This window comes from Streptosporangium longisporum (assembly GCF_039534895.1).
GTDB classification, from domain to species: domain Bacteria; phylum Actinomycetota; class Actinomycetes; order Streptosporangiales; family Streptosporangiaceae; genus Streptosporangium; species Streptosporangium longisporum.
This window is the reverse complement of record NZ_BAAAWD010000015.1, coordinates 744,288-801,958: the sequence shown is the minus strand read 5'-3', so window position 1 is coordinate 801,958 and position 57,671 is coordinate 744,288. Positions and strand designations below refer to the sequence as shown.

The 57,671-nt window shown below is 71.8% G+C and carries 31 protein-coding genes and 1 pseudogene (1 of these 32 only partly in view); 6 read left to right on the top strand and 26 right to left on the bottom strand.

Annotated features, from left to right (window positions below; all coding sequences use genetic code 11):
- Window positions 1–248 precede the first annotated feature (248 nt).
- A complete protein-coding gene (locus ABD832_RS29835; RefSeq protein ID WP_344901529.1) occupies window positions 249–953 on the top strand; it encodes a hypothetical protein in 705 nt (234 codons plus the stop codon).
- Between the two features lie 94 nt (window positions 954–1,047).
- Here the strand turns inward: ABD832_RS29835 and ABD832_RS29830 are convergent, their stop codons facing one another.
- A complete protein-coding gene (locus ABD832_RS29830) occupies window positions 1,048–3,720 on the bottom strand; it encodes a helix-turn-helix transcriptional regulator (RefSeq protein ID WP_344901526.1) in 2,673 nt (890 codons plus the stop codon).
- 457 nt (window positions 3,721–4,177) lie between these two features.
- Between ABD832_RS29830 and ABD832_RS29825 the strand changes: the two genes are divergently transcribed.
- Window positions 4,178–5,134, top strand: a complete 957-nt coding sequence (locus ABD832_RS29825; protein ID WP_344901523.1) for a TIGR01777 family oxidoreductase — start codon at window positions 4,178–4,180, stop codon at window positions 5,132–5,134.
- 264 nt (window positions 5,135–5,398) lie between these two features.
- A complete protein-coding gene (locus tag ABD832_RS29820; RefSeq protein ID WP_344901520.1) occupies window positions 5,399–6,163 on the top strand; it encodes a VOC family protein in 765 nt (254 codons plus the stop codon).
- Between the two features lie 121 nt (window positions 6,164–6,284).
- Here the strand turns inward: ABD832_RS29820 and ABD832_RS29815 are convergent, their stop codons facing one another.
- The 3 genes from ABD832_RS29815 to ABD832_RS29805 form a co-directional block, all read right to left on the bottom strand.
- Entirely contained in the window at window positions 6,285–6,863 is a 579-nt protein-coding gene (locus ABD832_RS29815; protein ID WP_344901517.1) for a hypothetical protein, read from the bottom strand.
- A gap of 154 nt (window positions 6,864–7,017) precedes the next feature.
- Window positions 7,018–8,019: a TY-Chap domain-containing protein gene (locus ABD832_RS29810; RefSeq protein ID WP_344901513.1), complete on the bottom strand. Its 1,002-nt coding sequence runs from the start codon at window positions 8,017–8,019 to the stop codon at window positions 7,018–7,020.
- A 2-nt stretch (window positions 8,020–8,021) separates the two neighbouring features.
- Entirely contained in the window at window positions 8,022–9,008 is a 987-nt protein-coding gene (locus tag ABD832_RS29805; protein ID WP_344901510.1) for a TY-Chap domain-containing protein, read from the bottom strand.
- 221 nt (window positions 9,009–9,229) lie between these two features.
- Between ABD832_RS29805 and ABD832_RS29800 the strand changes: the two genes are divergently transcribed.
- A complete protein-coding gene (locus ABD832_RS29800; RefSeq protein ID WP_344901507.1) occupies window positions 9,230–9,943 on the top strand; it encodes a hypothetical protein in 714 nt (237 codons plus the stop codon).
- Window positions 9,944–10,069: 126 nt separating this feature from the next.
- Here the strand turns inward: ABD832_RS29800 and ABD832_RS29795 are convergent, their stop codons facing one another.
- The 10 genes and pseudogenes from ABD832_RS29795 to ABD832_RS42340 all read right to left on the bottom strand — a co-directional run.
- On the bottom strand, window positions 10,070–11,005 hold the full coding sequence (locus tag ABD832_RS29795) for an ABC transporter (RefSeq protein WP_344901504.1): 936 nt from the start codon (window positions 11,003–11,005) through the stop codon (window positions 10,070–10,072).
- Entirely contained in the window at window positions 11,002–11,862 is an 861-nt protein-coding gene (locus ABD832_RS29790) for an ABC transporter permease (protein WP_344901501.1), read from the bottom strand. Before ABD832_RS29790 ends, ABD832_RS29795 begins: the two co-directional genes overlap by 4 nt.
- Window positions 11,859–12,572: an ABC transporter ATP-binding protein gene (locus ABD832_RS29785; protein WP_344901498.1), complete on the bottom strand. Its 714-nt coding sequence runs from the start codon at window positions 12,570–12,572 to the stop codon at window positions 11,859–11,861. The genes ABD832_RS29790 and ABD832_RS29785 overlap by 4 nt, the downstream gene beginning before the upstream one ends.
- A 134-nt stretch (window positions 12,573–12,706) precedes the next feature.
- The gene (locus tag ABD832_RS29780) at window positions 12,707–13,402 is read right to left on the bottom strand and encodes a response regulator (protein ID WP_344901495.1); all 696 of its coding nucleotides are present in this window, start codon (window positions 13,400–13,402) and stop codon (window positions 12,707–12,709) included.
- Window positions 13,399–14,580 (bottom strand): sensor histidine kinase, encoded by a 1,182-nt coding sequence (locus ABD832_RS29775; RefSeq protein WP_344901492.1) that lies wholly within the window; start codon window positions 14,578–14,580, stop codon window positions 13,399–13,401. The genes ABD832_RS29780 and ABD832_RS29775 overlap by 4 nt, the downstream gene beginning before the upstream one ends.
- Window positions 14,581–14,589: 9 nt before the next feature.
- Window positions 14,590–24,477: a beta strand repeat-containing protein gene (locus tag ABD832_RS29770; protein ID WP_344901489.1), complete on the bottom strand. Its 9,888-nt coding sequence runs from the start codon at window positions 24,475–24,477 to the stop codon at window positions 14,590–14,592.
- A 9-nt stretch (window positions 24,478–24,486) separates the two neighbouring features.
- On the bottom strand, window positions 24,487–25,713 hold the full coding sequence (locus ABD832_RS29765; protein ID WP_344901486.1) for a DUF11 domain-containing protein: 1,227 nt from the start codon (window positions 25,711–25,713) through the stop codon (window positions 24,487–24,489).
- Window positions 25,714–25,935: 222 nt separating this feature from the next.
- Entirely contained in the window at window positions 25,936–26,370 is a 435-nt protein-coding gene (locus ABD832_RS29760; protein WP_344901483.1) for a hypothetical protein, read from the bottom strand.
- Window positions 26,371–26,658: 288 nt separating this feature from the next.
- Window positions 26,659–35,130 (bottom strand): beta strand repeat-containing protein, encoded by an 8,472-nt coding sequence (locus ABD832_RS29755; protein WP_425582675.1) that lies wholly within the window; start codon window positions 35,128–35,130, stop codon window positions 26,659–26,661.
- Window positions 35,131–35,176: 46 nt separating this feature from the next.
- Window positions 35,177–40,153 (bottom strand): annotated as a pseudogene (locus ABD832_RS42340) (beta strand repeat-containing protein); the annotation flags it as partial.
- Here ABD832_RS42340 and ABD832_RS29625 point away from each other — a divergent pair.
- Both ABD832_RS29625 and ABD832_RS29620 read left to right on the top strand, forming a co-directional pair.
- Complete coding sequence (locus ABD832_RS29625) at window positions 40,104–40,274, top strand: hypothetical protein (protein WP_344901413.1); 171 nt, start codon at window positions 40,104–40,106, stop codon at window positions 40,272–40,274. The pseudogene ABD832_RS42340 and the gene ABD832_RS29625 sit on opposite strands and share 50 nt — an antisense overlap.
- Before the next feature lie 2,229 nt (window positions 40,275–42,503).
- Window positions 42,504–43,148, top strand: coding sequence for a hypothetical protein (locus tag ABD832_RS29620; RefSeq protein ID WP_344901410.1), 645 nt, complete (start codon window positions 42,504–42,506; stop codon window positions 43,146–43,148).
- A 57-nt stretch (window positions 43,149–43,205) separates the two neighbouring features.
- On the opposite strand, the gene ABD832_RS29615 is transcribed toward ABD832_RS29620, so the two are convergent.
- From ABD832_RS29615 to ABD832_RS29560, 12 genes are all read right to left on the bottom strand, one after another.
- The gene (locus ABD832_RS29615) at window positions 43,206–43,967 is read right to left on the bottom strand and encodes an ABC transporter permease (RefSeq protein ID WP_344901407.1); all 762 of its coding nucleotides are present in this window, start codon (window positions 43,965–43,967) and stop codon (window positions 43,206–43,208) included.
- A 109-nt stretch (window positions 43,968–44,076) separates the two neighbouring features.
- The gene (locus tag ABD832_RS29610; protein ID WP_344901404.1) at window positions 44,077–45,081 is read right to left on the bottom strand and encodes an ATP-binding cassette domain-containing protein; all 1,005 of its coding nucleotides are present in this window, start codon (window positions 45,079–45,081) and stop codon (window positions 44,077–44,079) included.
- A gap of 504 nt (window positions 45,082–45,585) precedes the next feature.
- Window positions 45,586–46,047, bottom strand: a complete 462-nt coding sequence (locus ABD832_RS29605; RefSeq protein ID WP_344901401.1) for a DoxX family protein — start codon at window positions 46,045–46,047, stop codon at window positions 45,586–45,588.
- Window positions 46,048–46,448: 401 nt separating this feature from the next.
- Window positions 46,449–47,621 (bottom strand): methyltransferase, FxLD system, encoded by a 1,173-nt coding sequence (fxlM, locus tag ABD832_RS29600; RefSeq protein ID WP_344901398.1) that lies wholly within the window; start codon window positions 47,619–47,621, stop codon window positions 46,449–46,451.
- A gap of 344 nt (window positions 47,622–47,965) precedes the next feature.
- Window positions 47,966–48,394, bottom strand: a complete 429-nt coding sequence (locus ABD832_RS29595; protein ID WP_344901395.1) for a VOC family protein — start codon at window positions 48,392–48,394, stop codon at window positions 47,966–47,968.
- 8 nt (window positions 48,395–48,402) lie between these two features.
- On the bottom strand, window positions 48,403–49,392 hold the full coding sequence (locus tag ABD832_RS29590) for an NAD-dependent epimerase/dehydratase family protein (RefSeq protein WP_344901392.1): 990 nt from the start codon (window positions 49,390–49,392) through the stop codon (window positions 48,403–48,405).
- A gap of 166 nt (window positions 49,393–49,558) precedes the next feature.
- On the bottom strand, window positions 49,559–50,326 hold the full coding sequence (locus tag ABD832_RS29585; RefSeq protein WP_344901389.1) for a class I SAM-dependent methyltransferase: 768 nt from the start codon (window positions 50,324–50,326) through the stop codon (window positions 49,559–49,561).
- A 112-nt stretch (window positions 50,327–50,438) separates the two neighbouring features.
- A complete protein-coding gene (locus tag ABD832_RS29580) occupies window positions 50,439–52,688 on the bottom strand; it encodes a SulP family inorganic anion transporter (protein WP_344901386.1) in 2,250 nt (749 codons plus the stop codon).
- A gap of 74 nt (window positions 52,689–52,762) precedes the next feature.
- Window positions 52,763–54,346, bottom strand: a complete 1,584-nt coding sequence (locus tag ABD832_RS29575; protein ID WP_344901383.1) for a hypothetical protein — start codon at window positions 54,344–54,346, stop codon at window positions 52,763–52,765.
- A gap of 183 nt (window positions 54,347–54,529) precedes the next feature.
- Window positions 54,530–55,096: a YbhB/YbcL family Raf kinase inhibitor-like protein gene (locus tag ABD832_RS29570; RefSeq protein ID WP_344901380.1), complete on the bottom strand. Its 567-nt coding sequence runs from the start codon at window positions 55,094–55,096 to the stop codon at window positions 54,530–54,532.
- Window positions 55,097–55,307: 211 nt separating this feature from the next.
- Window positions 55,308–55,646 (bottom strand): hypothetical protein, encoded by a 339-nt coding sequence (locus ABD832_RS29565; RefSeq protein WP_344901377.1) that lies wholly within the window; start codon window positions 55,644–55,646, stop codon window positions 55,308–55,310.
- Window positions 55,647–55,695: 49 nt separating this feature from the next.
- Window positions 55,696–57,671: the 3' portion of a DEAD/DEAH box helicase gene (locus ABD832_RS29560; protein WP_344901374.1), read on the bottom strand. Its footprint extends 955 nt past the window's final position; the window shows 1,976 of its 2,931 coding nt (coding positions 956–2,931); the start codon falls outside the window, past its right edge — the gene reads right to left on this strand; it ends in the stop codon at window positions 55,696–55,698.

Here is a 57,671-nt window from a genome sequence, read left to right as displayed (position 1 = left end):
ATGAACCGCCGTGAAGCCGTCACCGAATTTCGATGACGCCGATCCGGCGATCGTCCAGCCGGTCGGCGCATTCCGACGGAACGTGACGGCTCTTCGGTCGACTCGTCGTGAACCCACGGCCCGCCGGTCATGGCGAGTATGAGGAACGGCCCGCTCAGGAATGAGTATTCACTACTCTCCTTCCCGGATTTCCCGGCTGTCAGAGTTTCTCCTGCCGAAGGAAATCCATTTCGAAGGGGATGATGAGAATGAGGCTCCGTACCGTTTCCGCGGGACTCGCCGTCGCGGCCGTGGCGGTGATGGCAGCCGGGGGCCCGGTGAACGCCGCGGACGGTCCTTCCGAGGACGAGGTCAGGACCGCCGTTCAGCGCGCCGTCGCGGGCAAGGCCACCGCCGCGGACCTTGAGATCATCAAGAACGACCCGCAGCTGGCCCGTACGGTGCCGGTGTCGGTGAAGGTGGGGGACCCGGTCGTCACCCGGGTCGACCCGCCCCGGCGGCCCGCCGGCCGGGACTCCTCCGCGTCGCGCGCCGCGCTGCTGCTGTACGACCAGGTGTGCGTGAACACCGACGTCCCGCTGACGCTCACGTCCTGGGCGGGTACCACCATCTACACCTGGCACCATGCCTTCTCCTACTGCACGGCGAACCGGACCCCGGGCCGGGAGTCGAGCCGTGTCATCAGCGTGGGCCTGTACAACCGGGGCGACTACCTCACCGACAAGAGCTCCGTCGTCTACCCGCAGGGTCTGGCCACCGACGTGTTCAACGCCCCAGTGAACGGGGTGATCGGGACCAACACCACCGGGGTCGGCTCGCGTTTCTTCTCCCACATGGCGCGCTCGGTCAACCTCTGCTTCGCCCAGTTCGCCTGCTACGCCAGCAACCTGCCGCAGAGCAAACTGACCATCGGCCGGGACGGCGTCGCGGTGGAGTTCGCGTCCCCACTGTGAGAACACCCGTCGTATCCGAATGGAACAGGTCCCGGTGAGACCGGGTCCGTCGGCCCGCCCGTGCCCCGTGGCACGGGCGGGCCGGTCCTCCGGCTCACGCGTCCGCGCGGCCGAGACGGTCGGCCAGTTCCCGGCGGGCCGAGACGCCCAGCTTGGCGTAGACCCGCTGCAGGTGGTTGTCCACCGTCCTGACGGAGATGGTCAGCCTGGCCGCGATGTCCTTGCTGGCCATCCCCTCGGCCGCCAGGATCGCGATCTCCCTCTCCCTGGCCGTGAGCGGCACGGCCGCGCCGGCCGTCCGCAGCACGGGCGTCCGCGCACCCTCGCACAGGGCGGCGCTCGCGGCCGACCGCGTCGCGGCGGCCGAGGCCCGGCGGGGATCCCCAAAGCGGCGCCACAGCTCCGCCGCCGCGCTCGCCGCTTCCGCCGCGAGCAGGCTCGCCCCCATCCGGTCGAAGTCCCCGGCCACCGCCGACAGGCCGTCCGGATCGTCCGAGGCCAGCGCGGCCGCCAGCCGTGCCCGGGCGGCCGTGAAGGGTCCTCCGGTCCTCGCGAGCTCCGCCAGGCGCTCCGCCGCCCCGGCGGCGCCCCCGAGCCGCGCGAGGTCGGTCAGGAACACGGTCTCGGAGGAGAACTGGCCCCGCTCGCGGGCCTCGTCCGCCGCCGCCCTGAGCACCGTCCTGGCCTTCTCCTGTTCTCCACGCGCCACGTGCGTCCACGCCTCGCCGAGCCGTTCCTCGGGGACGTGCACCGGTACTGCGAGGCCGGCGTACTCGGCGAGGGCGGTCTCCGCCGCGCGCACGTCGCCCTGCAGCGCCGCGGCCGCGGCGAGCCCGGCGAGGGCGAGCGGACGGATGATCACCCCCTGGGGGCGGGTGTCGTGCACGATCTCCGCGTACCAGCGGCGTGCCGAGGCGGGACGCCCCGCCAGCCAGGCGTTGCGGGCGAGCGGGAAGAGCAGGAGCGTGCGCTGCCACCCGGTCGGCGCCCCGGCCGGGTCGGTGTAGGCACGCTCACCGGCGACGCGGGCCTCCTCCAGGCGTCCGCTCTCGGTCAGGGCCAGGACGAGGGCGGATCGCGCGGCCGCCTCCTGCGGGGACTGCCCCCTGCTCTCGTCCCGCGCCCTCGCGCACAGGGCCACGGCCCGTTCGGCCCACCGCACCGCCTCCTCTCCCCGCCCCAGGAAGGACAGCGTGCTGGCCCTCGTCGCGGCGGCGGCCGTCCACGCCGCCGCGCCCGCGACGTCGTCCACCGGCGGTTCCTCGTCCGGCATCGAGTCGAGCAGGCGGAGGCTCTCGGCGTGGTGGCCCAGGTTGGAGAGGATGTTGGCCTCGTTCACCCGCAGCGCCCACAGGGCGGCGGGGCTCGTGACACGGTCGCGCGCGGCGTCGTTCGCGGCGACGGCCTCCTCGCGGGAGGCGCCACGGCACCACATGAGGTTGTGCGTGCGTGCCAGTGCCACCGACAGCGCGCGGCTCTCCGTGGTGGCCCGCCCGTCCGCCCTGTGCAGCACGTCCTCGGCCTCCTGCGGCCGTCCCGCCTCCGACAGGGTACGGCCGAGCAGGAGCAGCGCCGGGAAGGTGAGGCCCTCCTCGGGGATCGCCCGGAGGAAGACGAGCGCGCGGGCGTGGTCGCCGCCGTACGCGGCGAGCCGGGCGGCCTGGAGCAGCAGGGCCGGATCGGCGGTGCCGGTACCGTCGAGCCGGTAGGAGGCCAGGCGCATGGCGTCCTCCTTGCGGCGCGAGCCGGTCCGTTCCAGCCTGTCCGCCCGCTCGCGCAGGATCTTCTGGCGGCGTAGCTCGGTGATGTCCGCGGGCAGCACCTCCTCGTAGAGGGGATGCGCCAGGCGGGCGTACGTGCGCCGACCCTCCCGCACGACGGTGACGAGTCCGGCCCGCTCCAGCTCGTCCAGGATGCCGGTGCCGGGGTCGTGTTCCAGGTCGGCGACGGACACCGGGCCGCACAGCGCGAGGACGTCGAGGAGGCGGCGGCCGCACGGGGGCACCGCCGCGAGCCGGTGGCGGATCAGGTCCGTGAGACGCCGGGTGACCGGAAGGGACTCGGCGGCCGACAGCCGCCAGATCTCCCCGTCGTTCGCCAGCCTGCCCTCGGCCAGCGCGCCGCGTACCAGTTCGCCCAGGTAGAGCGGGTTGCCCCCGCTCGCGGCGTGCAGTCGGTCGACGGTCTCGCGGTGGACGTGCCCGGCCAGGGTGCGCCGGAGGAGCTCGTTCACCTCCGGCCAGGTCAGCGACCTGAGGTCGGCGTGATGGACGGCGTCGCCCCGCCCGAGCGTCACGACGCCCTCCTCGGACGAGGCGTCCGAGTGCACCGTGCCCACCAGGAAGACGGCGCCGGTCTCCATGAGCTGGCGCAGCAGCAGGGCCGAGGCGGAGTCGAGCAGGTGCAGGTCGTCGATGAGCAGCACGAGGCGGGCCGTCGCGGTGTAGGCCCGAGACATGAGCCGGACCGCGGTCGCGAAGCCCGCGACGGGATCCGACAGGTTCACCCCGTCCGGCAGCAGGTGGGCCATCGCCCCGAGCGGGATCCCGGCCGCCGCGGCGGTCGCGGTGGCGCGGCCCACGGTGTGCCCCCGCAGGCCGGCGACGGCGAGGCACTCCTCCGCCAGCCGTGTCTTGCCGACGCCGGGCTCACCGAAGATGAAGAAACCGTTGTAACCGGTTCCGTCGAGGACGTCCTCGAACGCCTTCAGCTCCGCGTCACGGCCCACCAGGGACCATCGTCTCGGCATCACCTCTGCCGTTGCCACCGCGAATGTCTCCTTTCATCGGACGAATGAGCGTGTCGTACGGGGCCGGCCGCGTCGGCGGGGCCGGAGACGTCTCATGATTGTCCGACGTCATCCAGGAGCAGGGTATAGAAAGAGAAAAAACGTGTTAAATACTCCCGTAAGCGGTCCGTTCTCGACCCGGATGTCAGGGTTCGGAACCCGGAGAAGATTATTCGGTCACGGGTCGTGAAGGTCGTCCGGAATACGGTTCCGGGCAGGGAAAAGGTGACCGTCGCTCATCATCGACCGGGTGAAGGTGCGACCTTTTCGATGCTATGCCGGGTATGTCGGAAACCGATGATTTTCGAGTCATCGGGGCGGCCTGCGTCCTCGTGTCGCGCCAAGGACTCCTCCGTCTCCGGTGTGAACGGCCACCCTCTTTTGAACGCGTTCAGTGCGCTGCCCTAGGCTGGTCCCACCGAGCCTGGGGGGTCCGATGAAGACAGTGATACCCGGAGGAAGCGGTCAGGTGGGTGCGATCCTGGACCGTGCGCTGACGGCCGCGGGGCATGACGTCGTGGTGCTGACCAGGCGGCCGGTACGGGAACGTGAGGCCAGCTGGGACGGGGAGACCCTCGGGCCCTGGGCGGAGGAGATCGACGGCAGCGACGTCGTGGTCAACCTGGCCGGTCGCAGCGTCGACTGCCGCTACACCCCCGCCAACCTGAAGGCCATGATGGACTCGCGCGTGCACTCCACCCGGGTCGTGGGCGAGGCGATCGCGGCCGCCGCGCGGCCGCCCCGGGTCTGGCTGCAGATGAGCACCGCCACCGTCTATGCCCACCGCTTCGACGCCCCCAACGACGAGGCGACCGGCGTGCTCGGCGGAACCGAACCCGGCGTCCCGCGCTACTGGGCCTACAGCGTCGAGATCGCGAAGGCGTGGGAGCGGGAGCAGGAGCGGGCCGAGACCCCGCACACGCGCAAGGTCGCGCTGCGCACCGCCATGGTGATGAGCCCCGACCGCGGCGGCGTCTTCGACGTCCTGTCGCGGATGGCGCGGCTCGGCCTCGGCGGCCCGATCGCGGGAGGCGCGCAGTACGTGTCCTGGATCCACGACCGTGACTTCGTCCGCGCCGTCGAGTTCCTGGCCGGCCGGGACGACCTCGCCGGGCCGGTGAACCTCGCCGCCCCCGAACCCCTGCCGCAGCGTGCGTTCATGCGCGCGCTGCGCGCCGCGTGGGGTGCCCGCATCGGCCTGCCCGCGACGAGGTGGATGGCGGAGATCGGCGCGTTCGCGCTGCGCTCGGACACCGAACTCCTGCTGAAGAGCCGCCGGGTCGTCCCCGGCCGCCTGCTCGAGGCGGGCTTCACCTTCGACCACCCCCGGTGGCCGCAGGCCGCCGGCGACCTCGTGCGGCGCGTACGCGGAGGGGACGGCGTCACCGGGTGAGCGTCCCGGCGCTCTCCTGGGCGGCCTCTTCTCCGTGCTCCGCCTGCCTTCTCCGTGCTCCGCACGGCGCGGTTCGACGGCCGGTGCGGGTCCGGGCCCCGGGTGCGGGTGATCGAAGAACTGTCGGTGGGGTCTGTCAGGCTGGCGGGCGATCGGTTCGACGATTCCGCCCCCGCGCACGGAGCCCCGGAAGCCCGGAAGTCCGGAAGTATGGCGATCCGCAGGACGGGTCACCGGCCCGTGCCCCCATCAAGGAAGAGGCCTATGCTCACCACCCGCTATGTCCCCGGCGCCCCCAACTGGATCGACCTGGGCACGCCCGACGTCGAGGCCGCCGCCGCCTTCTACGGTTCCCTGCTCGGCTGGAGCTTCCAGTCGGCCGGTCCGCAGGCGGGCGGCTACGGCTTCTTCGAGCTCGACGGCAAGGTCGTCGCCGCCGTCGGGCCGCTCACCCAGGAGGGGGCGGTCCCGGCGTGGACGCCGTACTTCCACACCGCCGACGCCGACGCCACGGCCAAGGCGGTCGAGCAGGGGGGCGGGACCGTGCGCATCGCGCCGGACGACGTCTTCGACAAGGGCAGGATGGCCGGGTTCACCGATCCCGGCGGTGCGGAGTTCGCCGTCTGGCAGCCGGGCACGATCACGGGCCTGGACCTCGTCACCGAGAACGGCTCCCTGGCCTGGCTGGAGCTGTACGTCCCCGAGCTGGATGCCGTCCGGCCCTTCTACCAGGCCGCCTTCGGCTGGAAGGTCCAGGACATCGCGTTCGGCGACATGCCGTACCTGCTGCTGTCGACCGCCGGTGACGACGGCCAGGACCTGGGAGGCGTCATGACCCTCGGGGAGGGGGACAGGCCGCACTGGCTGTCCTACTTCGAGGTGGCCGACTGTGACGCGTCCGTCGCCCGGGTGCGGGAGCTCGGCGGCGACGTTGTCGCACCCGCCGTGGACATCGAGGGCGTCGGACGTTTCGCCGTGCTCACCGACCCCCACGGCGCGCGCTTCGCCGTCATCGCCAGCGTCGGCTGACACGGGCGACGGAGACGACCACCCCGGCGGGGTCAGGCTCATGGGCTGACCGGCCCGGGTCCCGAACCGGTGCGGGGGTGCCCGGCCGCTCCACGTGAGGCGGCCGGGCCGCCGACCGTGGTCAGCCGGGGCAGGCGTCGCGGCAGGCGCCGAAGCGGCCTTCGTCCGGCCGGGTGAAGCCGGTCTCCGGCGTGTCCCGTAACGCCTCGGTCATCGTCTCCTTCCAGATCGGGCCGGGGATCGACGTCCCCTCCACCCGCTCGTAGTGCCGGCCGCCGACGGTGACGTCCTGCAGCGTGTGCTGGAACGCGCCGCGCGGGTCGCCGAGGCTGACGGCCGAGGCCAGGACGGGGGTGTAGCCGGCGTACCAGGCCGCGGTGTAGCCGTCGGACGTGCCCGGCATGCCCGCCGCCTCGCGGCCGACGCCCTGCGGCAGGCTCCCCGCCAGGGCGTCCGACAGCACCGCGGTGACCGCGTCGGCGACCGCCGGGTCCAGGACCTCCCGGCACCGCGGCGGGAAGGAACGCGGCGCCCCCGAGGCGTCGCGGATCTCCGTGATCACCGTCGGCTCGCAGAAGCGGCCGCGGGCGGCGAGAGTCGCGTAGGAGTTCGCCACCGAGACGGGGTCCGTCTCGTTGATGCCGAGCGTGAACGTCTCGAACTCCTGCAGCGGACGGCCGTCGGTACGCCGTCTTTTCATATCCCGGGCAATCGTTTCCGGGCCGGTGCGGGCCCGGGTCCTCAGTGCGGAGGATCACCGTCCGGGACGCCGGGCCCGGGAGCCGCCTTCCGGACGCCGCCGGTGAGGAGACGCCGGGGAGGAGGAGACGCCGCCGATGAGGGGGTGCTGCGGGTCAGGTCTTCTCGGGGCGAAGGCCCAGCTCCCCGGCGACGTACGCCACGGGCCCGAGGCCCCTGCCGTTGCGGAAGGTCCTGACGGTGATCTCCGAGGGGTCGTGGAAACCGAGCGCCCGCAGTGCCTCGACCGCCTGTGTGGCCGGCGGCCCGGCGTCCGCCCAGATGATCGGCGTGCCGAGCGTCCAGCCGATGTACGCCGGGGTGGCCGTTTCGGGCGTCCAGCCGATCTCGAACAGCCGCCGCTCGCGGTCGGTCCTGGGATCGCCCGGCTCCGGGAGCTCCGGCCCGCCGGGGTGGTGGTCGATCGCGCCGGTGCTCACCAGACCGTCCACACCCGTCATGAACTGGACCACGCCGTGGTCCTCGTTGCGCATGACCACGGCGCTCTCGGTGGGGAGGGTCAGCAGCACCCAGTCCAGGCGCCGTCGCAGGTCCTCCCAGCCGGTGCACAGGGCGGGAGCGCCGGTGGCCGTGGGCCGCTCGTCGCGATCACGCAACCGGTCCGGCACGTCGAGGGGGCCGTCCTCGCCCCACGACCGGCAGCGCAGCCGCTCCGGCGGCACGGCGAGCACGTCGCGCAACGCGCCGATGACGGCCTCACCACAACGGGCGAGGTGTTCCTTGTCGGGTTCGTACCATCCCCAGCGCAGGGACCAGGTGGGGCGGATCGGCGAGGTCCCGGTGGTCTCCGGTCTCCAGCCCAGCGCGTGAAGCCGCTCCCGCTGGACGTCGGAGAGCCCGCGCGCCTCGAAGATCTCCGCGTGGGCGTACTCCTCCATGAACAGGCTCAGCATGACGTACGTCCCGGTCGTCGAATCGCCCAGGCGCACGCGGTCACCCGCCGACTCGCAGTCGTCCAGGCAGGAGACGAGCCACGAGTGGGCGAACCGGCCCTGCTCACCGGTGTGGTACTCGACGACATGGGGTTCCGCGAGGACGTCCCAGATCGAATCCCCCGTGTCGTCGTCCCCACGAGGGGCCGTGGAAGGGTGGCCCACCGTCAGGGTTCCTCGGGACGGATGCCCAGCTCCCCGGCGACGTGCTTCACGTGCTCGTCGCCCATGCCGTTGCGGAAGGTCTTGACGGCCAGCTCCGAGGGGTCGTGGAAACCGAGCACCCGCAGTGCCTCGACCGCCTGCGTGGCCAGCGGCCCGATGTCCGCCCAGACGACCGGCCTGCCGATCGTCCAGCTGACCGATCTCGCGCCGGCCGTCTCGGGCGTCCAGCCGAGCTCGAACAGCCGCCGCTCGCGGTCGTTCCTCGGGGCGTCCCGATCCGGGAGCTCCCCCGACGCCGGCCGGTAGTCGAGCGCGCCGGTGTCCATGAAGCCGAGGCGATCGCTCATGAACTGCACCCCGCCGCGATCTCTGTCGGTCAGGATCACGGCGCTGTCGGTGGGGAGGGTCTGCAGCACCCAGTCCAGGCGCCGTCGCAGGTCCTCCCAGCCGGTGCACAGGGCGGGAGCGCCGGTGGCCGTGGGCCGCTCGTCGCGATCCCTGAAGCGGGACGGGGCGTCGAGGGGGCCGTCCTCGCCCCACGTCCAGCATCGCAGCCGCTCCGGCGGCACGGCGAGCACGTCGCGCAACGCGCCGATGACGGCCTCGGCGCGACCCATGAGGAACTCCACGTCCCTCTCGTACCAGGTCCAGCTGACGGTCCAGGTGGGACGGATCTGCGAGGTCCCGGTGGCCTCCAGTCTCCAGCCCAGCGCGTGAAGCCGCTCCCGCTGGACGTCGGAGAGCCCGCGCGCCTCGAAGATCTCCGCACAGACGTACCTGTCCATGAACTTGCTCAGTATGACGTACGTCCTGGTCGTCGGGTCGCCCAGGCGTATGCGGTCCCCCGGCACGTTGGAGCCGTCCAGGTACTGGACGATCCACGGGGGAGCCGCCCCGGCCTCACCGAAGTAGGGCTTCGCGAGGACGTCCCAGGTCGAACCCCGCGGGTCGTCGCCGCGGGGTTCGGAACCGTGAGTGTGCGCGTTCATTCGACACGTCCAACGGGCTCGTACGGGAAAGATTTTCCGCCCGATGCTACCGGCCGGGGTGGTACGCGCCGACCGGGCGGCATGGTGTGGAACCTCCGGGTCCGGCCGTATCGTGGAGCGCCGCGGCGCAGGTCGTGTGACGGCCGCCCGGCCGGGCGGGCACCGTGGCTGCGTGGCTGCGTGACTGGGTGACTGCGTGACTGCGTGAGGAGGAGGTTCCCGTGTCGGAGGGGCCGGTGGCCGTGGCCGCCCGGAACAACGCGGAATGGTGCGACCTCGTGTGCCGCAGTCACGGCCTGCCCGGTGAGTTCGGTCCGGGGTTCTGGGTGAACCGGCGTCATCGCCTGGCGTACTACCCGAGCCTGGTCACCCTGTCGCCGCGGACGAGCGCGGACGATGTCGTCGGCGCTCTCGGTGCTCTTGGCGCCCCCGTGCCGGGGACCGGGGTGAAGGACAGCTTCGCGACCCTCGACCTCGGCCCGGCCGGGTACGAGCCGTTGTTCGAGGCGACCTGGATCCATCGTCCGGCGGGACGCGACCGGCCCGCCGGAGGCTCCCTGAGCTGGGAGGAGGTCACCTCCGCGGACGAACTCGACGCCTGGAGGTCGGCCTGCGCGGACGAGGCCGCCGGGGTGTTCCTGCCGAGCCTGCTGGAGAGCCCGGAATGCAGGGTCGTCGCCGGTCGTCTCTGCGGGCGCGTCGTCGCGGGTGCGATGGTGAACCTGTCCGAGCGGGCCGTCGGGGTCTCCAACGTGTTCTGTGGCGAGCGGGACCCCGACGAGGTGTGGGGCGGCCTGCTGGACGCGGCGGCCCGGATCGCCCCCGACCGGCCGGTGGTGGGGTACGAGCGGGACGACGCGCTGCGCGCCGCGATCCGTAACGGCTGCCGGCCGATCGGGCCCCTGCGGGTGTGGGTCCTCCCTGCCGACGGGTGATGCCGGTACGGGAGACCTCGGCCCGTGGGAGGCGAGGTCGTCCCGGCCGGTACGGGAGATCGCGGCTTCCGGGAGGGCGGGATCGTCTCGGCTGTTACGGGAGGTTCCGGCTCCAGGTGGGGACCCTCAGACGTCCCGACGGGAGAAGGCCGTCCAGGAGGCCGCGGTGAGCAGGAGCGCCCAGGCGGTGAGGACGAGCAGCCCGCCGGTCCGGCCGAGGGAGGTGCCCGGGTCGTCCGCCGTGCCGAGGAGATCGAGGGCCGCCTCGTGGGGGAGGAGCCTCACCAGCTCCGGCAGGCCTCCCCGCAGCAGCGGCGAGATGAGGACCGGCGTGACGACGAGAACGGTCAGCGGGATGACGACGCTCCTCGTGACGACGGCGAGGCCATGGGCGATCAGGCCGAGCAGGAGATGGACGCCCAGGAGCGCCGCGAGGTCACGGGCCGCGGCACCGGCCCCGAGGTGCCCGCCGGTGACCTGCGGGACGTACCGGACGAGGTGGGCCGGAAGGATCGCGGGGACCGTCGCGAGCAGGACGGCCACCGTGGTCGCGGCGAGCCGGGCGGCCTGGAGCTGGTTCCGGCCGGGGACGGCGGCGAGGCTGACGCGGATCTGCCCGGTGCGGTACTCGCCGCCCGCCGCGTGGACGGCGATCGCGATGAGGACGTAGGCCGGGGACAGCATGAGCGTGCCCAGCCGCTCGATCGCGACCGGCCCGTCCTGACCGGTGATCCGCACGGCGTCCGTGGTGGCCAGGACGGCGAGGGCGAGGTTCGCGGCCGACGCGAGGGCCAGGGCGATCCAGGTGGCGGGCAGGGTACGGATCTTGAGGAGCTCCGAGGCCAGGACGTCGCCGAACCGTGGGGCGCGGGCGGTTCGCGACGCCTCACCGGACCGGAGGAGCGCGCCGGGCCTTCCAGGATCACCGGGCCTTCCAGGATCACCGGGCCTTCCAGGATCACCGGGATCACCGGGATCACCGGACCTTCCGGACCCGGCGGGCCCGCCGGGTCTTCCGGGATCGCCGGGCCCGTCGGTCCTGACGGTCTTCCCGGTGCTCATCGCGCGTCCCTCCTGCCGAGGGTGATCCCGGCGATGAGCGTGGTCGCCAGGGCCCAGCCGACGAGCACGAGCAGGCCGTGTACCGGGCCGGCGCTGAGGTGGTTCGCCCCGGCGTCCAGCAGCAGGTTCCGCCCGGCGCCGGCCGGCAGGAACGCGTCCAGGCCGGGCCCGGTGCGGGCCGGTGACCGCATCATGGTGAGGGCGAGCAGGACGACGGTGACGGCGATGCCGATCAGGGTGCTCCGGGCGATGACGGTGATCGCGAAACCCGTCAGCGAGAACAGCACCGCGAAGACGACGAACCTCCCCTGGCCGAGGAACGCGTCGCCGGTCAGGAGCAGCCCCGGGTTCCAGTCCCTGACGGCGGCGTACGTGAACGCGGTGCTGATCCCCGCGATCAGGACCGCCACGACGAGCAGGTACGCGGTGGTCGCGAGGACCTTCGCGGCCAGCAGCCGGCCCCTGCGCGGGACCGCGAGCACGCTCAGCCCGAGCTGGTGCGAGCGGAACTCCTGCCCGGCGATCACAGCGGCGGGGATCGGCAGGAACACGCCGATCTGCAGGGAGGACGCGACGAGCATGTCGAGGACCGCCACGGTCGCCGCCTGGGGCTCGCCGATGAAGATCTCGATGATGCCGTCCGGGGTGATGTTCGCCACCGCCTCGGCGTAGAGCCCGGCCGAGGCGGACATGACCAGCACGTCGAGGGCGAGGATGATCCCGGTGACGATCCACACGCCCGGCAGGGTCAGGATCTTGGACAGCTCCGCCCGGGTCGCGTGCAGCACGGCGCCCGTCGTCCCGGTCCGGGACGACCGGCCGGTGGGTGCGGGGGACGTCCGCGGCACGGCGCTCACCGTCCCGGTCCCGGACGGTCGCCGGTGAGCGCGAAGAACGCCGCCTCCAGCGACGGGTGCCCCGCGGTGACCTCGGCGACGGGTCCCTGGGCGACGACGCGGCCGTGGTCGATGACGACCACGTCGTCGGCGGTGCCGGCCATCTCCGCCATCAGGTGGCTGGACAGCAGCACGGTACGGCCGGACGCGGCGTGGTCGCGCAGGAGGGTGCGGATCCAGCGGATCCCCTCCGGGTCCAGCCCGTTCGCGGGCTCGTCGAGGACGAGGATCTCCGGGTCGCCGAGCAGCGCCACGGCGATGCCGAGCCGCTGCCCCATCCCCAGCGAGTACTTCCTCACCCGCTGCCGGGCGACGTCGGCCAGGCCCACCACGTCCAGCACCTCACCGACCCTGCGCGGGGGTATCCCGTTGGACCGGGCGACCCAGGCGAGGTGGTCGACGGCCCGGCGTTCGGGCACCGGGCCCGCCCCGTCGAGCAGCGCCCCGACGGTGCGCAGCGGGCGGTCCAGGTCGCGGTACCGCTTCCCGTTGATCGACGCGGTGCCGCTCGTCGCCGCGTCCAGTCCCAGCAGGATGCGCAGCGTGCTGGACTTGCCGGCTCCGTTCGGGCCGAGAAAGCCGGTGACCCGGCCGGGACGCGCGGTGAAGCCGACGTCGTCGACGGCCACCTTGTCCCCGTACCGCTTGCTGAGCCGAACAACCTCGATCATCGCCTGCCTCGCCGTTTCGCCGTCTCGTCGGATGGACGGCTTCAGCCTGCTGCGCGAGGGCCCCGGCCCGCGTCACCCGAAAGTAGACACCTGCCGGACCGGCACCGGCGGGACCGCTCCCGGCGGTGTGCGGGTCACCCGCTCCGCGGCTCGTGCAGCAGCCCCGCCTCGTGGGCGAGCACGGCCAGGTGCGTGCGGTCGTTCACGCCGAGCTTGGCGAACATGCGCCGCAGGTACGTGCGGACCGTCTCCACGCTCAGGAACAGCTCGTCGGCGATCTGCTGGTTCGTGTACCCGCGCGCGACGAACCGGATGACCTGCGTCTCCCGCTCGGAGAGCACCTGGCCGGCGAACGCGTGCCCGCGCTCGGGCCGGTGCGGCGCGAACCGCCGCAGGAGCCTCGCGGTGACCTCCGGGGCGAGGACGGCGTTGCCCGCCCGGACGGTACGGACCGCCTGGAGCACCTCCGGAGGGGACGCGTTCTTCAGCAGGAACCCCGACGCCCCGAGCGTCAGCGCCTCGTACACGTACTCGTCGAGGTCGAAGGTCGTCAGCATGATCACCCGGGTGCTCGTGTCCCGCAGGATGCGGCGCGCCGCCTCCAGACCGTCGGTGCCCGGCATCTGCACGTCGAGCAGCGCCACCGCCGGTCTCAGCGCCCCGGCGAGCCTGGCCGCCTCGGCCCCGTCGGACGCCTCCCCGGCGACCCGGAACCCCGCGGTCCGGTCGAACAGCTTGCGGTACACGCCGCGGAAGCGCTCGTCGTCGTCGGCGAGCAGGACGCCGATCACCTCGTCCTCCGTCCCGGACCCGTCCGCCGGCCCGGTCACGAGGCGTCCCGCAGGGGCAGGCGCGCGGTGACCTCGAACCCGCCCTCCGGGTGGTTCCGCCAGGTCACGGTGCCGTTCACCAGGCGGGCCCGCTCCCGCATCCCCAGCAGCCCGAACCCGGAGCCCCCGTCCGGCCGGGCCCCCGGGCCGTGGTCGCGGACGCTCGCGACGATCACGTCGCCGTCCCGGTGGACGTCCACCGCGCATCCCGCGCCGCCCGCGTGCCGGACCACGTTGCTCAGCCCCTCCTGGACGATCCGCAGGACCACCGCGCCGATGGCGGGGTCGACGTGCCCGTCCACGTCGATCCGCGCGTCGACGCCCACCCCGGCGCCGCGCGTCGCGGCGACCACCGAGGGCAGCTGCGCGATCCCGGCGACCGTCTCCCGTGGTTCAGGGACCGGGACCGGGAGCATGTCACGAGCGCCCGCGTCCTCACGCCCGACCATGGCGGCGGGGGAGGAACGCAGCGTCCGTACGAGACCCTGCATCTCCTCCAGCGCGCTCCTGGCGTGCGCCTCGATGCCGGCCAGCGAGTCGCGCAGCTCCTGCTCACCCGCGTCCCGGAGGCCGCGCGTCACGCCCGCCTCCGCGCCGATCACCCCGAGCGCGTGGCCGACCACGTCGTGCACCTCGCGCGCCACCTCCAGCTGCACGCGGGCCCGCTCCGCCTCCCGGGCGGCCTCGATCCGCCCGGCGACGGTCGCGCCGAGCAGCCAGGCGACGCTCAGCGCGGCCACGGAGAGGAGCAGCCGCTGCCCGGCGCCGCTCACGCCCTCCTCCGGGACACCGGTCACCGCCGTCAGCGCCGCGACGGCTCCGGCCAGGACGAGGACGAACGCGCGGGTACGGGAGGCGCGGGCGATCGCGAGGGAGTACAGGCACCAGGCCGTGGCGAGCATGGGGTCCTGGCACACTCCCAGGGCCGCTCCCGCGACGGTGGCGATCCCGGCGGCCGCCGTCGCCGGGACCGGCAGGCGCCGCCGGAGGATCATCGCCGCGCCCGCGACCGAGGCCAGCACCAGCCCGGCCACCAGGCGCGGCGGGTCCGCGGCCCCGAGCGCGGGCGGCACCCAGAACACCCCGACGACGCCGGCCGCGACCAGGGCGTCCGGGAACGGCCGCGTCCCGTCGTCGGAGCCGGTCACGACGCGGTCGGCGAGAGGGCGGGTCCGCATCACTGCACCCTATGTCGCGGCACGGCGGTCGTCGGAACGGGTCCTGCGGTCGGGACTGGTCCGGTCGCCGGGAAGCGGGGACCGCCGGGACGTCTGGAGCAGACCGGTGCCGCACCGGCGGTCGTGGGGCCGATGCCACCGCGACGGGTTCCTCCGTTCGCAGCACACCCGCCGCTGCCCGAGGAACTCGACCGTGGTGCACGTCGACGAGCCGGAGCGGATCTCGGCCCTGTGGCCCGTGGTGGCGTCGCCGTCGCCGCCGCCGGCCCGTGAACCGGTCGTCGTGACGGTCGCGGCCGAGGGGTTGGAGCCGGTGACCGCGCCGGGGAAGAGGCTGCCCGAGGCGGTCGCGACGTTCACGATCGCGCCGGAGGCGATGTCGGCGCGGGTGGCCACGTAGGTGCTCGTGCAGGTCGTGGACTCCTGCGGCGCCAGGCTCGTCCGCGGGCAGGTGATCTGTGGTGGTGCCCCCGACGCCGAGGAGATGTCGGTCACGCGCACGTCGCTCAGCGTCGTGTTGCCGGTGTTGACGACCAGGTAGAAGTAGGTGATCGTCCGCCCTTGCCCGGCGGTGCTCGGCTCGGCGCTCTTCAGCAGCGTCAGGGCGGGGGCCGCCACGGTGCTGACCGTCGCGGTCGAGACGTCCGAGACGGCCACGATGCCCAGCCGGGAGGTGCCCGACGCGGTCGCGGTGTTCACGATCGCGCCGACGTCGACGTCGGTCTGGGTGGTGACGTAGGTGCTCGTGCAGGTCGTGGTGTCCTGCGGCACGAGGGTCGTCACCGGGCAGGTGATCGCCGAGGGCGTCCCGGATCCGGTGAAGACGGTGGTCGTCACGCTCACCCCGTTCAGGGTCGTGTTGCCGGTGTTGACGATCAGGTAGGAGTAGGTCAGGGTCCGTCCCGCACCCGTCAGCGCGCTCGGTGACGCCGTCTTCAGCAGCGCCAGGCTGGGAGCCGGCGCGATGGCCACCGCCACCGTGGACGAGGCCGAGGAGACCACCACGGCCGCCAGCGGCGGGGCGACGACCACCGCGGGAGCGGTGTCCGACACACCGGACGCCTGGGCCGTGTTGACGATGCTCCCGGTGTCGATGTCGGCCTGGGTGGTGACGTAGGTGCCGGTGCAGGTCGTGGCCTGCTGCGGCTCCAGCGTCCGCGTCGGGCAGGTGATCGCGCCGGGCGTCCCCGTACCGGAGAACGAGGTGATCGCGACGCTCACCCCGTTCAGGGTCGTGTTGCCGGTGTTGACGATCAGGTAGGAGTAGGTGAGGGTTCGTTCCGCGGCCGTCAGCGTGCTCGGTGACGCCGTCGTCAGCAGCGCCAGGCTGGGAGTCGGCTCCTTGCTGACCGTCGCGGTGGAGGGGGCGGAGGTCACCGCCGGTCCCATGGGTGGCGTGCCCGAGGCGACGGCGCTGTTGACGATCGCGCCGGCGTCGACGTCGGCCTGGGTGGTGACGTACGTGCTCGTGCAGGTCATCGAGTTCTGCGGCGCCAGGGTGGCCGACGGGCAGGTGACCCGCGAGAGCGTACCCGAGCCCGAGAAGAGGATGTCGGTCACGTTGACGCCGCTCAGTGTGGCGTTACCGGTGTTGATGACCCGGTACGAGTAGGTGATCGTCTGGTCCGGCCCGAGCAGCGCCGTCGGGTCGGCGGTCTTGAGCAACGCCAGTTCGGGGGCCGGTTCGGCGATGATCGCCACCGTGGACGGTGCGGAGACGACCGCGGGGCCGGACGGGGGCGTGCCCGTGGCGAGCGCGGTGTTGACGATGGATCCGGTGTTGATGTCGGCCTGGGTGATGACGTAGGTGCCGGTGCAGGTCGTGGTGGCCTGCGGCGCCAGGGTGGTCGCCGGGCAGGTGATCTGGGTCGGCGTGCCGGACCCCGAGGAGGTGTCGGTCACGCTGATACCGGTCAGCGTGGAGTTGCCGGTGTTGACGACGTCGTAGGAGTAGAGCACCGTCCGTCCCGCGGCCGTCACCGTGGTCGGCGACGCCGTCTTGAGCAGCGCCAGGCCGGGAGCCGGCACCTCGACGACCGTCGCGGTGGAGGGGGCGGAGGTCACGACGAGACCGGTGGGCGACGTGCCCGAGGCGGTCGCGGTGTTCACGATGCCGCCGGCGTCGATGTCGGCCTGCGTGGCGATGTACGTGCCGGTGCAGACCGTCCTGGCCTGGGGGGCGAGGGTGGCGGCGGGGCAGGTGACCTGCGGGGGCGTGCCGGTGCCGGAGAAGGCGGTGTCGGTGACGCCCACGTCGGTCAGGGTGGTGTCCCCGGTGTTGACGATCGTGTGGGAGTAGATGATCCGCTGCCCCGCGGCCGTCACCGTGGTCGGCGACGCCGTCTTCAGCAGCGCCAGGCCCGACGTCGGCTCCTTGCCGACCGTCGCGGTGGAGGGGGCGGAGGTCACGACGAGACCGGTGGGCGACGTGCCCGAGACGGTCGCGGTGTTGGTGATGACCCCGGCGTCGATGTCGGCCTGGGTGACGACGTAGGCGCCGGTGCAGGTCGTCGTGGCCTGGGGAGCGAGCGTGGTGACCGGGCAGGTGGCCCGCGGGGGCGTGCCCGACCCCGAGAAGAACGTGCCGGTCAGGGTCACTCCGGTCAGGGTGGTGTTGCCGGTGTTGACGATCACGTACGAGTAGGTGATCGTCTGGCCCGCCTCGGTCGCGGAGGTGGGGGAGGCCGTCTTCAACAGGGCCAGGGCGGGAGCCGTCTCGACGACGACGGTGCCGGTGGAGGGGACGGGGGGCAGGGCGGGGCCCCCGGGCGGTGTGCCGGTGACGGTGGCGGTGCTGACGACGGCTCCGCCGTCCATGTCGGCCTGGGTGACGACGTAGGCGTTGGTGCAGGTGATGCTCTCCCCGGGCGCGAGGACCGTGACGGGGCAGGTGATCGCGGTAGGGGTCCCGGTGCCGGAGAAGGCGGTGGTGGTCATGCTCACGTCCGTCAGGACGGTGTTGCCGGTGTTGGCGACCAGGTAGGAGTAGGTCACCCTCTGCCCGGCCGCGGTCACGGCGGCCGGTGACGCCGTCTTCAGCAGTGCCAGGCCGGGGGCCGGGGTGGCGGTGACCGTGGCGGTGGAGGGGGCCGAGGCGACGGCGGGCCCGACGGGTGGTGTGCCGGTGGCGACGGCGGTGTTGGCGATGGACCCGGCGTCGATGTCGGCCTGGGTGGTGACGTAGGTGCTCGTGCAGGTCGTCGCGTTCTGCGGGACGAGGACGGTGACGGGGCAGGTGATCGCGCTGGGGGTGCCGGTGCCGGAGAAGGCGGTGGTCGTCACGCCCACGCCGGTCAGGGTGGTGTTGCCGGTGTTGGCGATCGCGTACGAGTAGGTGATGGTCTGGCCCGCCTCGGTCGTGGCCGTGGGGAAGGCCGTCTTCAGGAGGATCAGCGCCGGGGCTGCGGTGGCGGTGACCGTGGCGGTGGAGGGGGCGGAGGTCACGGCGGGCCCGACGGGTGGTGTGCCGGTGGCGACGGCGGTGTTGGCGATGGACCCGGTGTCGACGTCGGCCTGGGTGACGACGTACGTGCCGGTGCAGACGGTGATGTCCTGGGGGGCGAGCGTGGTGGCCGGGCAGGTGACCTGCGGGGGCGTGCCGGTGCCGGTGAAGGCGGTGCCGGTGACGCTCACGCCGGTCAGGGTGGTGTTGCCGGTGTTGGTGACCAGGTGGGAGTAGGTCACCGTCTGCCCGGCCGCGGCGACCGTGGTCGGTGAGGCGGTCTTGAGCAGCGCCAGGGTCGGAGCGGCGGTGGCGGTGATCGTGTTGGTCGACGGCGGGGAGGCGACGGCCGGTCCGGTGGGGGGCGTGCCGGTGGCGACCGCGGTGTTGACGATGGTCCCGGCGTTGATGTCGGCCTGGGTGACGGCATAGGTGCTCGTACAGGTGGTGGAGGTCTGCGGGGCGAGCGTGGTGACGGGGCAGGTGATCGGGGTGGGGGTTCCGGTGCCGGTGAAGGCGGTGTCGGCGGCACCGAGGCCGGTCAGGGTGGTGTTGCCGGTGTTGGTGACCAGGTAGGAGTAGGTCACGGTCTGCCCGGCCGCGGTCACCGTGTTCGGCGAGGCGGCCTTGAGCAGGGCCAGGGCGGGAGCGGGAGGAGCGGTGACCGTCGCGGTCGACGGGGCCGAGGTCACGGCCGGTCCGACGGGGGGTGTGCCCGAGGCGACGGCGGTGTTGACGATGCTTCCGGTGTTGATGTCGGCCTGGGTGACGACGTAGGTGCCGGTGCAGGTGGTGTTCTGTCCCGGGGTGAGGACGGTGATCGGGCAGGTGGTCGCGGTGGGGGTTCCCGTTCCGGTGAAGGCGGTGGTGGTGACGTCCACCCCGGTCAGGGTGCTGTTGCCGGTGTTGGCCACCAGGTAGGAGTAGGTCACCGTCTGCCCGGCCGCGGTCACCGTGCTCGGCGACGCCGTCTTCAGCAGCGCCAGGCCGGGGGCCGGATCTTCGGTGACCGTCGCGGTGGACGGGGCGGAGGTCACGACCGGTCCGGTGGGGGGTGTTCCGGTGGCGACGGCGGTGTTGACGATGGTCCCGGTGTCGACGTCGGCCTGGGTGGTGAGGTACGTGCCGGTACAGGTCGTCAGGTCCTGCGGCGCCAGGGTGGTCACCGGGCAGATGATCGTGGGTGGCGTGCCGGTGCCGGAGAAGGCGGTGTCGGTGACGTCCACGCCGGTCAGGGTGGTGTTGCCGGTGTTGGCGACCGTGTACGAGTAGGTGATCGTCTCGCCCGCCTGCGTCGAGGCCGTGGGGAAGGCCGTCTTCAGCAGGGCGATGGCGGGAGCTGACGGGGCGGTGACCGTGGCGGTGGAGGGGGTGGAGGTCACGGCCGGTCCGGTGGGTGGTGTGCCCGTGGCGGTCGCGGTGTTGGCGATGGATCCGGTGTTGATGTCTGCCTGGGTGACGACGTAGGTGCTCGTGCAGGTGGCGTTCTCCCCGGGGGCGAGGACCGTGACCGGGCAGGTGATCGCGGTGGGGGTTCCGGTTCCGGTGAAGGCGGTGGTGGTCACGTCCACGCCGGTCAGGGTGCTGTTGCCGGTGTTGGCGACCAGGTAGGAGTAGGTCACGCTCTGCCCGGCCGCGGCGACCGTGGTCGGTGAGGCGGTCTTGAGGAGGGCGAGGGTGGGAGCGGACGGGGCGGTGACCGTCGCGGTCGACGGGGACGAGGTCACGGCCGGTCCGGTGGGGGGCGTGCCCGTGGCGGTCGCGGTGTTGGCGATGGATCCGGTGTTGATGTCGGCCTGGGTGACGGCGTAGGTGCTCGTGCAGGTGGTGGTGGCCTGGGGGGCCAGGGTCGTGATCGGGCAGGTGATCGGGCTGCCGGTGCCGGTGCCGGTGAAGACGGTGGTCGTCACGTCCACGCCCGTCAGCGTCGTGTTGCCGGTGTTGGCGACCAGGTAGGAGTAGGTCACGACCCGGCCCGCCGTGGTCACCGTGGTCGGCGAGGCCGTCTTGAGCAGCGCCAGGGTCGGGGCGGCGGTGGCGGTGACCGTGGCGGTGGAGGCGGCCGAGGTGACGGCCGGTCCGGTGGGGGGTGTGCCGGTGGCGACGGCGGTGTTGACGATGCTTCCGGTGTTGATGTCGGCCTGGGTGACGGCGTAGGTGCTGGTGCAGGTGGTGGAGGCTTGCGGGGCGAGCGTGGTGACGGGGCAGGAGATCGGGGTGGGGGTGCCGGTTCCGGAAAAGGCGGTGGTCGTGGCGTCCACGCCGGTCAGGGTCGTGTTGCCGGTGTTGGTGATCAGGTAGGAGTAGGTCACGGTCTGCCCGGCGGCGGTCGCCGTGGTCGGTGAGGCGGTCTTCAGCAGGGCGAGGGCGGGAGCGGACGGGGCGCTGACCGTCGCGGTGGACGGGGCGGAGGTCACGGCCGGTCCGGTGGGTGGTGTGCCGGTGGCGACGGCGGTGTTGACGATGGTCCCGGTGTTGATGTCGGCCTGGGTGGTGACGTAGACGTTGGTGCAGGTGGTGTTCTCCCCAGGGGGGAGGACGGTGACCGGGCAGGTGATCGGGGTGGGGGTGCCGGTGCCGGTGAAGGCGGTGGTCGTGACGCCCACACCGGTCAGGGTCGTGTTGCCGGTGTTGGCGACCAGGTAGGAGTAGGTCACGACCCACCCGGCCGCGGCCACCGTGGTCGGTGAGGCGGTCTTCAGCAGGGCGATGGTGGGGGCGGCGGTGGCGGTGACCGTGGCGGTGGAGGGGGTGGAGGTGACGGCTGGTCCGGTGGGTGGTGTGCCGGTGGCGACGGCGGTGTTGACGATGCTTCCGGTGTTGATGTCGGCCTGGGTGACGGTGTAGGTGCTCGTGCAGGTGGTGTTCTGCCCGGGGGGAAGGACGGTGACCGGGCAGGTGACCGCGGTGGGGGTGCCGGTGCCGGAGAAGGCGGTGGTGGTGACGCCCACGCTCGTCAGGGTCGTGTTGCCGGTGTTGAGGATCAGGTAGGAGTAGGTGACGACCCGGCCCGCCGCGGCCACGGTGGTCGGCGAGGCCGTCTTGAGCAGCGCCAGGGTGGGGACGGCGGTCGCGCTGACCGTGGCGGTGGAGGGAGACGAGGTGACGGCTGGTCCGGTCGGGGGTGTTCCCGTGGCGGTGGCGGTGTTGACGATGCTTCCGGTGTTGATGTCGGCCTGGGTGACGGTGTAGGTGCTCGTGCAGGTGGTGTTCTGCCCGGGGGGAAGGACGGTGACCGGGCAGGTGACCGCGGTGGGGGTGCCGGTGCCGGAGAAGGCGGTGGTGGTGACGCCCACGCTCGTCAGGGTCGTGTTGCCGGTGTTGGCGACCAGGTAGGAGTAGGTGACGACCCGGCCCGCCGCGGCCACCGCGGTCGGTGAGGCCGTCTTCAGCAGCGCCAGCGCGGGAGCCGCGGCCAGGGTGACCGTCGCCGTCGACGGGACGGAGGTGACGGCCGGCCTGGTGGGGGGTGTGCCGGTGGCGACGGCGGTGTTGACGATGGATTCCGCGTCGACATCCGCCTGGGTGACGACGTAGGCACCGGTGCAGGTGGTGGAGGCTTGCGGGGCGAGCGTGGTGACCGGGCAGGTGATCGCGGTGGGGGTGCCGGAGGCGGTGGAGACGTCGGTGACGAACACCTCGGTCAGCGTGGTGTTGCCGGTGTTGACGACCGCGTAGGAGTAGGCGATCGTCTGCCCCTCCTGGGTGGCGACCACCGGGAAGGCCGTCTTGAGCACCGCCAGGGCGGGGGCGGCGATGGTGGTGACCGTCGCGGTGGAGGCGGGGGAGCTGACGGCGGGGCCGGTGGGTGGCGTGGCGGTGGCGACGGCGGTGTTGGCGACGGTCCCGGCGTCGATGTCGGCCTGGGTGACGACGTACGTGCTGGTGCAGGTGGTGGAGGCCTGCGGGGCGAGGGTGGTGACGGGGCAGGTGATCGGGGTGGGGGTTCCGGTTCCGGAGAAGGCGGTGGTCGTGACGCCCACGCCCGTCAGCGTCGTGTTGCCGGTGTTGAGCACCAGGTAGGAGTAGGTCACGACCCGGCCCGCCGTGGCCACCGTGGCCGGTGCGGCGGTCTTCAGCAGCGCCAGGCCGGGAGCCGGGGTGGCGGTCACCGTGGCGGTGGAGGGGGCCGAGGTGACGGCCGGTCCGGTGGGGGGTGTGCCCGTGGCGGTCGCGGTGTTGGTGACGGATCCGGCGTCGATGTCGGCCTGGGTGGTGACGTACGTGCTCGTGCAGGTCGTGGTGGCCTGCGGGGCGAGGGTGGTGGCCGGGCAGGTGATCGGGGTGGGGGTTCCGGTTCCGGTGAAGGCGGTGGTGGTCACCCCGACCCCGGTCAGCGTGGTGTTGCCGGTGTTGACGACCGCGTAGGAGTAGGCGATCGCCTGGCCCCCTTGCGTCACGGTCACCGGGAAGGCCGTCTTCAGCACGGCGAGGCTCGGAGCGGAAAAGGCGCTGACCGTGGCGGCGGAGGGGGTGGAGGTCACCGCCGACCCCGACGGTGATGTGGCGGCGGCGACGGCGGTGTTGGCGATGGCTCCGGCGTTGATGTCGGCCTGGGTGGTGACGTACGTGCTCGTGCAGGTGGTGGAGGTCTGCGGGGCGAGGGTGGTGGCCGGGCAGGTGATCGGGGTGGGGGTTCCGGTTCCGGTGAAAGCGGTGGTCGTGATGCCCACGCCGGTCAGGGTGAGGTTGCCGGTGTTGACGATCGCGTAGGAGTAGGTCACGGTCCGTCCGGCGGCGGTCACGGTGATCGGTGAGGCGGTCTTCAGCAGGGCCAGGCCGGAGGCCGGGGTGGCGGTCACCGTCGCGGTCGACGGGGCGGAGGTCATGGCGGTCCCGGTGGGGGGTGTGCCCGAGGCGGTCGCGGTGTTGGTGATCGTCCCGGCGTCGATGTCGGCCTGGGTGACGACGTAGGTGCCGGTGCAGGTGGTGGAGGTCTGCGGGGCGAGGGTGGTGGCCGGGCAGGTGATCGGGGTGGGGGTTCCGGTTCCGGTGAAGGCGGTGGTGGTGACGCCCACGCCGGTCAGCGTGAGGTTGCCGGTGTTGACGACCAGGTAGGAGTAGGTCACGGTCGGCCCGGCGGCCGTCACCGTGGCCGGTGAGGCCGTCTTCAGCAGGGCGAGACCGGGGCTGGAGATGACGCCCACCGTGGCGGTCGAGGAGGCGGAGGTGACGGCGGGCCCGGTGCGGGGTGTGCCGGTGGCGACGGCGGTGTTGGTGATCGTCCCGGCGTCGATGTCGGCCTGGGTGAGGACGTAGGTGCTCGTGCAGGTGGTGGTGGCCTGCGGGGCGAGGGTGGTGGCCGGGCAGGTGATCGGGGTGGGGGTTCCGGTGCCGGTGAAGGCGACGGTGGTCACCCTGACCCCGGTCAGGGTGAGGTTGCCGGTGTTGACGATCGCGTAGGAGTAGGTCACGGTCCGTCCGGCGGCGGTCACGGTGATCGGTGAGGCGGTCTTCAGCAGGGCGAGACCGGGAGCCGGGGTGGCGGTCACCGTCGCGGTGGAGGAGGCGGAGGTGATGGCGGCCCCGGTGGGGGGTGTGCCGGTGGCGACGGCGGTGTTGACGACGCTCCCGGCGTCGACGTCGGCCTGGGTGACGGCGTACACGTTCGTGCAGGTGGTGGTGGCCTGCGGGGCGAGCGTGGTGACGGGGCAGGTGATCGGGGTGGGGGTGCCGGTTCCGGTGAAGGCGGTGGTGGTCAGCCTGATGCCGGTCAGCGTGGTGTTGCCGGTGTTGACGATCGCGTAGGAGTAGGTCACGGTCCGTCCGGCGGCGGTCACGGTGATCGGTGAGGCGGTCTTCAGCAGGGCCAGGCCGGGAGCCGGGGTGGCGGTCACCGTCGCGGTGGAGGAGGCGGAGGTGATGGCGGCCCCGGTGGGGGGTGTGCCGGTGGCGGTCGCGGTGTTGACGACGCTCCCGGCGTCGACATCGGCCTGCGTGACGACGTAGGTGCCGGTGCAGGTCGTCGAGGCCTGCGGCGCCAGCGTCGTCACCGGGCAGGTGGTCGCCGGTGGTGTTCCCGAACCCGAGAAGGACGTACCCGTCACCGTCACCCCGGTCAGCGTGGTGTTGCCGGTGTTGACGATCAGGTAGGAGTACGTCACCCTCTGTCCCGCCGCCACCACTATGGTCGGCGAGGCCGTCTTCAGCAGTGCCAGGCCGGGTGCGGAGGCGACGCTCACCGTGGCGGTGGAGGGGGCGGAGGTGACGTCCGGTCCGGTACCGATGGGTGGCGTGCCCGAGGCGATCGCGGTGTCGGCGATGGCTCCGGCGTCGATGTCGGCCTGGGTGACGACGTAGGTGCTCGTGCAGGTCGTCGATTCCTGCGCCACCAGCATTCCCGTGGGGCAGACGACCGCGGAATGCGGACCCGTACCGGAGAAGGCGGTCTCGATGATCCTCACGTCGGAGAGAGGCGTCCTGCCCGTGTTGGTGATGAAGTAGGAGTAGGTCACGGTCTGCCCCTAGGCCGTCACCGTGCCCGGTGAGACCGTCTTCAGCATCGCCAGCGTCGAGACCGGCTCGGGGGCGGCCAGCGGGATGTTCTCGGCGGGCACGCTGACCCGGGAGGCCGTGCCGGAACCGGAGAACTCGACGGTCGTGCCGGTGTCGGCGGCCGTGCCGGGGGAGTCGGCCCCGAGGGTGACGCGGAACCTCACGGACGTGGACCGGCCCGGGGCCAGGCTGCCGCCGCTGACGGCGTTCGCCCCGGTGCCCAGCCGTACCCGGACCCGGTCGCCGGCGAAGTCTCCCTGGTCGTCGCCGGTACGGTCGGTCTTGGGCCCGACGCCGGGGCCGGTCGCCACGGAGATGCTCCCGGGGACGAAGACGGTGTCGGCGGGGATCGGGGCGGTGAGCACCACGCCGACGGCGGTGTCGTCCCCGGTGTTGGTCGCGGTGACGGTGTACTCCAGCACCGACCCCGGCGCGGGGTCGCCCCCGCCGACCACCATGGCGGACCTGGTCGACCGGACGTACGCCTGGCGGATCGTTCGGGTGCCCGCGATCGCGTCCGCCCGCTCGCCGGCCTGCGTGCGGGCTTTCCCGCTCGGGCGGCCCGGCCCGGTCCCGCTCTCGGCCTCGGCCTCGGCCTCGGCCTCGGTATCGGCCTTGGTCTCGGTCCCGGTCCCGGTCCCGCTTCCGCTTCCGGTCTCGGATCCGGTTTCGGTCCTGGTCTCGGCCTGAGGCCCGCCCTCGACCCCGGTCCCGGCTGCGGTCTCGGCCCCGGTCTCGGTCCCGGTCTTGGTCCCGGTCTTGCCGGACGGGGCGCCGGTGGTGGCGGGGTGGGGGGAGGTGTCTCGGCAGGTGGTTCCGGCGTGGGTGTCGACCGTCGGGATGTACAGCTTCGTGCCGGAGGTGCGTACGGCGTAGCGGATCGAGACGTCGTCCCCGGCGGGCACGTCGCCCGTCCATCTGAGCAGGGAATCGTCGTGGGACAGCGTGCCGGAGGTCGTCAGTGTCTCGCCGACGGTGGTGGCGCCGGGGACCGCGGAGAGGTTCTCGGCGAAGCGTGCCGCCTTGGCGCCGGTGTCGCCGGTGTTGGCCACGTGCACGGTGATGATCGTCCGGGCGCCGTCGCGGTGCGCCTGCCGGGTCAGGCGCAGTGACGGTCCGGTCCTGCCCTGGCCGCAGGTGATCTCGAACGCGGGGACGTCCTTCGGGTCGCCGGTCAGGGCGAGGGCATGCGCCATCGGCCCCAGGCCGACCGCGCACACCATGAACCCAGACAGAGCGTTTCCAAGAACGCCTCTGCGCGTACACGTCCAGAGCAGCACGGCCGACCTCCCGCAGGAATTCCGACAAATAACGCCGAATCATCAAGCGGGGGGCCGATGCGGTCGTGATGCGCGGGACCCGGCCCGGCGACCGCCGAGCCGGGTCACGTCGTCAGGCCCTCGGGACAGGCCGGGCCGTCAGGACACGAGGCTGATCCCCGGCATGGGGCAGAGCATCTCCTTCTTCGCCTGGAACTCCTTCTTCGCGCTCCAGGGGACCGTCTTGCCCGGGGGAACGGTCACGAGTGCCTGGGCGTAGTCCAGCGTCGTCGCCTTGGTGGTGGTGAAGTACACGACGATCTTGTAGGTGACGGGCTTCTTCCCGGGGTTCCTCGCCGTTCCCTGGGCACCCCAGCCGCCCGGTACGGCCGCGCACTTGGTCTGCACGACGTTCTGGCGGACGCGGGGCTCGTTGGCCAGCTGCGTCGGCAGCGGATTCGCCACGATCTCCTCGGGGGTCGGTACCGCGGCCGGCTTCTCCTCGGAGATCGCCGCGACCTTGCGCATGGGCTCCTCGTCCGCGAAACATCCGGCGGCCAGCATGGAGACCATTATCAGCGCAGAGACTTTCACCGTCGAAGATGATGTGCATTTCATGTTCACGACCGGCTCCCGCCATATCGATTGGTTCGTTGTCGTTCGGTTCGTCGGCGGACACGGCACCAGGGCGTCGGGCCGGAAACGTCCGCCGGCCGCTCCGGAATCGCGGTACCACCTGGTGCGACGCATTCGATGACCGCCGAGACCGTTTATTCATGATTTTCATGAGAGGTGATGTCTCATATCATGCACGATGGTGCGGACGCTCCCGGCAGGCGACATTCTTCGTTGTCCGTCGCTGACCGCCTTTTGAGGCAATGTTCACGCTCGGCCGTTCTTTTCCCTCCCGTGCTCGCCGCCCGCCCGCGTGACACGATCCCCCGCGAGGGCGGCGTCACGGCCGTGCTCCTTCGGGTGCGGGCGGGAGTGGTGGAACAGGCCGGTGCCGCACCCGCGGCCGTGGGCCCGATGCCACCGCGACGGGTGCCTCCGCTCGCAGCAGACCCGCCGCTCGCCGAGGAACTCGACCGTGGTGCACGTCGACGAGTCGGAGCGGATCCCGGCCTTACGGCCCGTCGCGTCGCCGTCGCCGCCACCTCCCGAAGCGGTCGTCGTGACCGTCGCGGCCGAGGGGTTGGAGCTGGTGACCGCGCCGGGGAACAGGCTGCCCGAGGCCGTCGCGGTGTTCACGATCGCACCGGAGCGGATGTCGGCCCGGGTGGCCACGTAGGTGCTCGTGCAGATCGTCGAGTCCTGCGGCGCCAGCCTCGTCTGCGGGCAGACGATCTGCGGCGGTGTTCCCGACGCCGAGGACAGGTCGGTCACGCCCACCCCGTTCAGCGTCGAGTTGCCGGTGTTGACGACCAGGTAGAAGTAGGTGATCGTCTGCCCCTCCCTGACCGTGCTCGGCGACGCGCTCTTCAGCAGCGTCAGGGCGGGGGTCGGCACGGCGGTGACCGTCGCGGCCGACACGTCCGAGGTCGCCACGATGCCCAGCCGGGAGACGCCCGAGGCCGTCGCGGCGTTCACGATCGCGCCGGCGTCGACGTCGGCCTGGGTGGTGACGTAGGTGTTCGTGCAGGTCGTCGAGTCCTGCGGCGCCAGCGTCGTCACCGGGCAGGTGATCGCCGAGGGCGTTCCGGTGCCCGTGAAGACGGTGGTCGTCACGTCCACCCCGCTCAGCCTCGTGTTGCCGGTGTTGACGATCAGGTACGAGTAGGTGATCGTCTGCCCCGGCGCCGTCAGCGTGCTCGGCGCGGCCGTCTTCAGCAGCGCCAGGCTGACGACCGGCAGGACGGTCACCGCCACCGTGGACGGGGCCGAGGCCACCACCACGACCGCCCGGGGGAGGGCGGCGGCCACGGGGCCCGAGTCCGAGACGCCCGAGGCCTGGGCGGTGTTGACGACGGTCCCGGCCTCGATGTCCTCCTGCGTGGAGACGTAGCTGCTCGTGCAGCTCGTGGACTCCTGCGGTTGCAGCGTCCGCGTCGGGCAGGTGATCACGCCGGGCGTTCCCGTGCCGGAGAACGACGTGTCCCGCACGTCCACCTGGGTCAGGGTCGTGTTGCCGGTGTTGACGATCAGGTAGGAGTAGATCAGGGTCCGTCCCGCGGCCGTCAGGACGCTCGGCGACACCGTCTTCAGCAGCGCCAGGCTGGGAGCCGGCCCCCCGCTGACCGTCGAGGTTGACGGCTCGGAGGTGATGACGGGGCCGAAGGGCGGGGTGCCCGTGGCGACCGCGGTGTTGATGATCGCGCCGGCGTTGACGTCGGCCTGGGTGGTGACGTAGGTGCTCGTGCAGGTGAACGTGTCCTGCGGCGCCAGGGTCGTCGCCGGGCAGGTGATCTGCGGGGGCGTGCCCGACCCCGAGAAGGAGGTGTCCGTCACGCTCACGCCGCTGAGCGTCGCGTTGCCGGTGTTGAGGACCCGGTACGAGTACGTGATCGTCTGGTTCGGCCCCAGCAGCGCCGTCGGGTCCGCCGTCTTCAGCAGCGCCAGGTCGGGTGCCGGCTCGACCTCGACCGTCACCGTGGACGGGCCGGAGGCCACCGCCGGGCCCGAGGGGGGCGTGCCCGTGGCGATCGCGGTGTTGACGATGGATCCGGCGTTGATGTCGACCTGGGTGGTGACGTAGGTGCCGGTGCAGGTCGTGGTGTCCTGCGGCGCGAGCGTCGTGACCGGGCAGGTGATCTGGGTCGGCGCGCCGGACCCCGAGGAGGTGTCCGTCACGCCCACGCCGGTCAGCGTCGCGTTGCCGGTGTTGACGATGTCGTAGGAGTAGAGCACCGTCCGTCCCGCGGCGGCCACCGTGCTCGGCGAGGCCGTCTTCAGCAGCGCCAGGCCGGGGGCCGTCGCGGCCGTGACCGTCGCGGTGGACGGGTTGGAGATCAGCACCTGCCCTCCCGGGGAGGTCGCGGTGGCGGTCGCGGTGTTGACGATCGTTCCGGCGTTGACGTCGGCCTGGGTGGTGACGTACCTGCTCGTGCAGGCGGTGGAGCCCTGTGGCGCGAGCGTCGTGACCGGGCAGGTGACCACCGGGGGCGTGCCGGAGCCCGAGAAGAAGCTGTCCCGCACCTCCACACCGGTCAGCGTCGCGTTGCCGGCGTTGGTGACCAGGTACGTGTAGGTCACGGTCACCCCGGGTGCCGTGATCGTGCCCGGCTCCGCCGTCTTGGACAGGATCAGGCCGGTGATCACCTCGACGGCGACCGTGGTCGAGGACAGGGGGGAGGTCACCGGGGAGCCCCCCACCGGGGTGCCCGAGGCGACCGCGGTGTTGGTGATCGTCCCGGCGTTGATGTCGGCCTGGGTGACCAGGTAGGTGCCCGTGCAGGTCGTCGCGCCGTCCGGCGCCAGCGTCACCGCCGGGCAGGTGATGACGGGAGGCCCGCCCGACCCCGTGAAGAAGGTGTCGGTCACGTTCACGCCGGTCAGCGTCCGGTTGCCGGTGTTGACGACCGCGTACGAGTACGTGATCGTCTGTCCCGCCTGCGACACGACCGACGGGGAGGCCGACTTCGACAGCGTCAGGGTCGCGAACAGCTCCGCGGCGACCGTCGCGGTGGACGGCTCGGAGCTCACCGGGGGACCCACCGGCGGGGTGCCCGACGCGACCGCGGTGTTGACGATCGCGCCGGCGTCGACGTCGTCCTGGGTGGTGACGTAGGTGCCCGTGCAGGTCGTCGTGGCCTGCGGCACCAGCGTCCGCACCGGGCAGGTGATCTGCGGGGGCGTCCCGGTGCCGGAGAAGTCGGTGTCCACCACGGTCAGGGCGGTCAGCGTCGTGTTGCCGGTGTTGACGATCGCGTACGAGTACGTCACGGTTCCCGCCTCTCCCGGCCGTGCCACCGTCCTGGGCGACGCGGTCTTCAGCAGCGCCAGGCTGGGGGCGGGCTCGGCGGTCACCACCACCGTCGACGGGTCCGAGGTCACCACGGCGGCCGCCGACGGCTCCGCCAGGCTCACGGCGGAGGTCAGCACGGTCTCACCCGGCGGTACGCCCGCGGCCACCGCGGTGTTGACGATCACGCCGGCGTCGACGTCGGCCTGGGTGGTGACGTACGTGCTGGTGCAGGTGGTGGTCTCCTGCGGGGCGAGCGTGGTGACCGGGCAGACGATCACGCCGGGCGTCCCGGTGCCCGAGAAGGTGACGTCCGCCACGGTCACCCCGGTCAGCGTCAGGTTCCCGGTGTTGACGACCGCGTAGGAGTAGACCACCTCGCGTCCCGCCGCCGTCACCGTGCTCGGCGAGGCCGTCTTCAGCAGCGCCAGGCTGGGGGCGGGCTCGCCCGTGATCGCCACCGTGGACGGGGCCGAGGTCACCGGGGGACCCACCGGCGGGGTGGCCGACGCCGTGGCGGTGTTGACGATGACCCCGGCGTTGACGTCGGCCTGGGTGGTGATGTAGGTGCCGGTGCAGACGACGGTGTCCTGCGGTGCCAGCGTGGTGACCGGGCAGGTGATCACCGGCGGTGTCCCGGTGCCGGAGAAGGACGTGTCGGTCGCGCTCACGCCGGTCAGCGTGGTGTTGCCGGTGTTGACGACCGTGTAGGAGTAGGTCACGGGCCGGTCCGCCGCCGTGAACGTGCTCGGGGACGCCGTCTTCAGCAGTGCCAGGGCGGGAGCCGCCACCTCGACGACCGTCGCGGTCGACGGCTCGGAGGTCACGACGGCCCCGGCGGGCGTGGTGCCCGAGGCGACCGCGGTGTTCACCACGCCACCGGCGTCGATGTCGGCCTGGGTGATCAGGTACGTGCTCGTGCAGGTGACGGTGTCCTGCGGTGCCAGCGTGACGGCCGGGCAGGTGATCACCGGGGCGGGCCCGGTGCCGGTGAAGGCGGTGTCGTTGACGTCCACGCCGGTCAGGGTGGCGTTGCCGGTGTTGACGATCGTGTAGGAGTAGGTCACCTGCCGTCCCGCCGCGGTCACCACGCTCGGTGTCACCGTCTTCAGCAGTGCCAGGCCGGGAGCCGCCTCCCCGCCGACCGTCGCGGTGGACGGATCGGAGACCACCGCGGGACCGGTGGGCGGTGTGCCGGTGGCGACGGCGGTGTTGGTGATGGATCCGGCGTCGATGTCGGCCTGGGTGGTGACGTAGGTGCCGGTGCAGACGGTCGTGTCCTGGGGGTTCAGGACGGTGACGGGGCAGGTGATCACCGGGGCGGGCCCGGTGCCGGTGAAGGCGGTGTCGATCACGCCGACGTCGGTCAGCGTGGCGTTGCCGGTGTTGATGATCGTGTAGGAGTAGGTCAGGGACCGTCCGGCGGCGGTCACCGCGCTGGGCGACACCGTCTTCAGCAGCGCCAGGCCGGGAGCCGCCTCCACGACGACCGTCACGGTGGACGGGTCGGAGGTCACCGCCGGGCCCTCCGGAGGAGTGCCGGTGGCGAGGGCGGTGTTGACGATGGCCCCGGCGTTGATGTCGGCCTGGGTGATGACGTACGTGCTGTTGCAGACGACGGCGTCCTGGGGGGCGAGCGTGGTGACCGGGCAGGTGATCGCCGGGTTGGGCCCGGTTCCGGTGAAGGTGGTGTCGGTGACGTTCACGCCGGTCAGGGTGGCGTTGCCGGTGTTGACGACAAGATAGGCGTAGATGACCGTCCGCCCGGCGGCGGCCACCGTGGCCGGTGCCGCGGTCTTCAGCAGGGCCAGGCTGGGAGCCGGTGTGGCGGTCACCGTCGCGGTGGAGGGATCGGAGACGACGGCCGGTCCGGTGGGCGGTGTGCCGGTGGCGAGGGCGGTGTTGACGATGCCTCCGGCGTCGATGTCGGCCTGGGTGGTGACGTAGGTGCTGGTGCAGGTGGTGGTGTCCTGGGGGGCGAGCGTGACGGCCGGGCAGGTGATCACCGGGGCGGGGCCGCTGCCGGAGAAGGACGTGCCGGTCACGTCCACCCCGGTCAGCGTCACGTTGCCGGTGTTGACCACGAGGTAGGAGTAGACCACCGTGCGGCCCGCGGCCGCCACCGTGGTCGGCGAGGCCGTCTTCAGCAGCGCCACGCCGGGAGCCGGTGTGGCGGTGATCGTGGCGGTGGACGGGGCGGAGGTCGCGACCGTCCCGCCGGGGGAGGTGCCGGTGGCGGTGGCGGTGTTGACGACGGTCCCGGCGTCGATGTCGGCCTGGGTGGTGACGTAGGTGCCGGTGCAGGTGGTGGTGTCCTGCGGCGCCAGGGTGACGGCCGGGCAGGTGATCACGGGAGGTGTGCCGGTGCCGGAGAAGGTGGTGTCGGTGACGTCCACCCCGGTCAGCGTCGTGTTGCCGGTGTTGAAGACCAGGTAGGAGTAGTCCACCGTCTGCCCGGCCGCGGTCACCGTGTTCGGTGTCCCCGTCTTCAGCAGTGCCAGGTCGGGAGCGGGGGTGATGGTGACCGTGGCGGTCGACGGCGGGGCCGCTATGAGGGAGCCCCCGGGAGGCGTGGCGGTCGCGGTGGCGATGTTGACGACGGCCCCGGCGTCGACGTCGGCCTGGGTGACGACGTAGGTGCTGGTGCAGGTGGTGGTGTCCTGGGGGGCGAGGGTGGTGACCGGGCAGGTGATCACCGGAGGCGTGCCGGTGCCGGAGAAGACGCTCTCGGTCACGTCCACCCCGTTCAGGGTGGTGTTGCCGGTGTTGACCAGCAGGTAGGAGTAGACCACGGTCCGCCCGGCGGCGATCACCGTGGTCGGCGACGCCGTCTTCAGCAGGGCCAGCTCGGGGTCGGGCGTGGCGGTCACCGTCGCGGTGGAGGGATCGGAGGTCACGGCCGGTCCGGTGGGCGGTGTGCCCGACGCCGTCGCGGTGTTGGTGACGGTCCCGGTGTCGACGTCGGCCTGGGTGAGGACATAGCTGCCGGTGCAGGTGGTGGCCTCCTGGGGAGCGAGGGTGGTGACCGGGCAGGTGACCACCGGGGCGGTGCCCGAGCCGGTGAAGGCGGTGGTGGTGACGTCCACGCCGGTCAGGGTGGTGTTGCCGGTGTTGGTGACCAGGTGTTCGTAGGTGATCGTCTGCCCGGCGGCGGTCGCCGTGGCCGGTGACGCCGTCTTCAGCAGGGCCAGGGCGGGAGCGGCGATGACGGCGACCGTGGCGGTGGACGGGTCGGAGGTCACGGCCGGTCCGGTGGGGGGCGTGCCGGTGGCGGTCGCGGTGTTGACGATGGTCCCGGCGTCGATGTCGGCCTGCGTGGTCACGTAGGTGTTGCTGCAGACCGTCCTGGCCTGCGGTGCCAGCGTGGTGACCGGGCAGGTGATCGCGGTCGGGGTGCCGGTGCCGGTGAAGGCGGTGGTGGCCACGTCCACGCCGGTCAGGGTGGTGTTGCCGGTGTTGGCGACCAGGTAGGCGTACGTCACCGTCTGCCCGGCCGCGGTCACCGTGGTCGGCGACGCGGTCTTCAGCAGCGCCAGGGTGGGAGCGGGGGGAATGGTGACCGTCGCGGTCGACGACGGGGAGGCGATGGCGGGCCCGGTGGGCGGCGTGCCGGTGGCGACCGCGGTGTTGACGATGGTCCCCGCGTCGACGTCGGCCTGCGTGGTGACGTACGTGCCCGTGCAGGTCGTCAGGTCCCGCGGGGCGAGCGTGGTGACCGGGCAGGTGATCACGGGAGGTGTGCCGGCGCCGGAGAAGGCGGTGTCGGTGACGTCCACGCCGGTCAGGGTGGTGTTGCCGGTGTTGACCAGCAGGTAGGAGTAGGTCACCGTCCGCCCCGCGGCGGCCAGCGTGGCCGGCGAGGCCGTCTTCAGCAGGGCCAGGTTGGGGTCGGCCGTGATGGTCACCGTCGCGGTGGAGGCGTCGGAGGTCACGGCGGGTCCGGTGGGCGGTGTGCCGGTGGCGGTGGCGGTGTTGACGACGGTCCCGGCGTCGACGTCGGCCTGGGTGAGGACGTACGTGCTGGTGCAGGTCGTCGAGTCCTGGGGAGCGAGGGTGGTGACCGGGCAGACGATCGCGGTGGGGGTGCCGGTGCCGGTGAAGGCGGTGGTGGTCACGTCCACCCCGGTCAGGGTGGTGTTGCCGGTGTTGGTGACCAGGTAGGCGTAGGTGATGGTCTGCCCGGCCGCGGTCGCCGTGTTCGGTGAGGCCGTCTTCAGCAGCGCCACGGCGGGAGCGGCGACGGCGGTGATCGTGTTGGTCGACGGCGGGGAGGCGACGGCCGGTCCGGCGGGCGGGGTGCCGGTGGCGACGGCGGTGTCGACGATCGTCCCGGCGTCGATGTCGGCCTGGGTGACGACGTAGGTGTTGCTGCAGACCGTCCTGGCCTGCGGTGCCAGCGTGGTGACCGGGCAGGTGATCGCGGTGGGCGTGCCGGTGCCGGTGAAGGCGGTCTCGGTGACGTCCACGCCGGTCAGGGTGGTGTTGCCGGTGTTGGAGACCAGGTAGGCGTACGTCACCGTCTGCCCGGCCGCGGTCACCGTGTTGGGTGTCCCCGTCTTCAGCAGCGCCAGGGTGGGAGCTGCAGGAGCGGCGACCGTCGCGGTCGACGGGTCGGAGGTCACGGCCGGTCCGACGGGGGGCGTGCCGGTGGCGGTCGCGGTGTTGACGATGCTCCCGGCGTCGATGTCGTCCTGGGTGGTCACGTAGGTGTTCGTGCAGGTCGTCATGTCCTGCGGGGCGAGCGTGGTGACCGGGCAGGTGATCGCGGTGGGCGTGCCGGTGCCGGTGAAGGCGGTGGTGGTCACGGTCACCCCCGTCAGGGTGGCGTTGCCGGTGTTCACGACCATGTAGGAGTAGGTCACGGTCCGCCCGGCGGCGGTCACCGTGCTCGGCGACGCCGTCTTCAGCAGCGCCAGGCGAGGAGCCGGGTCCCCGGTGACGGTCGCGGTGGACGGGTCGGAGGTGACGGCCGGTCCGGTGGGCGGTGTGCCCGAGGCGGTGGCGGTGTTGGTGACGGTCCCGGCGTCGATGTCGGCCTGGGTGGTGACGTAGGTGTTCGTGCAGGTCGTCGAGTCCTGCGGGGCGAGGGTGGTGACCGGGCAGACGATCGCGGTCGGGGTGCCGGTGCCGGTGAAGGCCGTGGTGGTCACGCCCACCCCGGTCAGGGTGAGGTTTCCGGTGTTGACGATCGCGTACGAGTAGGTGATCGTCTCGCCCGCCTGTGTCGAGGCCGTGGGGAAGGCCGTCTTCAGCAGGGCGATGGCGGGAGCGGCGATGACGGTGATCGTGGCGGCCGACGGGTCGGAGGTGACGGCGGGTCCGGTGGGTGGTGTGCCGGTGGCGGTGGCGGTGTTGACGATGGTCCCGGCGTTGATGTCGGCCTGGGTGGTGACGTAGGTGTTGGTGCAGGTGGTGGAGGCGCGGGGGGCGAGGGTGGTGACCGGGCAGACGATCGCGGTGGGGGGTGCCGGTGCCGGTGAAGGCGGTGGTCGTCACGGTCACCCCGGTCAGGGTGGTGTTGCCGGTGTTGAGCACCAGGTAGGAGTAGGTGACGGTGCGTCCGGCCGCGGCCACCGTGGTCGGTGACGCGGTCTTCAGCAGGGCCAGTGCGGGGGCGGCGGTGGCGGTGACGGTCGCGGTGGAGGCGTCGGAGGTGACGGCGGGACCGGTCGGTGGGGTTCCGGTGGCGGTGGCGGTGTTGACGATGGATCCGGCGTTGATGTCGGCCTGGGTGACGACGTAGGTGTTGGTGCAGGTCGTCGAATTCTGGGGCGCGAGGGTGGTGACCGGGCAGGTGATCGCGGTGGGCGTGCCGGTGCCGGTGAAGGCGGTGGTGGTGACAGACACCCCGGTCAGGGTCGTGTTGCCGGTGTTGAGGACCAGGTAGGAGTAGGTCACCGTCTGCCCGGCCGCCACCACCGCGTTCGGCGACGCCGTCTTCTGCAGGGCCAGGGCCGGAGCGGCCGTGAGGGTGACCGTCGCGGTCGACGGTGCGGAGGTCACGGCCGGACCGGTGGGTGGTGTGCCCGAGGCGGTGGCGGTGTTGGTGATGGTCCCGGCGTCGATGTCGGCCTGGGTGATGACGTGCGTCCCGTTACAGGTCACCGACTCCTGCGGTGCCAGCGTGGTCAGGGGGCAGGTGATCGGGCCCGGCGTACCGGAGGCCGTGGAGACGTCGGTGATGGCCACCCCGGTCAGGGTGGTGTTACCGATGTTGACGACCGCGTAGGAGTAGACGATCGTCTGGCCCTCCTGCGTGGCGGCCACCGGGAACGCCGTCTTCAGCATGGCGATGGCGGGAGCGGCGATGGCGGTGACCGTGGCGGTGGAGTCGTCGGAGGTCACGGCGGGACCGGTGGGCGGTGTGCCGGTGGCGGTGGCGGTGTTGACGATGCTCCCGGCGTTGATGTCGGCCTGGGTGGTGACGTAGGTGTTGGTGCAGGTCGTCGAGGCTCGCGGGGCCAGGGTGGTGACCGGGCAGGTGATCGCGGTGGGGGTCCCGGCACCGGTGAAGACGGTGGTCGTCACGGTCAGACCCGTCAGGGTGGTGTTGCCGGTGTTGAGCACCAGGTAGGAGTAGGTCACGGTGCGTCCGGCGGCTGCCACCGTGGTCGGCGACGCGGTCTTCAGCAGGGCCAGTGCGGGAGCGGCGGTGGCGGTGATGGCCGCGCTGGAGGGGTCGGAGGTGACGGCCGGTCCCGACGGTGGGGTTCCGGTGGCGGTGGCGGTGTTGGTGACGGCCCCGGCGTTGATGTCGGCCTGGGTGACGGCGTAGGTGCTGGTGCAGGTCGTCGAATTCTGGGGCGCGAGGGTGGTGACCGGGCAGGTGATCGCGGTCGGCGTGCCGGTGCCGGTGAAGGCGGTGGTCGTCACGCCCACGCCGGTGAGGGTCGTGTTGCCGGTGTTGAGGACCAGGTAGGAGTAGGTCACCGTCTGCCCGGCCGCCACCACCACGTTCGGCGACGCCGTCTTCTGCAGGGCCAGCGAGGGAGCGGCCGTGAGGGTGACCGTCGCGGTGGAGGGATCGGAGGTGACGGCCGGTCCGGTCGGTGGGGTTCCGGTGGCGGTGGCGGTGTTGACGACGGTCCCGGCGTCGACGTCGGCCTGGGTGATGACACGCGTTCCGTTACAGGTCGTCGAGGCCTGCGGGGCGAGGGTGGTGGTCGGGCAGGTGATCGCGGCCGGGGTGTTCGAGCCGCTGGAGACGTCGGTGATCCTCACCCCGGTCAGGGTGGTGTTGCCGGTGTTGACGACCGCGTAGGAGTAGGCGATCGTCTGGCCCTCCTGCGTGGCGGCCACCGGGAACGCCGTCTTCAGCATGGCGATGGCGGGAGCGGCGATGGCGGTGACCGTCGCCGTGGACGGGCCGGAGGTCACGGCGGAGCCGGTGGGTGAGATGGCGGTGGCGGTGGCGGTGTTGGTGACGCCCCCGGCGTCGACGTCCGCCTGGGTGATGGCGTACACGCTCGTGCAGGTGGTGGTGGTCTGCGGGGCGAGGGTGGTGGCCGGGCAGGTGATCGGGGTGGGGGTGCCGGTGCCGGTGAAGGCGGTGGTGGTGATCCTGATGCCGGTCAGCGTGGTGTTGCCGGTGTTGAAGATCAGATAGGTGTAACTGATGGCCCGCCCCGCCGCCACCACCGTGGTCGGTGCCGCCGTCTTCAGCAGCGCCAGACCGGGAGCGGAGATGGCGGTGACCGTGGCGGTCGAGGAGGTGGAGGTCACGGCGGGACCGGTGGGTGGTGTGCCGGTGGCGGTCGCGGTGTTGGTGATCGTCCCGGCGTCGATGTCGGCCTGGGTGACGACATAGACGTTCGTGCAGGTCGTGGTGGCCTGCGGGGCGAGCGTGGTGACCGGGCAGACGATCGCGTTGGAGGTCCCGGTGCCGGTGAAGGCGGTGGTGGTCACCCTGACCCCGGTCAGCGTGGTGTTGCCGGTGTTGACGACCGCGTAGGAGTAGGTGATCGTCTGGCCCGCTTCCGTCACGGTCACCGGGAAGGCCGTCTTCAGCAGCGCCACGCCGGGAGTGGCGGGGGCGGCGACCGTGGCGGTGGAGTCGTCGGAGGTCACGGCCGGTCCGGTGGGGGGTGTTCCGGTGGCGGTCGCGGTGTTGGTGACGGCTCCGGCGTCGATGTCGGCCTGGGTGACGGCATAGGTGTTCGTGCACGTCGTCGAGTCCTGCGGCGCCAGCGTGGTGACCGGGCAGGTGATCGCGGTGGGGGTGCCGGTGCCGGTGAAGGCCGTGGTGGTCACCCTCACCCCGGTCAGGGTGAGGTTGCCGGTGTTGATGACCAGGTAGGAGTAGGTCACGGTACGTCCGATCCCGGTCACCGTGGTGGGTGAGGCGGTCTTCAGCAGCGCCAGGCCGGGAGCCGGTGTGGCGGTCACCGTCGCGGTGGAGGGGGTGGAGGTGACGGCCGGTCCGGTGGGGGGTGTGCCGGTGGCGGTGGCGGTGTTGGTGACGGCTCCGGCGTCGATGTCGGCCTGCCTGACGACGTAGGTGCTCGTGCAGGTGGTCGAGGCCTGTGGCGCCAGCGTGGTGACGGGGCAGGTGACCAGGGACCGCGCCCCTATGCCCGAGAAGGACGTGCTGGCCACGCTCACTCCGGTCAGCGTGGTGTTGCCGGTGTTGACGACCAGGTAGGAGTAGGTCACGGTGCGTCCGGCGGCGGTGACGGTGGTCGGCGAGGCCGTCTTCAGCAGCGCCAGGCCGGCGGCCGGTGTGGCGGTGACCGTGACGGTGGACGGATCGGAGGCCACGGCCGGTCCGGTGGGTGGCGTGCCGAAGGCGGTCGCGGTGTTGGTGACGGCCCCGGCGTCGACGTCGGCCTGGGTGGTGACGTAGGTGCTCGTGCAGGTCGTCGTCGCCTGCGGCGCCAGCGTGGTGACCGGGCAGGTGACCGCCGAGTGCGCGCCGGTGCCGGAGGTGGTGTCGGTCACCCTGACCCCGGTCAGCGTGGTGTTGCCGGTGTTGATGACCGCGTACGAGTAGGTCACGGTGCGTCCGGCCGCGGTGACGGTGGTCGGCGAGGCCGTCTTCAGCAGCGCCACGCTGGGAGCGGAGGTGACGCCCACGGTGGCGGTGGACGCGGTGGAGGTCACGACCGGTCCCGACGGGGGTATACCCGAGGCGGTCGCGGTGTTCGTGATGGCTCCGGCGTCGATGTCGGCCTGATTCGTCACGTAGGTGCTCGTGCAGGTCGTCGAGGCCTGCGGTGCCAGCGTGGTGACCGGGCAGGTGACCACGGACCGCGGCCCCGTCCCCGAGAAGGCGATGGTGTTCACCCTGACCCCGGTCAGCGTGGTGTTGCCGGTGTTGACGATCGCGTACGAGTAGGTCACGGTCCGCCCGGCGGCGGTCACGGTGATCGGTGAGGCGGTCTTCAGCATCGCGAGGGCCGGAGCGGAGGTGATGCCGACCGTGGCGCTGGAGGGGGCGGAGGTCACGGCTGGTCCGGTGGGTGGTGTGCCGGTGGCGGTGGCGGTGTTGACGATGGATCCGGAGTCGATGTCGGCCTGGGTGATGACGTAGGTGCTCGTGCAGGTCGTCGTCGCCTGCGGAGCGAGCGTGGTCGCCGGGCAGGTGGCCACCGGTGGTGTTCCCGTCCCGGAGAAGCCGGTGCTGTTCACCCTGACCCCGGTCAGCGTGGTGTTGCCGGTGTTGACGATCAGGTAGGAGTAGGTCACGGTCCGTCCGGCGGCGGTCACCGTGGTGGGCGAGGCCGTCTTCAGCAGCGACAGGCTGGGAGCCGGCGTGGCCGTGATCGTCACCGTCGACGGGTCGCTGGTCACGGCCGGTCCGGTGGGGGGCGTGCCGGTGGCGGTGGCGGTGTCGGTGACGCCTCCGGCGTCGATGTCGGCCTGGGTGGTGACGTAGGTGCTGGTGCAGGTCGTCGATGCCTGCGGCGCCAGCGTCGTCGTGGGGCAGGTGATCGCGGAGTGCGGCCCCGTGCCGGAGAAGGCCGTCTCCGTGATCCTCACGCCGGTGAGGGTGGTCCTGCCGGTGTTGGTGACCAGGTAGGAGTAGGTGACGCTCCGCCCCGCGGCCGTCACCGTGCTCGGTGACGCCGTCTTCAGCATCGCCAGCGACGAGACCTGTACGGGGACCACCGTCGAGGTGCCCCCGGTGGTCACGCCGGTCTGGGTGGGGGTGTCGGCGTTGGAGAACTCGACGGTCGCGCTGTTGTTCACCGTCGTGCCGGGGGAGTTGGCCCCGAGCGTGACGCGGAACCTCACGGAGGTGGACTGGCCGGGTGCCAGGCTGCCGCCGCTGACGGCGTTGGCCCCGGTTCCCAGCCGCGCCTGGACCTGGTTGTTGATGAAATCCCCCTGGTCGTCCCCGGTGCGGTCCGTCTTGGCCCCGATGTTGGGCCCCGTCACCACCGAGATGCTCCCCGGGACGTAGACGGTGTTGGCGGGGATCGGGTCGGTGAGCGCCACGTTGATGGCGGTGTCGTCCCCGGTGTTGGTCGCGGTAATGGTGTACTCGATGATCGATCCCGGTTCGGGGTCGCCCCCGCCCACCACGGTGGCGGACTTGGTCGCCTGGATGTTCGCCTGGCGCAGGGCGACCTGGGCGAAGATCGCCTGGGGCCAGTAGGCGTCTCCCGCGGTGCTGAAGATGAACCGGGCCGAGGTGTCGTTGTTGCGGAACGCGGTGGAGGCGTCGACGATGTTGGAGTCGTAGCCGAGGGTGTTGGTGTAGGCGGGGTTGCGGTCGGTGACCTGGCCGCCGAGCGTGGCGATGGTGGAGTTGAAGAAGTTGTTCGCCGGGTGCAGGGCGTCGCTCAGAACGGTCAGGGGGCCGTTGGTGGTGTCGATGCTCAGGGAGTCGCCGGTGATGGCGTTGTCGCCGTCGTAGGCGATCTCCCCGATCTGGACGCTCACCGCGCCGGTGGTGGGGGTGCGGATGCCCGACAGGGTGATCGCGGTGTCCGGGGTGGCGTTCTGCTGCTCCAGGAAGCCGTCGAAGACGGTGATGTTGCGCAACGGCAGCGTCGCGTCGCGGTAGGCGACCACCAGCGACCAGCCGCCGAAGGCGCCCAGGCCGTCGTTGCCCCGGGCGGCCTGGACGTTGGCCACCGTGTAGGTGCCGGCGCCGGCCGCGGTCACGATGGAGGTGACGTCCGCCGAGGCGCCGTAGACGATCCCGTTGGCGGTGATGTTGTCGGGGGTGTCGCCGATGTCACCGGCCGCGGCCACGATCGTGCGGTAGACCGCGCTGCCCGGCGTCCTGAACGACACCTGCCCGCGCAGGGCGATGTCGGGCGCCAGGCGGTTGCCGGCCGGCAGGCCCGCGGTGTTGTTCGTGGTCTGGCTGCGCGCGCCCCAGTACAGGCGGGCGTAGGCCACCTGCGCACCGGCCGACAGGGTCAGGTTGGCGGTGCTGGAGTTGAACGTCGCCGTGTCGGCGTCCACGTCGATGAAGGTGGCGTCGACGTTGTTGTTGCCCGAGCCGGTCCGGCGCGTGGCACAGTCGGGCACCGAGGGGGGGTAGCAGGTGACGACCGAGTTCGCGGCGCGGGTGATCGCCCCGCGGAAGTTGTTCACGTAGCGCTGGGTGAAGGGGATCGGCGCCAGCAGGGCCGCATCCGTGCCCGCCCGCTGCTGGTCGGGCCTCGCGTCCGCTCTCGTGTCGGCTCGCGCGTCGGCCTTCTCGTCCGGGCGGGCCGGCCCGGTCTCGCTCTCGGCCCTGGTGTCGGCCTCAGCCTCGGTCCCGGCTCCGGTGTCGGTGTCGGTGTCGGTGTCGGACGGAATCTGCGCGGGTGATCCTGGTGGGACGTCGCCGCTGTTCTCGGCGTTCTCCGACGCCGGTCCGGCCGGGGTGTCGCCCGGGGTGTCGGCCGGCATGCGCCGCTCTCCGACTCGCCCGTCGGTCGTGACCCGGGATTCGCCGGTGGGCGCGTCGGCCGTGACCTCGGCCCCGTCCGCCGACGCCCTGACGCCTCCCGGGTGACCCGGGGCGTCCTGGCAGGTGCGTCCCGCGTCGGTCTCGACCGTCGGGATGTACAGCCTCCCGACGGTCGTCCGGACCGCGTACCGGACCGTGATGTCCTCCCCGGCCGTCACATCGCCCGTCCACCTCAGCATGGGCTTCTCGTAGGTCAGCGTGCCGGAGGTCGCCAGCGTCTCACCCACGGTCCTGCCTTCGGGAACCTCGGAGAGGTCCTCGCTGAACCTCGCCCCCTCCGCGTCGGCCTCACCGGTGTTGACCACGTGCACCGTCACGATCGTCCGGGCACCGTCACGACGCGCCTCACGGGTCAGCCGCAGGGTCGGACCGGTCCGGCCCGAACCGCAGGTGATCTCGAACGACGGGACCTCCGCCTTCTCACGAATCGCGGCGGAGGCGTCCGCCGTCACTCCCAGGCCGACCGCACAAGCCATGAATCCAGACAAAGTGCTTTTAAGAAATCTCCTGCGCGCACACGTCCTAGGCAGCACGACCGACCTCCCGCAGGAATTCCGACAAAATATGTCGAATCAGCAAACGGGGGGACGAACTTTCTGTCGTGACATTACCCTGACCACGGCTCTAAGAGGATAGCCGGATCATCAACGGCCGAAACCTCCGTCGGGCCAGGTAATCACGACCTGGCTGATTATATTGCTGCCTGGGATTCGATTCCTTTACATGCGGCATTTCTCCCGCAAAGGTAATCAACTATGATTCGTCCTGGTCTTTCCTGATGAATCCCGGGCACCGCGATCGGCCCCCCGGTCGGAGGACGGCTGCCGGAGCGGTTCCGGTGAGGATCGGCGTTCCTTCCGGCCGTCCCCTTCATGGCGCCGCCGGCCGCCCGGGAGGGCGCGCCATGCGGATGCGACGATGATCCTCGTGCCCGGCGGTGGGGAACCGGGCCGTACGAGCGACGACGACGATCCCACGGGGGACGAGATGAGCCGACCCGAGTCCATGATGCTGGACGAGGCGCTGCCACGCTGGCACCGGAGGGAGCGGCACCGGCTGCCGGTCGATCTGCCGGCCCCCGCCGTGATGCGTGCCGCCGCCGAGGTCACCTGGGCGGAGGTCCCGCTGTTCCGGGCGGTGATGACGGCGACGGGGCTGGGAAGGACCCGGTTCCCGGCGGACGCCCCGGTGCTGGACCTGTTCCTCGGCAACGGGTTCACGGTGCTGCACCGCGGTGAGGACGAACTGCTGGTCGGCGGGATCGAGCGCGTCTCCCGCCAGCGGCCCGTGATGCCGCTGGCACCCGGCACGACCCCGGAGGTCTTCCGTGCCTTCGAAGCGCCGGGTCACCTGAAGCTGGCGGTCAACTTCCGCTGCGTCGGCGGCGTGTTGAGCACCGAGACCCGGGTGTACGTCACCGACCGCCGCTCCCGGTGGCTGTTCGGGGCGTACTGGCTCGTCATCCGGGCGGGCAGCGGGTTCATCCGCCGGGTCTGGCTCCGGGGCATCCGCAGCCGCGCCGCCCGTACCGGACCGGACATCGGTCCCGCGAGCCGGGTCTGAGGCGCCGGGCCCGGAGAGACCGGCCCGGTCTGTGAGCCGGACCGGTCCGGTGGGAGGTCAGATGCCGCGGCGCATCGCCCTGGTGCCCGTGACCAGGCCGATCACGGCGATCGCGCAGGCCGCGACCGTCCCGTACAGCACCGAGGTGTCCGCGAAGCGGCCGGAGAAGAGCGACCGCTCCGCCTCGACGATGTAGGAGATCGGGTTCAGCGCCGCGGCGGTCTGCAGCCACCCCGGGCCGGAGTCCATCGGCAGCAGCACGCCCGACAGCAGCATCAGCGGGAACATCACGAGCTGGGTGACCCCGTAGAAGAGATCTCCTCCCGGCCTGGACGCGATCGCCAGCACGAAGGAGAGCGCGCCCAGGCCGACGCCGAACACGACCAGCATCACCAGACCGGCCAGCACTCCCGCCGGATGCAGGCGGAAGCCCAGCGGCACCGCCAAGGCGATGATCAGGACGGCCTGGGCCAGCAGGGCCACGAACTCCTTCAGCGTCCGGCCGACCAGCATCGCCGTGCGGTCCAGCGGGGTGACCAGCATGCGCTCCATCGAGCCGCCGATCAGCTCCACCAGCAGCATGTATCCGGCCATCATCGGCCCGGACAGGCACATCATGATCAGGATGCCGGGCACGAACCACTGCCAGTGCGAGCCCTGGCCCGCGAAGCTCTGCGTCTGTCCGAGCAGCGGGCCGAACAGGAACAGGAACAGCAGCGGCTGCCCCATGGTGAACAGGAGGCCGAGGGGCTCACGGAACATGGGGGTGACCTCGCGGGAGAACACGGTCGCGGTGTCACGGAGGAACGGAACGCTCATGGGGACCTTCTCTGCGGGAGCGGGGGAAGCAGGGGAAACAGGGAAAGCGGGGAAGCGGACGAGAGGGAGGCGACGCGAGGGAGGAGCGGGAGGGCCACGGTGCGCGCGGTCAGGCGACGGTCTCGGGAACGGTCTCTCCGGCCGGGGCGCCGGGGGCGGTCTCGTCGGACTCCCGCAGGCTGCGGCCGGTCAGCGCGAGGAAGACGTCGTCCAGCGTGGGCCGGGAGGTCTCGGCGGTGGCGGCCTTCACGCCGGACGCCTCCAGGTGGCGCAGGTACTCCGGCAGCGCCGCGTCCGCGCGGGGCACCCGCAGCCACACGGTCGTCCCGTCGGTGGTCACCGCGCCCGCCCCGGCCATCCGCTCGGCGATAACGGCGGCCCGCGCGGTCTCGGACGCGTCGTGCAGGGTCACGGTGACGCGGTCACCGGCCAGGTCGCTCTTCAGCCCCTCGGCCGTCCCGTCGGCGATGACCCGGCCGTGGTCGATGATCACCACCCGTTCGGCCATGCTGTCGGCCTCCTCCAGGTAGTGGGTGGTCAGGAAGAGGGTGGTGCCGTGGTCCGCGCGCAGCCGCAGGATGTGCTCCCAGATGTTGGCGCGGCTCTGCGGGTCCAGGCCGGTCGACGGCTCGTCCAGGAACAGCAGGGCGGGCCGGTGGACGAGCCCCAGGGCGATGTCGAGGCGGCGGCGCTGGCCTCCCGACAGGGTGCCGGGTTTGCGGCCGGCCAGCGGTCCCAGCTCCAGCCGGTCGAGCACCTCGTCGGCTCGCCGGCCGGCCTCCCGCCGGGTGAGGCCGTAGCAGCGTCCCTGGGTCACCAGCTCGTCGCGGACGCGGAAGTTCTCGCCCGCGCCGTTCTTCTGCCCGACGTAGCCGATCCGGGCGCGGACCCCCGCCGGGTCCGCCACGACGTCACGGCCCGCCACGGTCGCGGTCCCCGACGTCGGCGGGAGCAGCGAGGTGAGCATGCGCAGGCTGGTGGACTTCCCCGCGCCGTTCGGGCCGAGGAAGGCCACCAGCTGGCCCGCCTCCACGTCGATGTCGAGGCCGCGTACGGCGTCGACGCTCTCCTTCTTGATCATGAATCGGCGGGTCAGTCCTCGGGCATGGATCATCGTCCCCTCCTCGGGGTGTGGGATACGGGGGCATGCCGAAAAGACCCCTGCGGGGGCTCGTCGGGAGATGCCTCATCCTCACCCACGTGATCCGCGGATGGCAAACGTGAAAGGTGCATTCATGTTCTGTCTGACCTGCGGAAACACGGTTCCGTCCGGGATGCGGGACGGGAGGCTTCGCCGGTCGTGCCGGGGGTGACGGCCGCGCTGACGTGGGCTTTTCCCGGCAGCGGCCGTACGGCGAGAAGAGAATGTGGATTTTTCGCGATCCGGGCTCGCGCGGGGCGGCGCCGGGGTCTTCCGAGCCCGGCCGGGAACGTCGCCGGACGTCATCGGTGAGCGCCACCGGACGCCGCCGGACAGCGAAGAACTCCGGGCGCCCGTGGGCACCCGGAGTTCTCGTGTCCCCGAAGGGACCCGGAGCGGGTGGTGTCAGGTCTTCCCGAACCGTCAGGTCTTTCCGAACCGTCAGGTCTTTCCGAACCGTCAGGTCTTCCCGGACTGTCAGGTCTTCCCGAACTGCGGCTGGACCGGAAGGGGATCGGTGAGGGTGCCGGAGGCGCCGGCGCCGCGACGGCGGAACAGGGCGTCGAGTGCCCAGGGGCCGGGGCCGAGCACGGCGATGATCAGGAACGACCAGCAGAACAGGGCCGCGAGCTCGCCGCCGTTGCGCAGCGGCAGGAAGTCCTGCGGGAGATGCACCACGAAGTAGGCGTACGCCATCGAGCCGGACGCGAGCGTGGCGGCGGAGCGGCTGAAGACCCCGGCCAGGACGAGCAGGCCGCAGACCACCTGGATGAGCGCGGCCCACCAGCCGGGCCAGACGGCGAACTCGACGGCCTGGCCGGTGCCGCGGTTGCCACCGAAGAGCCCGAACATCGATGCCAGGCCGTGGAACAGGAAAAGGAGACCCGTCACCATACGGAAGAGCGAGAGGACCGGGCCGCTCAGTCGGTCGACTTTCATCGGATCACCCCCGCCTTCTGTCGGGGGGACCCGTCCGTCGTCTCCGCACGATGCCGCGGTGGTCGTAGCTCCGCTTTCGCACCGTCACGTTTCATGTACGCGACCACTTCTACCTCCAGGTGAACCGGGCGTCAGATTCCCCGTCATGGTAGGTGACCACGGATGTGGTGTCCGGCCTCGAAAAAACGCGCTGTTTGGAATGGATCCAGTTCAGGATGAAAGAGGCAGTTGGGCAGGGTATTGGGGTCTTTGGTCAATACCTGTTCTACTTGATGGGTTGATGTAACTTTCAACTGTCCTGTGAATGGCGCGTTCCATTCCTGCTCCCCGTTCTTCCCGGACCCGGACCCGGACCCGCTCACGACCACCGGAACCCCGGGCGCCGTCCCGTGCGGGAGGGGTCAGACGTCCTTCCAGGACAGGGCCAGGGTGGTGTGGCGCTTGGGGATGAGCAGCCCGTCACGCGGGGCCTCGCCCTGGTAGGCGTCGATGCGGAGCCCGGTCGTCATGGGGCGATCCGCCATGTCCCACGCCTGGACGTGGGCGACCAGCTCGGAGGCCAGCCGCAGCCGGTCCGGCCCGTGACCGCGCGCGATCAGCGTGCCGTCCGGTGACGGCTCCAGCAGGCACAGGTTGTCGCGCTCCACGATCCCGACGGCCATCCTGAACCCCGTCAGGTCGAGCGGGGGCGAGGCCAGCCACCCCGGCCGCACCTCCGAGATCGTGCACCAGCGCGGTTCGTGCACCGCCAGCCAGAGGCTCAGCCCGTCGAGGAGCTGGGAGGGGCCCACGCTGATCTCGGTGGAGCGCTCGACCACGGGCCCGTCGAGCGCCCCCAGCACGTCACCGATCTCACCGGCCTCGGGCAGCGAGATCATCAGGTCGGACTCCCGGTCCAGCACCACGGTCGTCTCCGGTCCCGCGAAGGGGCCGCGCATCCGCATGAACCCGCAGGGCAGGACCGAGCGGCTGGTCCAGTGCCCGTCGTCGCGCTCCATCGCCACCGAACGCTGCACCCCCCGCAGGTCCAGCGGGGCGACGAGCCGGCCGTCCGGCCCGAGCTGCTCCAGCCAGGCCGGGGCCAGGTCCCACACGCCGACGGTGGCGATCACCCGGTCGTAGGGCGCCTCGGGCGGGAACCCCCCGGCCCCGTCGGCGCACACCAGCCTCACCTCGGGATGACCGGCCGCCTCCAGGTGCTCACCGGCCAGCGCCACCAGGTCCGGGTCGATGTCGACGCTCACCACCAGGCCCTCGGGCCCCACCAGGTGGGCGAGCAGGGCGGCGTTGTACCCCGTCCCCGTCCCGATCTCCAGGATCCGCTGCCCCGGTGCCACGTCGAGCTGGTCGAGCATCAACGCCATGATCGCGGGCTGGGAGGAGGAGCTGATCGGCCGCCCCTGCTCGTCGCGCTTGGTCACGATCGCGTCGTCCTGGTAGACGGTCTCCGCCGGGAGATCCGGCAGGAAGACATGCCGCGGCACCGTCCGAAGCGCGCCGGTCACGGCGTCGCTGATTCCTCGTACGCGGACCTGAGAGACCAGATCCTCCCGTAACGCGTGCCACTCAGCCATCTCGACCTCCGTGCCGTATGCGTACCTGGTGCCCTGAGTTTTATATGCCCCCGTGGATGGTGAAGCTCCATGGCGCGCCGCTGTTCGCTGTCCCTTATCGGACAAATCCATGCGGATGCCAGGGGGCGTGACGCTATCTCGCCCAGGGACGCCACGCAATGCCCGGCGGGAGAAAGGCCGGGACCGGCACGGGAAAGGGGGCGGGGCGGGTGGAGGGCGGGATGGCACCCGCCCTCCACCTCCGGCCCTGGGAGCGTGGACCGCTGTCCGGCATTCGGGGGACGGAGCCGGACAGCCATGAATCTATGCATCCACCCGTCCGATGTATGCGTAGAAATACACCCTTACTGCAGACAGAACTCGTTCCCCTCGGGGTCGGTCATGAGCGTCCAGTACTCCCCGTTCTCCTCTGCGGTACGGACCTCGGTGGCACCCAGGCCGACGAGCCGTTTCACCTCCGCCTGCACCAGCGGGCGCCGCTCCTCGATCGGCGCGCCGGACGGGCCGCCCACGTTGACGTCCAGGTGGACGCGGTTCTTGACGGTCTTGGCCTCGGGCACGCGCTGGAAGTAGATCCTGGGCCGTCCCTCGTCCGGATCCACCAGCGCGGCCCAGTTGGACCGCTGCTCGGGGGGAATGCCCTGGGAGTCCGCCCAGGCGTCCCAGCTGTCGAACCCCTCGGGGGGCGGCTGGATCCGGTATCCGAGGGCCTCGGCCCAGAAGGAGGCGAGTTTCCGCGGGTCGCCGGCGTCGAAGGTGATCTGAATGTCCATGGGGATTGCTATGCCCACTCCGCCAGAATCCTGGCCTCCTTCTCCGGGTCGATACCGTGCCACTTGAAGGAGCGCTCGGCGGGCGGCACCTCGCGCAGCCACGCCCAGGTGTCGCGTACCGTCTCGGCGACGGGACGGCAGGTCAGCCCGGCCGCGAGGGCCTTGGCCGAGGACGCCAGCCACACCCCGGCGAACTCGGGCCCGCCCGGGGTCCAGACGGGGAACTCGGTCCACGGCGCCACCTCGCGGTCGAGCAGGAAACGGTCGTCCACCCAGACGAACTCGGCGTCCGAACCGGTCACCGCCCGGCACTCGGCCAGCCAGTCGCCATAGGTGGTGTTGCCCGGCACCCCGCTGACCAGGAAACGGTCCGCCTTCCCCACCTCGGTCCGGTCCAGGACGAACGTGGCGAGGTCCCGGACGTCGATGACCTGCATGGCCCGGTCCGGGTCACCCGGGGCCAGCACCCGCCCGCCCCGGGAGATCCGGTCCAGCCACCAGGGCAGGCGGCCCACGTCCTCGTACGGGCCGAGGATGAGACCCGGCTGGATGATCAGGGCGTTGCCCTCGAACGCCTCCATCGCGCGTTCGCAGCCCGCCTTGAGCGTGCCGTAGTCGCCGTCCTCGGGGCCCGCGTCCGGCGCGCACTCGTAGATCGGCGAGTCGTCGTCGCACGGTTTGGCGGGGAAGTCGCTGATCGCGGAGATGCTGGAGATGAACGTGTAGGTGCCGGCATGGCCGTTGAGCCTGCGCACCGACTCGTCGACGATTCCGGGGACCCTGCCCATGACGTCGATGACGGCGTCCCACTCGCGGCCCTCGACCAGGCGGTCCAGGTCCTCGGCCACCTCGCGGTCGCCCCTGACCGCCTCGACCCCCGGCAGGTCGACGCCGCTGCGTCCCCGGTTGAACGTGGTGACCTCGTGCCCGCGCCGCAGCGCCTCTTCGGTGATCGCCCGTCCCACGAAGACCGAGCCACCGATGATCAGAATTCTCATGGCGCCTGATTCTGGGCGCCGGGCCACGGGAAGGCCATGGACTTTCACCCGGGGCGCAAGCTGTCCGCTCAGAGCGGATCCTGCGGGGGCCACCGGCGTACGTCGGGAGCGGGCCGCTCCCCGTGACGTCCGCTACCGTCCGCTACCGCCCGGAGCGTCGCGCCCGCTACCGCCCGGAGCGCCGGCGCGCGAGATGGACGGTGACGTCGGCGGTGATCTCGACCGTCGCGGGCAGGACCCGCATGATCCGGTCGAACACCTGCCCCCGCTCCGCGGCCGGCAACATGAGGTAGGCCGAGACGGTCGAGAGATGGCCGACGTAGTCGTGAGCCGTCATCGTCAGGCGCCGTTCGAGCACGGACTGCCGGACGTCGGTGAACCGTCCGGAACGCTGGAGCTCCGTACCCGGCCACTGCATGTCGTGCTCCGGAGGCGTCCCGTCGGGGGACGGAATGTCGTCGCTCTCCAGGAACGGTGCCCGCGCCACGCGAACGGCCTCCCGCACGGCCGGATCGGCGGGCTGGATCGGGCCGCCGAACGAGGCGAACACCCCGTCCGGTTCCAGGAGCGCCGCCACGCGTGACCACCGGTCCTGCGGGTCGGTCCAGTGCAGCGCCGCCGCCGCGTAGACCAGCCCGTACCTCTCGTCCGGCCGCAGGTCCTCGAACGCGGCCCGCACGGTCCTGACGGTCGCCGGCAGGTGCCTGCGCAGCTCGGCGAGCATGGCCGCGTCGGGATCGGTCGCGGTGACCGTGATCCCCGGCCGGGCGAACAGGCGGGTCGCCTTGCCCGTCCCGGCGCCGATCTCCAGGGCGGTCCGGATCGGCCGGGCCGCGTACGCCGCCACCCGGTGGAAGAGCTCCGCGGGATACCCCGGCCGGAACCGTTCGTACGCTTCCGCGATCACCCCGAAGCTCAGTGCGCGACCGGTCATGCCGATCATCCTGACACGGGACGCGCCGTCCGTGCCCGGTTCTTTCCACGACTCCCGGCCGTGAACGGCACGGGCCTGGGGCACGAGGACCGGAGGGGGAGGCACCCGGAGCTCAGGCCGGGCCGCTCGCGACCTGGGGGTGCTGTTCCAGCAGGTGCACCCGGGCGGTGCCGATGTCGAAGTACAGGCCGATCAGCTCCAGGTCCCCGCCGCGGAACAGCCGGTCCACCTGCGGGTAGGTGCGCAGGTTCTCCAGTTGCTGGATCACGTTGACCCGGCAGAGCCGGTCCAGCGGCCCGTGGTCCTCGCCCGCGCTCTCACCGGCGATGAACCGCGCCAGCGTGTGGTTGCCGTGGCGCATCCAGCGGGAGAGCGCGGGCTGACCCGTGACCTTCTCCCCGCCGCTGAGCAGCGCGGCCATCGCTCCGCACCCCGAATGCCCGCAGACCGTGATGGTACGGACGTTGAGCACCTCGGTGGCGTACTCGATCGCCGCGGCCACCGAGTCGTCCTCCGGCTCCGACCCCAGCCGGGGCACCAGGTTGCCGACGTTGCGGACCGTGAACAAGTCCCCCGGGCCGCTCGCGGTGATCAGGTTCGGCACGATGCGCGAGTCCGCGCAGGTGATGAAGAGATGCGACGGCTCCTGGGTGCGGGCCATCGTGTGCAGCAGGGGACGGACCAGGGGCGCCGTGAGCCGGTGGAACTCCCGGGCCCCGGCCAGCAGGTCCGGTACGGCGGGACTGCCGTCGCGGTCCGGGTGCCGGGCGGCCAGCGGCGAGTGCGCCACCCGGCGTCCGCGCCGGCGATGGGACCAGGGCAGCCACCAGCGGTCCGGCGCCCGGGGCGGGGTCTTGGCCGGGAACATCCGCACGCCGCTGGCCGCCATGGCGTACCACTCGTCGTGGATCTCGTCGATGTTCACGGTCCCGCCGCCGCGCTCGTACTCCTGGCGCCAGTCGTGGATGGCCTCGAACGCCGCGTTGTCCATGAAGTCGATGTTCAGGTCCAGGTCGACCGTCACCCCCGCCGGGATGGCCCGCAGCTCCGAGGTGAGCGTGGGAACCCCCAGGAAGGTCAGCGACCCGCCGATCACCACGTGCCAGCGGCCGTCCGGCTCGGCCGTGGCCCGCACGGTCACCCGGGTGAGCCGGCGCAGCGCGAGCAGCGCGGCCAGGCCCAGGCCGACCAGGACGCCCTCGGCCAGGCCGAGAAGCACCACCCCGGCCATGGTGACCACGTACACCGGGACCTCGCTGTGGCCGCGCAGGTTGCGCAGGTGTCCCATGTTGACCATCTGGACGCCGATGAAGACCAGCAGCGCGGCCAGCGCCTCCATCGGGATCAGGGCGATCATCCAGCCGAACCCGAGGGCGAACAGCAGGAGCCAGAAGCCGTGCATGACCGTGGACCACCGGCTGCGGGCCCCGGCCCGGACGTTGGTGGTGCTGCGGACGATGACCCCCGCCACCGGCAGACCACCTAGCGCACCGGTGATCATGTTGGCCACGCCCTGGCCGGTCAGCTCCCTGTCCAGGTCCGAGCGCCTGCCCCGGTGCAGCTTGTCCACGGCCACCGAGCAGAGCAGCGACTCCACCCCGGCCAGCAACGCCACCAGCAGCACCGCCGCGACGATCCCGTGCCAGTCACCGCTCGGCCAGACCGGCCCGACCCAGGAGTCCAGGCTGACGGAGAGGTCGATCCGGGTGACCTGCCAGCCCGCCGCCCAGGCGGTCACCGAGGCGACGAGCAGCGCCGCCAGCGGGGCCGGAAGACTCCGCACCCGCTGGGGCAGGCGGGTCCAGGCGATGAGGACCGCGATGGTCAGCACGCCGACGAAGACCGCGTGCGTGTGGTTGTGGATGATCTGGTGGGGCAGCTCGACCAGGTTCTCCACCGCCGAACGCTGGGGACTGCCACCGAGCACCACGTGCAGCTGGGCGAGGGCGATCACCACGCCCACCCCGGCGAGCATGCCGTGGACCACGGCCGGGGAGACGGCCAGCGCGGAACGCGCGACCCGGCAGACGCCCAGCAGCAGCTGCAGGGCCCCGGCGAGCAGGGTGATCATGCAGGTGGCCCGCCAGCCGTACCTCATCACGAGGTCGGCGACCACCAGGGAGAGACCGGCGGCGGGCCCGCTCACCTGGACGACGGAGCCCCCGAGGAGACCGGCCACCACGCCGCCCACCACCCCGGCGATGAGCCCGGCGGCCAGCGGAGCCCCTGAGGCGACCGCTATGCCCAGGCAGAGGGGCATAGCGACCAGAAAGACCACCACGGAAGCGGGCAGGTCATGCCTCAGCGCGGAGGCGAGACCACCCGCCGCCAGCTTCCCGTCACTCTTCGTGTCCGTCGCCATGGGGCAGACCCTACGGGTCCGCACCCGCTCCTCCCGGGGTTTTACCCGAGCCTTTTACGCAGGACGGAGAGAAATCAGCGGTAGTAGTCGGGGTAGTCGGGCTCCTGGACGCGGTGGTTACCCCGCGAACCGGGCCTGGCCCGCTCCTCGGTACGACCGCCCGGCGTGGTCTCGGGGGCCGCCGTCCCGTAGAGCTCGCCGTAGCTCGGCCAGCTCGCGCCGTCGCTCCCCGGCGGGGTGCCGGGCTCCGGCCAGGCGGCCGGGCTGGCGGGGGTGGCCGGCCTGGGCTCGTAGCCGTACCCTCCCTGCGTGCCGCCCCGCGGGTCGGCCGGACGGGACCCGCCCCGCGGATCGGCCGGACGGGACGGGGCCGGGGTCGGCGAGTAGCCGCCGCGGGAAGGACCGGCCGAGGCGGGCACCGCCGGGTTCGGGCCGGTGACGGCGTCGTCGTCGATGGTGGCCCAGCCGGAGCTCACCTCGTACGAGCCCGAGGCCGGAGCGCCGTACACCGGGGTCTGGTACGAGGAGTAGGACGGGCCCGCGTCGTCGAGGATGTCGGCGGTGTTCGCCGTCGGCCAGCCACCCGAGGAGGGGTTGGTGACCTGCGCCCACGGGTTGTCCGTCACGTCGCTCTTGGACGGCTGCGGCTGCGGGCGGTGCTGCGACGGCTGCGACGCGCCTCCGTAGGACACGCCGAGCGGGTCCGCCGCGGAGGTGACGGGGAAACCGCCGCTGGTCGTGGGACCCATGGGAGGCATCGGGGCGAGCGGGCCGCCGTGTCCCGGCCGGGTGCCCGCGGGAGAGGCCGGGCCGCCGGCCCGGGAGCCGGCACCGCCGGCGGGGGCGGTCGCGCTGCGACGGGAAGGGTAGGAGCCGCCGACGAGCGGGTCGTTCAGCGGGTCGGGCCGCCGGGCGGGAGCGCTCGACGCGGACTGGGCCGCCTGCTGCGAGGCGGAACGGTTGCCCGCCCGGCGGGAGCTCGCCCGCGAGGGACGGCCCTCACCGAAGGAGCCCGCGACCGGCGCCGCGAAGGTCACGGTCTTCTGCTCGGCGAGCGAGGCCGCCGTGGGGGCCGGGTTCGGCTGGACCGGGGCCACCAGGTCGGACAGGCCGGAGGGCAGGGAGGCGGAGGCGATGGCGGGTTCCGCGGAGGGCCGCGACGGCGAGGCCGCGGGACGCTGCGAGGCGTCACGGGCCGCGGGCCTGGTCGGCAGGGGCGCCTGCACGGTCGTGGCCTCGGCGTCGACCGTGCGGTCGTTCGGCTCGACGGGACGGCTCGCGCCCATCCGGGCGGCCAGGGATCCCCCGAAACCGCCCTCGTCGGCCTGCAGCCGCGTCCAGTAGTCGTCGTCGTAGTCGTCCATCTGGCCGAACTCGTTCAGACCGCGCTTGCCGCGGGAGCTCGGTGGCCGCGGCTGGCGCGGGGGCTTCGGCTCGTCGAACGGGGTGAGGTCGGGGGTGAAATGGTTCATCTTCGGTTCTCTGGTGGCGAAGTCGTCGCTGGACGTGGTCGGCGCCAGCGCCTCCTTCTCCGCCATCTCCCGCAGACGTTCCGCGGGAAGCGCGCTCTCCCTGCGGTTCATCGACCGCATTCCCAGTGCCACGACGACGAGCACGAGGAGCACGACGGCGACCAGGCTTACTACGACCGCGATCATTGCACCACCCTCAAGGCCATGGCCTTACAGCGGCGCCGGTGAGATCGCGCGGCCATCGACGCGACCTGCCCCCCTGCATCACCTGCGCTCGGACATTGGATCTGATTGTGTCGGACCACTATGAGCGTTGTCACACCCTAAGTGAAGAATTGGTAACCATTACTACCTCCGGTGTTCGGCCGGTCACTCGACGTGAACCGTGGTGAGCCGTCCCCAGGCGATCGTCTTGTCCGCGATGCTCTTCAGGGTCTCGTTGAGCGGTGCCCCCTTGCGGAGACGGACCCAGTCCTTCAGCGCGTAGACGGTGAAACGATAGTTCTCCTGGGCTCCGCACGGTGGGTTGTAGCCCACCCTGCCGTTCGTCGTGCTCCCCTCCACGGCCCCCGTGGGCACGCTACCCTCCGGAAGCTCGTTGGTGCGCGGATCGATGTCGAACACGACCCAGTTCACCTCGCCACCTGTCCGGGAGTTGTTGTCCACGACGATCGCGACGGACCCCGTACCCTCAGGAACGCGTGACCAACGTAGCGGAGGGTTACCGGCCGAACCGTCACACGAGTAGTCGGACGGCAGGGGGCCGCCGTCCCTGACCCGAGGGCTGGAGACGCTGATCGGTTCCAGCTGCAACCGCTCCGAGGAGGCCATGCCGCTCGCCAGCCCGCACCCCGATGACGAGACGGCGAGCGCCGCGACCACCGCCATCGTGGAGGTGTGCCGCGGGCGACGCGTAGACGTGTTCGGCTGCCCCATGCCCGATGATGCTACGCGGCTCTGGAAGATGCGCAGACCGGATCGCGAGGTTCCGCGCTGAAGAAAAGCTGTGAAAACAGACGAAATCAAGGGACAGAAGGGGTGGGAGGGAACGTCGCAACGATTTTCGTCGTCCCGTGTTCCCGGCCTGTCCGCCGACCGTACGCCGTCGATCCATGACCGGTCGCCGGTGTCCGCCACCCCGGATCGGTCAGTCCCCGCCCAGTTCCCGGTAGGGCTTCCTGAGCAGGTCCACCAGCGGGATGTGCCGTACCTTGACCGCCGGGGGTTCCAGGATCCGCAGCAGCAGGTCCGCGGGGACCGCGGTGGCGCGCGGTCGTGGTCGCACCCGGCTCAGCGGGACACCGGGGGAGTAGAAGTCCCCGACCCGCTCGTCGAAGGGCACGTCACCCGGCTCGGGAACACCCGTGTCGCCGGTCTCGGCAATGGGCACGTCACCCGTTCCGGGAACACCCGTGTCGCCGGTTCCGGGAGCGGGCATGTCACCCGTTCCGGGAACGCCCGTGTCGCCGGTCTCGGAAGCGGGCACGTCACCCGTCCTGGGAACGTCCGTATCGCCGGACCCGGGAACGCCCATCTCAGCTCACCGCCCGGGGGCCGAGCCGGAACAGCTCGCGCAATCGTTCGGTGGACAGGTCGGCGATCCAGTCCTCGCCGGTGCCCACCACGCTCTGGGCGATGGTCTTCTTGCGTTCGATCATCTCGTCGATCCGCTCCTCCAGCGTGTCGAGGCAGATGAACTTCCTCACCTGCACGTTCCGGGTCTGGCCGATCCGGAAGGCCCGGTCGGTCGCCTGGTCCTCCACGGCCGGGTTCCACCACCGGTCCACGTGCACGACATGGGCCGCGGCGGTCAGGTTGAGCCCGGTTCCGGCCGCCTTCAGCGAGAGCAGGAACAGCATCGGCTCGTCGTCGGTCTGGAACCGCTCCACCAGCGCGTCGCGCCGCTTCTTGGACAGCCCGCCGTGCAGCCAGAGCACCGGCCGGTCGAGGTGGGCGGCCAGGTAGGGCTGGAGAAGGGTGCCGAACTCGGCGTACTGGGTGAAGATCAGCGCCTTGTCGCCCTCCTCGACGATCTCCTCGGCCAGCTCCTCCAGCCGGGCCAGCTTGCCCGAGCGGCCCGCCAGCCCGGACCCGTCCCGCAGGAGCTGGACGGGGTGGTTGCAGATCTGCTTCAGCCGGGTCATGGCGGCCAGGACGTTGCCGCGCCGCTCGATGCCGCTGGAACCGTCGATCCTCCCCAGCATCTCGCCGGCCACCGCCCGGTACAGCCCGGCCTGCTCCGGGGTGAGCGTGCACCAGACCTTCATCTCCTGCTTCTCCGGCAGGTCGGTGATGATGGAGCGGTCGGTCTTGAGCCGCCGGAGCACGAACGGGCCGGTCGCCCGTTTCAGTGCCGAGACGGCGTCGGGGTCGCGCCGCGTCTCGATCGGTTCCTGGTAGCGCGTCCTGAACCGCCGGGCCGGGCCGAGCAGCCCGGGATTGCAGAACTCCATGATGGACCAGAGCTCCGAGAGGTGGTTCTCCACCGGTGTGCCGGTCAGCGCCAGCCGGGTACGGGCGGGAATGGACCGCACCGCCCTGGACTGTCGGGCCGAGCTGTTCTTGATCGCCTGCGCCTCGTCGCAGACCACCCGCTCCCACCGGAGCGCCGCGAGCGCGCCCAGGTCCCGCAGCGCGGTGCCGTACGTGGTGATGACCAGGTCGGCCTCGCGCACCGCGGCGGCCAGCTCCTCGTCGCGCCGGCGCGCTCCACCGTGGTGGACGTACACGCGGAGCGAAGGGGCGAAGCGGGACGTCTCCTTCTGCCAGTTGCCGATCAGCGACATGGGACAGACCAGCAGCGTCGGCCCGGGCACCCCGTCCCCACCGGGCCGCTCGCCTCCGCCCGGCCGTTCGCTCTCGCCCGGCCGGGTGCTCTCGCGTTCGGAGAGCAGGAGGGAGAGGGTCGAGACGGTCTTGCCCAGCCCCATGTCGTCGGCGAGGATGCCGCCGAGGCCGAGCCCGGACAGGAAGCTCAGCCACGACAGACCGCGTTCCTGGTACGGGCGTAGCTCCCCCCGCAGGGTGCGCGGGGTGGCGACAGGGGTGAGGCGGCGGTCGGCCTCGCCGGAGAGAAGGTCGCCCAGCAGGCCGTGGGCGTCCACGGCGACCAGCGGCAACTCCTCGTCACCGCCTTCCACGACCTCCCGGATCACCTCGCCGACGGTCCGTTCCCCACCGTGCCGCTCGACCACCTTCAGCGCGGCCTTGATCTGCAGGTCGTCCAGCTCCACCCAGCGTCCCCTGACCCGCACCAGGGGGACGCGGAGCGCGGCGAGCTCGGCCAGCTCCTCGGCGCCGATCGTGTGGTCGCCGATGGTGACGTCCAGCCGGACGCTCACCCGGTCGTCGAGGCCGGATCCCGCATACCCGGATCCCGCACGGCCCGATCCCGCACGGCCGGATCCCGTGTCACCGGCGGATCCGTGCTTCACGGGACCGGACCCGTCGGACCCGTCGTGCCCGGACCCGTCGTGCCCGTCGGTGGGCCGGTGGTCGTCGGCGAGGGGAC

What these genes read in the sequence shown, in the direction of transcription:
- ABD832_RS29610 (WP_344901404.1), bottom strand. Translation starts at nt 45,081, where the DNA reads ATGATCCATGCCCGAGGACTGACCCGCCGATTCATGATCAAGAAGGAG.
- ABD832_RS29825 (WP_344901523.1), top strand. Translation starts at nt 4,178, where the DNA reads ATGAAGACAGTGATACCCGGAGGAAGCGGTCAGGTGGGTGCGATCCTG.
- ABD832_RS29795 (WP_344901504.1), bottom strand. Translation starts at nt 11,005, where the DNA reads ATGAGCACCGGGAAGACCGTCAGGACCGACGGGCCCGGCGATCCCGGA.
- ABD832_RS29575 (WP_344901383.1), bottom strand. Translation starts at nt 54,346, where the DNA reads ATGATCGCGGTCGTAGTAAGCCTGGTCGCCGTCGTGCTCCTCGTGCTC.
- ABD832_RS29785 (WP_344901498.1), bottom strand. Translation starts at nt 12,572, where the DNA reads ATGATCGAGGTTGTTCGGCTCAGCAAGCGGTACGGGGACAAGGTGGCC.
- ABD832_RS29615 (WP_344901407.1), bottom strand. Translation starts at nt 43,967, where the DNA reads ATGAGCGTTCCGTTCCTCCGTGACACCGCGACCGTGTTCTCCCGCGAG.
- ABD832_RS29595 (WP_344901395.1), bottom strand. Translation starts at nt 48,394, where the DNA reads ATGGACATTCAGATCACCTTCGACGCCGGCGACCCGCGGAAACTCGCC.
- fxlM (WP_344901398.1), bottom strand. Translation starts at nt 47,621, where the DNA reads ATGGCTGAGTGGCACGCGTTACGGGAGGATCTGGTCTCTCAGGTCCGC.
- ABD832_RS29580 (WP_344901386.1), bottom strand. Translation starts at nt 52,688, where the DNA reads ATGGCGACGGACACGAAGAGTGACGGGAAGCTGGCGGCGGGTGGTCTC.
- ABD832_RS29820 (WP_344901520.1), top strand. Translation starts at nt 5,399, where the DNA reads ATGCTCACCACCCGCTATGTCCCCGGCGCCCCCAACTGGATCGACCTG.
- ABD832_RS29835 (WP_344901529.1), top strand. Translation starts at nt 249, where the DNA reads ATGAGGCTCCGTACCGTTTCCGCGGGACTCGCCGTCGCGGCCGTGGCG.
- ABD832_RS29620 (WP_344901410.1), top strand. Translation starts at nt 42,504, where the DNA reads ATGATCCTCGTGCCCGGCGGTGGGGAACCGGGCCGTACGAGCGACGAC.
- ABD832_RS29815 (WP_344901517.1), bottom strand. Translation starts at nt 6,863, where the DNA reads ATGAAAAGACGGCGTACCGACGGCCGTCCGCTGCAGGAGTTCGAGACG.
- ABD832_RS29570 (WP_344901380.1), bottom strand. Translation starts at nt 55,096, where the DNA reads ATGGGGCAGCCGAACACGTCTACGCGTCGCCCGCGGCACACCTCCACG.
- ABD832_RS29805 (WP_344901510.1), bottom strand. Translation starts at nt 9,008, where the DNA reads ATGAACGCGCACACTCACGGTTCCGAACCCCGCGGCGACGACCCGCGG.
- ABD832_RS29775 (WP_344901492.1), bottom strand. Translation starts at nt 14,580, where the DNA reads ATGCGGACCCGCCCTCTCGCCGACCGCGTCGTGACCGGCTCCGACGAC.
- ABD832_RS29590 (WP_344901392.1), bottom strand. Translation starts at nt 49,392, where the DNA reads ATGAGAATTCTGATCATCGGTGGCTCGGTCTTCGTGGGACGGGCGATC.
- ABD832_RS29585 (WP_344901389.1), bottom strand. Translation starts at nt 50,326, where the DNA reads ATGACCGGTCGCGCACTGAGCTTCGGGGTGATCGCGGAAGCGTACGAA.
- ABD832_RS29605 (WP_344901401.1), bottom strand. Translation starts at nt 46,047, where the DNA reads ATGAAAGTCGACCGACTGAGCGGCCCGGTCCTCTCGCTCTTCCGTATG.
- ABD832_RS29765 (WP_344901486.1), bottom strand. Translation starts at nt 25,713, where the DNA reads ATGGCGCATGCCCTCGCCCTGACCGGCGACCCGAAGGACGTCCCCGCG.